General features: G+C 64.9%; 29 protein-coding genes and 1 tRNA gene. 14 read left to right on the forward strand and 16 right to left on the reverse strand.

Going from position 1 to position 57,671, the window contains the following annotated elements:
• The 6 genes from H7687_RS19175 to H7687_RS19200 all read right to left on the reverse strand — a co-directional run.
• On the reverse strand, positions 1-2,828 hold a 2,828-nt coding region (locus tag H7687_RS19175), incomplete at its 3' end, for a cytochrome c3 family protein (RefSeq protein ID WP_183350409.1).
• A gap of 469 nt (positions 2,829-3,297) precedes the next feature.
• Positions 3,298-11,415 (reverse strand): Ig-like domain-containing protein, encoded by an 8,118-nt coding sequence (locus H7687_RS19180; RefSeq protein WP_246405010.1) that lies wholly within the window; start codon positions 11,413-11,415, stop codon positions 3,298-3,300.
• A 34-nt stretch (positions 11,416-11,449) separates the two neighbouring features.
• Positions 11,450-13,444 carry an Ig-like domain-containing protein gene (locus tag H7687_RS19185; RefSeq protein WP_246405013.1) on the reverse strand — a complete coding sequence of 665 codons (1,995 nt, stop codon included), beginning with the start codon at positions 13,442-13,444 and terminating at the stop codon, positions 11,450-11,452.
• Positions 13,445-13,537: 93 nt separating this feature from the next.
• Positions 13,538-20,062: a CxxxxCH/CxxCH domain c-type cytochrome gene (locus tag H7687_RS19190; protein ID WP_183350414.1), complete on the reverse strand. Its 6,525-nt coding sequence runs from the start codon at positions 20,060-20,062 to the stop codon at positions 13,538-13,540.
• 203 nt (positions 20,063-20,265) lie between these two features.
• Positions 20,266-23,151, reverse strand: a complete 2,886-nt coding sequence (locus H7687_RS19195; protein ID WP_183350415.1) for a CxxxxCH/CxxCH domain c-type cytochrome — start codon at positions 23,149-23,151, stop codon at positions 20,266-20,268.
• A gap of 91 nt (positions 23,152-23,242) precedes the next feature.
• A complete protein-coding gene (locus tag H7687_RS19200) occupies positions 23,243-26,875 on the reverse strand; it encodes a cytochrome c3 family protein (protein ID WP_183350417.1) in 3,633 nt (1,210 codons plus the stop codon).
• Positions 26,876-27,442: 567 nt separating this feature from the next.
• Here H7687_RS19200 and H7687_RS19205 point away from each other — a divergent pair.
• Positions 27,443-27,518 (forward strand) — tRNA-Thr (locus H7687_RS19205).
• 515 nt (positions 27,519-28,033) lie between these two features.
• On the opposite strand, the gene H7687_RS19210 is transcribed toward H7687_RS19205, so the two are convergent.
• Positions 28,034-28,567 carry a DUF3332 domain-containing protein gene (locus H7687_RS19210; protein ID WP_183350419.1) on the reverse strand — a complete coding sequence of 178 codons (534 nt, stop codon included), beginning with the start codon at positions 28,565-28,567 and terminating at the stop codon, positions 28,034-28,036.
• 525 nt (positions 28,568-29,092) lie between these two features.
• Between H7687_RS19210 and H7687_RS19215 the strand changes: the two genes are divergently transcribed.
• Complete coding sequence (locus tag H7687_RS19215; protein ID WP_183350421.1) at positions 29,093-30,415, forward strand: M23 family metallopeptidase; 1,323 nt, start codon at positions 29,093-29,095, stop codon at positions 30,413-30,415.
• A gap of 214 nt (positions 30,416-30,629) precedes the next feature.
• Positions 30,630-31,337, forward strand: a complete 708-nt coding sequence (gpmA, locus tag H7687_RS19220; RefSeq protein ID WP_183350423.1) for a 2,3-diphosphoglycerate-dependent phosphoglycerate mutase — start codon at positions 30,630-30,632, stop codon at positions 31,335-31,337.
• Here gpmA and H7687_RS19225 read toward each other — a convergent pair.
• From H7687_RS19225 to hemW, 7 genes are all read right to left on the reverse strand, one after another.
• Complete coding sequence (locus H7687_RS19225; protein WP_183350425.1) at positions 31,334-33,412, reverse strand: penicillin-binding protein 1A; 2,079 nt, start codon at positions 33,410-33,412, stop codon at positions 31,334-31,336. The genes gpmA and H7687_RS19225 overlap by 4 nt on opposite strands.
• Before the next feature lie 109 nt (positions 33,413-33,521).
• Positions 33,522-34,055, reverse strand: coding sequence for a phospholipase D-like domain-containing protein (locus H7687_RS19230; protein WP_183350427.1), 534 nt, complete (start codon positions 34,053-34,055; stop codon positions 33,522-33,524).
• Complete coding sequence (gene dnaJ / locus H7687_RS19235; RefSeq protein ID WP_183350429.1) at positions 34,052-35,173, reverse strand: molecular chaperone DnaJ; 1,122 nt, start codon at positions 35,171-35,173, stop codon at positions 34,052-34,054. Before dnaJ ends, H7687_RS19230 begins: the two co-directional genes overlap by 4 nt.
• A gap of 121 nt (positions 35,174-35,294) precedes the next feature.
• Entirely contained in the window at positions 35,295-37,214 is a 1,920-nt protein-coding gene (dnaK, locus tag H7687_RS19240) for a molecular chaperone DnaK (protein ID WP_183350431.1), read from the reverse strand.
• Between the two features lie 151 nt (positions 37,215-37,365).
• A complete protein-coding gene (grpE, locus tag H7687_RS19245; RefSeq protein WP_183350433.1) occupies positions 37,366-37,932 on the reverse strand; it encodes a nucleotide exchange factor GrpE in 567 nt (188 codons plus the stop codon).
• A 25-nt stretch (positions 37,933-37,957) separates the two neighbouring features.
• Positions 37,958-38,992 (reverse strand): heat-inducible transcriptional repressor HrcA, encoded by a 1,035-nt coding sequence (gene hrcA / locus H7687_RS19250; RefSeq protein ID WP_183350435.1) that lies wholly within the window; start codon positions 38,990-38,992, stop codon positions 37,958-37,960.
• A 113-nt stretch (positions 38,993-39,105) separates the two neighbouring features.
• A complete protein-coding gene (gene hemW, locus H7687_RS19255) occupies positions 39,106-40,251 on the reverse strand; it encodes a radical SAM family heme chaperone HemW (protein WP_183350437.1) in 1,146 nt (381 codons plus the stop codon).
• 315 nt (positions 40,252-40,566) lie between these two features.
• On the opposite strand from hemW, the gene H7687_RS19260 reads away from it, so the two are divergent.
• From H7687_RS19260 to H7687_RS19295, 8 genes are all read left to right on the forward strand, one after another.
• The gene (locus tag H7687_RS19260; protein WP_183350439.1) at positions 40,567-41,346 is read left to right on the forward strand and encodes a carbon-nitrogen family hydrolase; all 780 of its coding nucleotides are present in this window, start codon (positions 40,567-40,569) and stop codon (positions 41,344-41,346) included.
• Positions 41,347-41,646: 300 nt separating this feature from the next.
• A complete protein-coding gene (tolQ, locus tag H7687_RS19265) occupies positions 41,647-42,321 on the forward strand; it encodes a protein TolQ (protein ID WP_183350441.1) in 675 nt (224 codons plus the stop codon).
• 3 nt (positions 42,322-42,324) lie between these two features.
• Positions 42,325-42,744, forward strand: a complete 420-nt coding sequence (tolR, locus tag H7687_RS19270) for a protein TolR (RefSeq protein ID WP_183350443.1) — start codon at positions 42,325-42,327, stop codon at positions 42,742-42,744.
• Complete coding sequence (locus tag H7687_RS19275) at positions 42,741-43,499, forward strand: energy transducer TonB (protein WP_183350445.1); 759 nt, start codon at positions 42,741-42,743, stop codon at positions 43,497-43,499. The genes tolR and H7687_RS19275 overlap by 4 nt, the downstream gene beginning before the upstream one ends.
• 3 nt (positions 43,500-43,502) lie before the next feature.
• On the forward strand, positions 43,503-44,720 hold the full coding sequence (gene tolB, locus H7687_RS19280; protein ID WP_371877589.1) for a Tol-Pal system beta propeller repeat protein TolB: 1,218 nt from the start codon (positions 43,503-43,505) through the stop codon (positions 44,718-44,720).
• Between the two features lie 116 nt (positions 44,721-44,836).
• Positions 44,837-45,427, forward strand: coding sequence for a peptidoglycan-associated lipoprotein Pal (gene pal, locus H7687_RS19285; protein ID WP_183350449.1), 591 nt, complete (start codon positions 44,837-44,839; stop codon positions 45,425-45,427).
• 71 nt (positions 45,428-45,498) lie between these two features.
• Complete coding sequence (gene ybgF / locus H7687_RS19290; protein WP_183350451.1) at positions 45,499-46,350, forward strand: tol-pal system protein YbgF; 852 nt, start codon at positions 45,499-45,501, stop codon at positions 46,348-46,350.
• A 96-nt stretch (positions 46,351-46,446) separates the two neighbouring features.
• Positions 46,447-46,629: a hypothetical protein gene (locus tag H7687_RS19295; protein WP_183350453.1), complete on the forward strand. Its 183-nt coding sequence runs from the start codon at positions 46,447-46,449 to the stop codon at positions 46,627-46,629.
• Positions 46,630-46,688: 59 nt separating this feature from the next.
• Here the strand turns inward: H7687_RS19295 and H7687_RS19300 are convergent, their stop codons facing one another.
• Positions 46,689-47,141: a hypothetical protein gene (locus H7687_RS19300; RefSeq protein ID WP_246405015.1), complete on the reverse strand. Its 453-nt coding sequence runs from the start codon at positions 47,139-47,141 to the stop codon at positions 46,689-46,691.
• A 109-nt stretch (positions 47,142-47,250) separates the two neighbouring features.
• Positions 47,251-47,586 carry a Sec-independent protein translocase protein TatB gene (tatB, locus tag H7687_RS19305; protein WP_183350455.1) on the reverse strand — a complete coding sequence of 112 codons (336 nt, stop codon included), beginning with the start codon at positions 47,584-47,586 and terminating at the stop codon, positions 47,251-47,253.
• 201 nt (positions 47,587-47,787) lie between these two features.
• Here tatB and nadA point away from each other — a divergent pair, with 201 nt between their 5' ends.
• The 3 genes from nadA to H7687_RS19320 all read left to right on the forward strand — a co-directional run bounded on the left by nadA (position 47,788) and on the right by H7687_RS19320 (position 57,604).
• Entirely contained in the window at positions 47,788-48,702 is a 915-nt protein-coding gene (gene nadA / locus H7687_RS19310) for a quinolinate synthase NadA (protein ID WP_183350457.1), read from the forward strand.
• A gap of 222 nt (positions 48,703-48,924) precedes the next feature.
• Positions 48,925-49,488, forward strand: coding sequence for a gamma carbonic anhydrase family protein (locus H7687_RS19315; protein ID WP_183350459.1), 564 nt, complete (start codon positions 48,925-48,927; stop codon positions 49,486-49,488).
• A 373-nt stretch (positions 49,489-49,861) separates the two neighbouring features.
• Positions 49,862-57,604 (forward strand): CARDB domain-containing protein, encoded by a 7,743-nt coding sequence (locus tag H7687_RS19320; RefSeq protein WP_183350461.1) that lies wholly within the window; start codon positions 49,862-49,864, stop codon positions 57,602-57,604.
• Positions 57,605-57,671 lie beyond the last annotated feature (67 nt).

Consider the following 57,671-nt stretch of genomic DNA (forward strand, 5'->3'; position numbering starts at 1 on the left):
CCGAGGGTGCCGGTGATGTGGGTCGCGTTCTGGTCGTGGCACACGGTGCACTGGTTGCTCACCGCGAAGCGGCCGTGACCCTTGGTGCCGAAGTAGGGCTTGTACGGCGCCTGGGTGCCGTTGGGGAGCTGCGCCGGGTTCTGCGCGTGGCAGACGGTGCACTCGATGCGGCTGGTGGTCTTCCAGTCGACCAGCTGGCCGGCGTGGCAACCCATGCACAGCGAGCCGTCGCCGCTCTTCAGGTCGGGCGAGCCGTTGTTGTGGGTGGCGGTGGTGCCGACGTGGCAGGCCTGGCAGGCGGTGTACTCGCTCCCGAGATAAGCGCCCGGGCCGTAGACCGCGGTGATGTGGGTGCCGTGCTGGTTGGTCGCCATCGGGCTCGGGGTGGAAGCGGAGCCGCCGTGGCAGGTGATGCACAGGTTGCGCGCCTTGTAGGCGATCACGGAGTCGGCCACCGCCTGGCTGATGGCGCCCGCGTCACGCAGCGTCGGCACCGCCAGCGTGGTCACCGAGTCGTCGATCACGCCGTTGTCCAGGATGTCGATGGAGTCCATGGCCAGCTGCTTGGAGTAGCGCGGGTTGTGGCCGAAGGAGCCCAGCTCGCGCACCAGGAAGGCGTAGTTGAAGGCCGCACCCATGACGTTGGCGCCCTGCTGACCGGAGCCCCAGTTGCGCTGGGCAAAGTGCGGCGCGTTCTGGGTGTAGACGAAGCCCTTGGCGGCCAGCTGGGCACGGAGCACTTCCAGCAGGCTGACGAAGGAATCGCGCGCCAGCTGGCGCTGCTCTTCCGGCATGTTGGCGCCGTGGCAGGTGGTGCACAGGGTGCTCACGCCGCTTCTGAAGGAGTGGCCGTAGGTGCCGTTTCTGTGGCACGAGACGCAGGGCCCCTTGGCGTTGGTACTGCCCAGGTTGCTGTGGGTGGCGCCCAGGTCATAGTTGCGACCCGGGAAGTGGTAACCACCCTTGGCGTACATGGCGGCCGCGGCAGTCGCGTAGTGCGGCTGGATGAAGGCCAGGTTGGTGAAGTCGGCGTTGGCCTGCAGCTGCGTCGTGATCACCTGGCCGGTGTTGGTGCCGCTGTGGCAGGTCACGCACAGGTTGGACTCGCCCACCGCCGGGTTGACGTAGGCCGGCTCGTTGGCGTACGGCTTGGACGGCTGCACCGTGCGCAGCGCGCCGGTGACGATGTCGATGTGGCAGGCGCGGCAGGTGACCATCTCCTTGGTCTTGTCCGAGGCGACACCCCAAGCCGTGGTGACCTTGCCCGTGGAGAAGTTCACGAAGCCGGTGGTGGTGTGGCACTGCACGCAGCCGTCCATGGTCTTGAAGTCGTAGGAGGCAAACGCCGGTGCGCTCCCCTTGGCGTGGCCGGAGGTGTACCATGCCTGGCGGATCGCCTGGTTGGTGACCGTGGAGAAGTGGCAGTCGGTGCAGGCGGCGCGCGAGGTGACGTAGGTCGCCGGGTAGGCGCCGGTGGTCATGTTGCCGTAGTGCAGCGTCTCCAGGTCGCCCTGCACCGCCGCGAAGCTGGAGTGCGGGTTGTGGCAGGAGATACAGATAACGTTGGGGCCGATGTCGACCGTGTGGTTGGGGACGATGCCCAGGCCGTTGTAGTGGCACTCCTGGCAGACGCCGGGCTCGGCCTCAGGCAGGTGCGGGCCGCCCTTATGGCAGGAGATACAGGTGACGCCCTTGGTCTTGTGCAAGGAGCGGTCGTAACCGGCGAAGATGGAATCGGTGTGGCAGGCGGCGCAGAAGTAGCCGCCGACCGGACCGGCGCTGGCATTGAGGTTGACGAAGGTGCTGGAATCGACCGTGGTCGTATTGACGGGGGTCGGCATGGCGCCCGTGGTGTGGCAGGAAACGCAGGAGACACCGAGGTACTTGTGGTTCGAGGAGGACCAGGAGATAAAGGCCTGCGGGGTCGGGTAGATGCCGGTAGGGCCGTGGCAGCCGTTGCAGTCGGTCCTCATGGAGGTGATCAGCGAGTCGACCACCTTGACCTGGGTGGTCGAGGTGGCGACGGCCACGCCGCTTAAGTACTGGGTGAGACGGAACACGTAGGTCCCCAGCGTCATCGGAGTGAACTCGGGGTTCAAGGTGCCGGCGCCGACCAGGGTGACCGCGGGGCCGCTGTCCTGGACCCAGGTGAAGGTGCCGCCCCCCTGCAGGGTGCCCCTCAGGGTGACCTTGGTGACGATCATGGCGGTCTGGTTCTCGCCGGCGTTGGCCCCGACCGCGGCGAAGACGGCCTGCACGGTCCTGGGCCCGGTCACGTTGGTCACCGTGATGGTGGCCGGGGTGGAGCAGGGGTAGACGACCGGGCTGCCGGAAACGGTGGCCGTGCCGCCGGTGACGCCGGTCAACACTGCGCCGGCGTTGGGGCTGGCGGTGAGGGTGGCGTTGCTGCCGTAGGCGATCGAGGAACTCGCCGGGGTGACTGTGCCGGGGCCGGAAGCGGTACCGGTCACGGTGTACTTCTGGATGGCGAAGCCGGCCACCAGGGCCTGCACCGATCCGTCCGATTTCTGCACCGTGGTGTAGTAATGGGTGGTGTAGTTACCGATCACCTGGGCTACGCCGCTCTTGGTCAGACTGGAGATCTTGTAGCCGGGGTTGGCGGTGACCCGCACCGGGACCGGGGCGGCCGTGGTGAAGTTGCTGTAAACGGTGGTACCTGCCACTGTCTGTACTGCATTGTTGCGGACCTGGAGGGTGCCACCGGCACTGCTCAGCTTCGTCTGCAGTTGGAACGATGTTGCCGCCCATGAGAGCGCCCCCGATATGACGGCCGTAGCAGCCAGAACAGCCAGTGTTTTTCTCAGCATAACCTTCCCCCGTCTCTCATCTTCTAGTGCGGCAATGGACGATTTAGAGGTGCGAAATAGTCCTACGGACGCATTAATGAGCAAGAAGCATACCCGGTATCCGCTACGCCATATGGCGGAAGGATGGATTTGTCGGGCAGGCGAAGCAACCTCTTTAATGAGCATGGGATTTTTTCGAAAGGCAATACTGGAGAGGGCTTGGTGAGTTTTAAGAATAAAGCAACGCGATCGCGCCCTGTGGGGACTGCTTCGGGATATGACCGGAAGGCTTTTCGGGTAAAGGAATGGGGTTGGCAACAACAAGGCAACAGAAAGGTAAGGCGCGACTAACTAGACGGAACACACGGTGCACTGCGTCCGCACGACCGGCCAGGGTGACCGCCAGGCCGAAAAGCATGGACGCGGCTAACCGTAAAGTGGTGAGAGCAAAGGGTGACGCCCCGGACTTGCCGGGGCGTCTCCCTCTGGGTTACTGCAGAGGTCTTGCGTAGTTCGGGGTACCGATCCTGCCGGTGCCTGCGGAGCCGTCGTGCTTGTTGCACGCGCCGCCCCAGGTCGAGGAGGCGGTGTAGCAGGTAGGAGCCGTGGTGGTGGCCCAGTTGGCCTCGGAGATGTTCAGACCGAGCTGGCCGCCGTAGATGAAGCGGTAGCTCTTGGTGGCCCCGGCGGTCAACGTGGTAATGGAGCGGTTGTTGCCGTGGATGCCGCCGATGGTGTTGACCCCGCCGCCCATGTGGCAGTTCAAGCAGACGATGCCGTGGTCGTTGTAGGTGCCCGGTCCCCACGGCACGTTGTCGAAGCTGCTGTGCTCGATGCGGGCCTTGCCGGTCACAGTCACGTTGCTGTAGTTGTACACGGTGCTCAGGTGGCAGCGGTAGCAGACGAAGGTGGCGCTGCCGTCGTTGGTGTTGGTGGCCGCCGCGTCGGCGCCGTTCTTGTCCTGCAGCATCCGGGTGGCGTTGCGCGCGCCGTGGGCGTTGCTCTCGTTCAGGTGGCAGTCGGAGCAGTGCAGGCCGGTGTTCCAGGTCATGGCGACATTATCCTTGGAGGTGCCGGTCCAGCCGCCGCGGCTAGCGTAGGTCGACGCGTAGGTCGAGGTGTAACGCTTGGTGTAGATGTTCAGGTTGTGATGACTGGCGTAGGCGCTGCCCACCGCGTTGCCGGAGTTGAACTGCGACTTGACGTTGAGCGGCGTGCCGCCGTCCAGCGGGTTGAACGGCGTCGTCCTCCTGGCCACGCCCGTGCCGGTGGTGATGCCGGTACCGGCAGCGTCGACAGTGATGGTGTTGGCGCCGTCGGCGTCATGGCAGTTGACGCAGAAGCGGTCCATGTTGTCGCGGTCGGCGGAGGTGATGGTGGTGCCACCGGCACGACGGCCGGGCCAGTTCCAGAAGTTGGTGCCGGCGGTGCCGGGGTTGCCCTGTGCGTCGACGTTCCTCAGCTTGACAACGCCGTTCATGTGGGCGCCTACCTGCTTAACCGAACTCTCGGTCGAGGTGATATCCCCCTCGGCATGGCAGATGATACAGTCCACGTTCTTGACGGTGGTGTTCTTGATGTGCCTGGACGGGCGCACGAAGTCGTCGCCGGTTGAGCCCAGGGTGGCGCCCACGACCTGCTGGCGCACGCCGCGCGGGGTATTGTGGCACAGCAGGCAGCTGCCGCCGGAGCCCTTGAAGCCCGCGCTGTGCGAGTGGCACTGGGTGCAGTTCACGGTGCCGTTGTGACCGGCGACTGTGTTGTTGTACTTGTGAACGCTGGTCTGGCTGTGGCACACCTCACAGATGCGGTTCGAGGTGGCGTGAACCGTATCGCTGCCCTTGTCCGTCGCCGGGTTCAGGTAGGAAACCGCGACAGTCGGGGCGGGAGGGGTGATAGGCCAGTTGCTGCCGTCGCCGGTGGCCACGCTGGTGGCGACGCGCATGATGCTGGTGGTGCTCATGGTGTGGCAGGTGGCGCAGGTGAAGGCGCCGTACTTCTTGCCGGGCTCGCCCCAGCCGCCGTTGGCGCTCCACTTGGTGGAACCGGTGGTGGTGGAGGTGTGCAGCATCGGGCTGTTGGCCCATGCGGTGCGCACCGGGGTGTAGGGGCCGACGGCGACGCCGGTTGCCGAGTAGTTGCCGCGGGCGTCCACTGCGAAGATCTTGTAGTAGTAGACCGTGCCGTTGGTAAGCGGTGCGTCGATGAAGTTGTTGAGGCTACCCGAGTAGGCAACGGTGCTGGAGCCGATGACGTTGTCCTGCAGGTAGCTGACACCTTCCACCGGGGTGTCGGTGACGGCGCTGCCGGCGCGGCGCAGCACCACGATGCCGGCGAAGTCGGAGTCGGCCGGGTTGGTCCAGTACAGCGTGTTGGAGGCGATGCCGGCAGCCCCCCCCGCGGCGGTGACATTGGCCGGAGAGAGGTTGTCGATGGTGACGGTGGCCGAGGCCGAGTCGCCATACGCCTTCGGGTTGCTGGAGGTGATCGCGGTCACGGTTCCGGTCACGGCGTAGGTGGCGCCCGGAGGTGCCGGCATGGACACCGCCGTCTTGGCGTTGATGACCAGGACGTATTGGGTCGGCGTCGTGGTCACCGTGATCGGGGTGGTCAGGGTGATGGCCACCGTGTTCGACCCCGGGTTGGCGCTGCCGTAGACGGTGGTGCCGGTGTCGTCGGTGACGTTGATGGACGCGATGCCCGCCCAGGTACCGTTGGCCAGGGTCACGGTCAGGCCGGTGACGGTGTCGGTGCCCGCCTGGGTAGCAAGGGTAAAGGTATCGAGGTCCATCTCGGTAGCCCCCGGCGGGATGGTGAGGCTGATCTCGCCGGTGCCCTGGCCGACCGTGGTGACGGCCGCCGCGGTGGTGAAGCTCGTGGTGGTGCTGTAGGCCGAGATGTTGCCGGCGGCGTCCTTTGCCCTCACGTGCCAGTAGTAGGTGGTGCCGTAGTCGAGGGTCGGCGCGAATGAGAGACCGGTTTGCCAGGTGCTCTGCTGCACCCCGGTGGTGAATCCGGAGTTTGTCGCGATTTCGAAGAAGTACTGCACCGGTGCCGTGACGTTGGCGTCGGTCGCCGCAGATGTGGTCAGCGAGGTCGTCGTGGCCACGGAGGTGGCGAGGTTCGCCGGCGTGGAGTTGGCGAAGCCGGTCGGAGCCACGGTGTCGACGTAGACCGAGACGCTGGCAGGGGTCGGATCTGCGTTGGAGGCATTATCTACCGCACGCGCCAGGATGGTGTGCGCCACGTAGTCCTCGGCGGGGAGTGTCCAGGAGTAGCTCCAGGAGCCGGTACCGGTGGCGGTGTTCCAGGAGGTGCCGTTGTTCACCGAGACCTGTACCGAGCCGAGCGGATTGGTGCCGGCGGTCGCGGTACCGCTGATTGCAGCCGGCGAGGTGGAGAAGACGGTGCCGGCGGCGGGAGCGGAGAGAACGGTTTCAGGTGCAACCACGCTGGAGGTGAAGCTCCAGGTGGTGGTATAGGCGGTGGTGTTGCCCGCGGCGTCCTTCGCCATGACGTGCCAGAAGTACTGGGTGGCCGGCGCCAGGGTCGGGGTGAAGCTGGTGCCTGCCTGCCAGCCGCTTTGCTGCACGCCGGTGGTGAAGCCGGAGTTGGTGGCGATCTCGAAGAAGTACTGTACCGCGGCCGAGGTGTTGCCGTCGGTGGCGGTGGTCGAAGTGAGGGAGGCATTGAGCGCCACGGCGGCGGCCAGGTTGGCCGGTGCCGAGTTGTTCAACCCTGCCGGGGCTACGTTATCCACCCGGACGGTGACCTGCGCCGGCGTGGCGTCGGCGTAGCCGAGGCTATCGACCCCCTTGGCGAGGATGGTGTGCGCCACGTAGTCTTCGGTGGACGGTGCCCAGCTGAAGGACCATGCGGTGGTGCCGATGGCGGCGGCCCAGGTGGTGCCGTTGTTGGTGGAGACCTGTACCGACGCCAGCGGATTGGCACCGGCGCTTGCGGTACCGGCGATGGACACCGGGCCGGTGGTGACGACGGTGTTGGCCGCCGGTGCGCTCATGGTGGTGTCGGGCAGCGCGATGGCCGAGGCGGAACCGGAGATGGTGGTGCCTGCGGAGAGGTTGCCGACTTCGTCCAGGGCGCAGACCCTGTAGTAGTAGGTGGTGCCGTTCACGACGGCGTTGTCGAAGTAGGAGGTGCCGTTACCGGTGTAGAGCGCGGTGCCCGAGCAGTCGGCCGGGGTGGAGACGCTCGATTTGACGACCTTGTAGGTGTTGACCGGATCGAGGCCGGCACCGGCGTCGCTAGCTGGGGTCCAACTGATGCTGATGTAACCGTCGCCCGAAGCATCGCTCGCGCTGCCGTCGGTCGGAGGGGTGGTGTCGACCGCGAAGTCGAGGCCGGTGGCCACGGTGAAGTCCGGGGTGCCGGTGAAGGCGGTCCATGCGCTGACCGCACCCTTGCTGTCCTTCGCCCTCGCCCTCCAGTCGAAGGAGCCGTCGGCGAGACCGCCGCAGAAGGCCTGGGCGGTGGCCGGGCCGGTGACGTAGGGGCTCGCGCAATCGGCGATGCCGTCGTTGTTCAGGTCGACCTCGAGGAGAACCGCGTCGCCGTTGCCGCCGTCGACGGTGGCGCCGATGACCACGACGTTGGTGGTGGCGGCTGCGCCGCTAGCGATGGCAGTGGTGCCGTCCGCCTGGAATTGGGCCAGGGCGCTCGGTGCGGCCGGCGCCGCGTTGCTGAAGGAAACGGTGAAGTCGGGGTCGCTGCCGCCGAAGTCCACCCAAGCGCTGTTGTAGGTGCCGTCGGTGGTACGGGCGCGCCACTTGTAGGAGAGCCCGTCGGTCAGGCCGGAGCAGGCCGCCGAAGCCGTCGAGCCGCTGGTGACCGCGATGGAGGAGCAGTTGGCCACGCCGGCGAAGGCGTTGCCGTTGGTGATCATCTCGACCTGCAGGGTGACGTTGTCACCGTTGGGGTCGGAGACCGGAGCCTTGATGACCACGGTGGAACCGGTGGCGGTGCCGGCCTGGGCGATGGCGGTGGTGCCGTCGGCCTGGTACTGGGCAGCGACCGGGGCGTCCGGGCCGCTCTGGCCGATGGTGCTGAAGCTCCAGGTGGTGGAGTAGTTGGAGATGTTGCCCGCCGCGTCCATCGCCCTCACGTGCCAGTAGTAGGAGTTGGCGCTGGCAAGCGTCGGGGCAAAGCTCGTGCCGGTCTGCCACCCGCTCTGCTGCACGCCGGTGGTGAAGGTGTTGTCGGTTGCCAGCTCGAAGAAGTACTGAAGCGCGGCGCTGGTGTTGGCGTCGGTTGCGGTGGCCGAGGTCAGGCTGGAACTAAGGGCCACGTTGGTGGCGAGGTTGGCCGGGGTCGCGTTGGCGACATTGGCCGGCGCCACGTTATCGACGCGGACCACGACCTGTGCCGGCGTGCCGTCGGCGTAGCCCAGGCTATCCACACCCTTGGCGAGGATGGTGTGTGCCACGTAATCCTCGGTGGGGGGCGCCCAGGTGAAGGACCAGGGGGCGGTGCCGGTGGCGGCGGCCCAGGTGGTGCCGTTGTTGGTGGAGACCTGGACCGAGGCGACCGGGTTGGCGCCGGCGCTGGAGCCACCGGTGATGGAGACCGGCCCGGTGGTCACCACGCTGTTGGCGGCCGGGGCGGTGATGGATGTATCGGGGAGCGCAATGGTCGAGGGGGATCCCGATACGGTCACGCCGACGGAGAGGTTGGTGACCTCGTCCAGGGCGCAGACCCTATAGTAATAGGTGCTGCCGTTGGTGACCGCGCTGTCGAAGTACGAGGTGCCGTTGCCGGTGTAGAGCGCCGCGGCCGAGCAGTCGGCCGGGGTAGACACGCTCGACTTCACGAGTTTGTAGGTGTTGACCGGGTCGAGGCCGGCGCCGGAGTCGGTCGCGGCGGTCCAGTTCACGGTGATGTAGCCGTCGCCGGAGGTTGCGCTGGCGATGCCGTCGGTCGGCGGCGTGGTGTCGACCCCGAAGTCGAGGCCGGTGGAGACCAGGAAGTCGGGGGTGCCGCTGAAGGCGGTCCAGGCGCTGGAAACGGCCTTGCTGTCTTTCGCCCTCACCCTCCAGTCGTAGGAGCCGTCGGCGAGACCGTTGCAGACCGCCTGGGCGGTGGCAGGGCCGGTGACGTAGGGGCTCGCGCAGTCGGCGACGCCGTCATTGTTCAGGTCGACCTCGAGGAGAACCTTGTCGCCGTTGCCGCCGTCGACGGTGGCGCCGATCACCACCACGTTGCTGGAGGCGGTGCCGCCGGTGGCGATGGCCGTGGTGCCGTCGGCCTGGTACTGGGCCAGGGCGGTCGGGGCAGCCGGGGTCGTGTTGGGAACCGTGACGGTGAAGTCGGGGTTGCTGGCGCCGAAGTCGACCCAGGCACTGTTCAGGGTGCCGTCGGTGGTACGGGCGCGCCATTTATAGGCAAGCCCGTCGGTCAGGGCGGTGCAAGTAGCGGATGCGGTCGAGCCGCTGGCCACTGCCACCGAGGAGCAGTTGGCCGTACCGGAGAAGGTGTTGGCGTTGGTGATCATCTCCACCTGGAGGGTCACGTTATCGCCGTTCACGTCGGTGACGGTGGACTTGATCACGACCGTGGTGCCGGTCGCGGTGCCGGCCTGCGCGATGGCGGTGCTGCCGTCGGCCTGGTACTGGCTGGCGGACGGCGCGTTGGGCGCGGTCGGCCCGATGGTGGTGAAGCTCCAGGTCGTGGTGTACGCCGAGATGTTGCCTGCGGCGTCCTTCGCCCTCACGTGCCAGTAATAAGTAGTGCCGCCGGTAAGCGTCGGTGCGAAGGTCCTGGTTGTCTGCCAGCCGCTCTGCTGCACGCCGGTGGTGAAGCCGCTGTCGGTGGCCAGTTCGAAGAAGTACTGGACCACAGCGCTCACGTTGGCGTCGGTTGCGGTACCGGAACTGAGCGAAGTGGTCAGCGCCTGGTTGGCGGCCAGGTTGGCCGGGGCCGTGTTGGTGAGGCCGGCCGGGGCCACGGTATCGACGATCACGGTGACCGAGGCGGGGGTGCTGTCCTCGTTGGAGGCGCTGTCCACGGCCTTGGCCAGGATGGTGTGGGAGACGTAGTCCTCGGCAGGCAGGGTCCAGGAGAAGGACCAGGCCGAGGTCCCGGTCGCCGCGCTCCAGGTGGAGCCGTTGTTGGTGGAGACCTGTACCGAGCCGAGGGCGTTGGTCCCCGCGGTAGCGCTACCGGTGATGGCTGCCGGGCTGGTGCTCAGTACTGCCGATGCTGCCGGAGCGCTGATGGCGGTATCCGGGCGGACGATGGGTGCCGCCGTGGTGTAGCTGAACGGATACGAGCTCGCCATCGCGTTGCCGGCGGTATCGGTGATACCGGTGCCGGCGGTCACGGTGTAGGAGGTGGAGCCGGCCTGGCCGGTCGGGGTGAAGACTGCCTGGCTGCCGGAGCAGCTGGTCTTGGTCAGGGTGACTGCCGGCGCGATGGTAACGCTGCTGGTGGTGACCGTGGCGCAGTTCACCGCCTCGCTGAAGTTCAGGGTAACGGTGCTGTCCGGGGTGACGCCGGTGGCGCCGGTGGTCGGGACGGTGCTGGTGACGGTCGGCTTGACCGTGTCGACGAGGACGGTGACCGGCGAGCCGTACACGAGAGAGACATTGCCGGCGGCGTCCTTGGCCCAGGGATAGAGGGTGAAGCTGCCATCGGCGGTGACCGTGTAACTGGTCGGCGCGGTGGCGGTCCACCCTGCAGCGCCGGCAAGCGGAGCGGTGGCGCTCGTGGTGATCATGTAGCCGGTCACGCCGGTGTTGTCGGTCGCGGCGAAGCCGGAGACCGGGATGGTCCTGGACAGCGACGGCGTCGTGGCGGCAAAGCCTGCCGAGACCACCGGCTTGGTGGTGTCGGTCCCGTTGGAGACGGTGACGGTGATGGTCTGCTCCACGTGGGACTTCGCGGAGTCGTGACCGACACCCATGACCACGATGGTGTAGGTGCCATTGGCCGTGCCGGCCGGAACGGTCACCTTGGCGTCGGTACCCATGTTGTCGGCGATGCCGTCCAGGTCACCCGCCGTTGCGTTGTCGTAGGCGGCGTTCCTGTTCCCGGTGTCCCAGACGGTGGTGTCGAAGTTGATGGTGTAACCCACCGGGCTGTTCGGGAACTCACTCGCGGTGCTGTAGGAGTCGGCGGTGGCCCAGCCTGCGGTAACCCCGTCGGTCGCATCCCAGACGCTGTTCCACCCGGGGATGGCAGGATTGTTCGCCGTACCCTTGGCAAGTGTCCACCCTGTCGGCAGGTTGATCTCGGCGCCGACGCCGACCTGGCCGCCCGCGGCGTTGGTCACGTTGGTGAACTTCCAGTCGATCTCGAAGGAGCCGCCCGGGGCGACCGTCACCGAGGTCCCCACCACGCCGTTGATGGCGGTGGTGATGGTTGCGTTCGGGTCGGCCTGCACGTGGCACCCGGAACCGCTGCAAGAGCCGTACTTGGTCGGCCACGCGTTGGCGTAGTCGGGCATGAAATAGGTGGTCAGGCCGAAAACGGCGACGATCAGCGTCATCACCAGCGAGCCTATCAGGTTCATGCGGGTCCGGCCGCTCATGTTGCGCAACAGTCCCAGTCCGGATGCAGCTTCAACTGTTTCCTGAGTTGTCGACTCTCTCATCGATCTCCTCAAATCCTTCATCGAGCGCTCCTATCTAGTATTGCGTCCAGCTGCCGGTTGCGCCCTTGCTGTCGGTGGCGCGAGCCTGCCATTTGAAACGCCCGTTGGTAATGCCGCTGCAGGTTGTGGCCGCGGTGCTGCCGCTGGCGACCAACGTGCTGCTGCAGGTCGGGGTGCCGGTGAAGCCGGCGGTCACGTCGGCAAGCTCGATGTCAAGCTGCACCGTGTCGCTGTCCGGGTCGGTCACCGTCCCCTTGAAGATCAGCGTGGTCAGGTTGGTGTAGAGGCCCTTGGTCAGCACCGTGGTGCCGTCGCTCTTGTACTGAACCAGCGTTGCCGGCGCGCCCGGAGCGTTGTTCGGAGCCGGGGCGGAGGTGGTGTAGCTGAACGGGTAGCTGGCGGCCAGCGTGTTGCCGGCGGTGTCAGCCACGGCCGCACCCACCGTCACCGTGTAGCTGGTGGAGTTGGCCTGCCCGGACGGCTGGAAGACCGCCTGGGTACCGGAGCAGCTGGTCCTGGTCCAGCCGACCGCCGGGGAGATGGTCACCGTGCCGGTGGTCACCGTGGTGCAGTTCACGTTCTCGCTGAAGTTCAGGGTCACCGTCCCGTTCAGAGTGGTAGCGGTGGCGCCGTTCACCGGCACCGTGCTCGACACCGTCGGCTTCACCGTGTCGACGACTACCGCGACCGGAGAGCCGTACACTGCGGAGACGTTGCCGTAGGTGTCCTTGGCCCAGGGGTACAGGGTGAAGCTGCCGTCGGAGGCGACCGTGTAGTTGGTGGGGGCGGTGCCGAGCCACCCCGCGCCGCCGGCAAGCGGTGCGGTGGCGCTGGTGGTGATCATGTAGCCGGTAACAGCGTTGGCGTCGGTTGCAGCGAACCCGGAGACCGTGATGGTGCGGGACAGCGACGGCGTCGTGGCGGCAAAGCCCGCGCTTACCACCGGCTTGGTCGAGTCGACGAAGACCGCGACCGGCGAGCCGTACACGTTGGAGACGTTACCCGCAGCGTCCTTGGCCCAGGGGTAAAGAGTGTAGCTGCCGTCGGCGGCCACGGTGTAGCTAGTCGGTGCGGTACCAGTCCACCCTGCTGCGCCGGCAAGCGGTGCGGTAGAGCTGGTAGTGATGATGTAACCGGTGACCCCGGTGTTGTCGGTAGCTGCGAAACCGGAAACCGGGATGGTCTTTGAGAGCGAGGGGGTGGTCGCCGCGAAGCCTGCCGACACCACCGGCTTGGTGGTGTCGCCGCCACCGCCGGAAGATACCGTAACCGTGATGGCCTGCTCGACATGCGACTTCGAGGAGTCGTGACCGGCGCCCATCACCACAATGGTGTAGGTCCCGGCTGCAGTACCGGCAGGGACCGTCACAATGGCGTCGGTACCCATGTTGTCGGCGATGCCGTCCAGGTCCTTGCCTGCAGCGGCGTTGTCATAGGCCGCGTTCCTCGTGCCGGTGTCCCAGGCGGTGGTGTCGTAGTTGATGGTGTAACCAACCGGGCTATTGGGAAACTCGGTCGCAGTGCTGTAGGAGTTGGCGGTGGCCCAGCCGGCAGGGACGCCGTCGGCAGCATCCCACACCGCGTTCCAGCCGGGAATCGCCGGCGAGTTCACCGTACCCTTGGCGAGACCCCAGCCCGAGGGGAGGTTGATCTCGAAACCAATGCCGACCTGACCGCCTGCCGCGTTGGTCACGTTGGTCACCCTCCAGTCCACCTCGAAGGTACCTCCCGGAGCCACCGTCACCGAAGTGCCGACGATGCCGTTGATCGCGGTGGTTATGGTCCCGTCCGGGTCTACCTGAGTGTGGCAGGCGCTGCAGGAGCTATACTTGGTCGGCCACGCGTTGGCGTTGGGCAGGAAGTAAGAAGTGACGCAGAATCCGGTGAGCAGCAGGATCATCACCAGCGACGCGACCAAGTTCGTGCGCACACGACCGCTCACGTTCCCGATGATCCCCTGCGACTGGACAGCTGCCAGTTCCGAACTTTCCTCCGGGTGGATTCCTGCTTCTACAACTGCTTTTTTCATAGTGACCTCTTCCCCATCGTTTTTTTCCGTTATGTATCGAAACTCAAAGTTCTTTGTAAGTCCCTCCCGGGCCGGAGCCCGGGAGGAGCGTGGTTACAGGTTGACATGGCACATGGTGCAATCGCGTGCTCCGCCGAAGTCGTTGACCCAGTGTACGGTCACGCCGTTGTGGCAGACGATGTTGGAGCAACTGCCGCTGGCGTAGCTGCCGACGGTGTTGAGGTACCCCTTCGAGGTGTCGTAAGACGAAGCACCCTGCTTGTAGGTGCGGGTCTTGTTCCAGCCGGCGAGGCCGCCGGTGTAGTTCACGAAGTTGGCGTCGGTGACCTGCGCCTTGGACTTCATGTAGGTGTTCGGTACGAAGGCGATGTCGTTCCTGCCGTTGACGTGGTTGGCCAGGTTGGTGATCCTGGAGGCGCCAAGGGCGTCGGTGTTGTTGCCGGTGGTGTTGCCGTGGCAGGACGCGGTGGAGCAGGAGCTGTTGTACTTGTTCCTGGCCATGTTGACCGTGGTGTAATGGCAGATGTTGCAGCCGATGGTGGTCGACTGTGCCGGGTCGCCGTGGCCGGCGTTCACCCCGACGGCGCCGGCGGCCGGGAGCAGGCCACTCGTGCCGCTGAAGATGTTGTCGTAGTGGATGCCGACCTTGTGCGTCGCGTGCGAGTCGGTGCTCGGGGCGTTCTCGTGGCAGCCCGAGCAGCGGGTGGCGGCGGTGTAGGTCTGGTTCCACTGCGGCGTGGTCACGTCGTAATGACAGTAGACGTTGGAGCAGGAGACGGTACCCAGACCGGTGCTGCCGATCAGGCCCGCTGCGGTGTTCTTCTTCCTCAGCGTGCCGGCGTTGGTGACCGTGTTCAGCTCCACCTCGACGCTGCCGTTCATGTGGTTCGCGAGGACCACCGGGTGGCAGTTGGCGCAGCCGAAGCCGTAGGCCTTCCAGGTGACGCCGTCGGTGTCGGAACCGGTGGAGACGTTAGCCGTGTAGTTGTAGAACGGCAGGGTGCCCCATGCGGTGCCGACGTGGCGGGTGTGCGCGCCGGAGAGGGTGGCGTGGCAGCCCTTGCAGTCAAGCGTCGCGCCCCAGACCGCGTTGGTGGCGCTGTAGCCGGTGCCGCTGTGGCAGGAGACGTTGGTGCAGGTCTTGCTCCCCGGGTAACCGAAGCTTGCGGTCCCGCCCGCCACAACGTCGGCCACTTTGTTGGTGTGGCTGCCGATGATCTGGGTGCCGGTGGCGTCGACGGTGGCGCTGTGGCACAGGACACAGGTAGTGGCGCCGGCCGCCTTCACGTGCTTCTGGTGGGAGTTCGCGCTGGCGGACCCTTGGGCCCCGCTGGTGTAGTTCGGCTCGCCGGCAACCGAGGTGAAGGCGACCCCGGCAGTGCCAAAGGCTTTGGCGCCGTGGCAGCCGTTGCAGCCCAGTGCGGTACCGCCCCAGGAGGGGTTGGCCGGTTCCACGGTCGCAACCATCCCGGTTTGCCCCTTCTTGCCGGAGGTGTGGCAGTAGGTAGCGGAGCAGGTGCCGCCGGCATAGGTGCTGCTCTTGCCGGCCTTGACGCCGGAGTAGTTCACGTAGGTGTCGGCGTGGACCAGCGTGTTGTAGATCTGGGTATCGCTGGAGACGGATTGTGCGTGGCACTCCACACAGCCGTAGTTGGTCACGGCGGAGCCGGTGTTCACGTGCTGCGGGTGCGAGCCGGTGGCAAGGATGTTGCTGCCCAGGGCCGCCGGGCCGCCGTGGCAGCCGTTGCAGCCAAGGGTGGCGCCCCACTGCGCGTCCGCCACGCCTGCCACCTTGCCGTTGCCGGAGTGACAGCTGATGTTGGAGCAGGTCTTGTTGGCGCGTTTGTAGAAGGTTTTGCCGCCGCCCGAGGTGAAGTTGTTGAAGCCGTTCAGGTGCTGGCTGCTGCTGATGATGGCCGTACCGTTGCTCGTGGTCTTGGAGTGGCAGAAGACGCAGGTCGCTGCCCCGCCGCTTCCCACGTGCTTCTTGTGGGAGTTGGCGCTCTCGGTCCCCGGAAGGCCGGACGTGTAGTTAGGCTCGCCCGCTACGGTGGTGAACTCGACCCCGGCGGTGCCAAAGGCTTTCGCGCCGTGGCAGCCGTTGCAGCCCATGCCGGTGCCGCTCCAGTTCGGGGCCGCAGGTTCGATGGTGGCCACCATGCCGGACTGCCCCTTCTTGCCGGAGGTGTGGCAGTAGGTCGCGGAACAGGTTCCGCCGACCACGGTGCTCCTCTTGCCCGCCCTGACACCGGAGTAGTCCACGAAGTTGTTCATGTGGTTGACGGCGCCCAGGGTGGTGTCGCTGGTGACCGTGTTGGCATGGCACTCGACGCACGCCAGGTTGTCGCCGATAACCGCGCTCTGGTTCGTGTGCTGCGCGTGCGCCCCGGTGACGATCCTGTTGGTGGGCAGGCCGACCGGGCCGCCGTGGCAGCCGTTGCAGTTCAAGGTGGCGCCCCACTGCGCGTCGGCGACGGAGGCGATCTTGCCGTTGCCCGAGTGGCAGCTGATGTTGGAGCAGGTCTTGTTCACCTTCTTGCCGAAACTGAGGTCGGCTGCGGTGTAGTTGGAGAAGCCGTTCAGGTGCTGGTTGCCCGCGATCAGCGTGGTGCCGTTTGCGGTGGTCTTCGCGTGGCACTTGGAGCAGGTAGTGGCGCCGGCGGCGCCTACGTGCTTCTCATGGCTGTTGGCGGCGGCGAGGCCGGAGCTCACGTAGTTCGGCTCGCCCGCCACCGAGGTGAAGGCGACCCCGGCGGTACCCATGGCTTTCGCGCCGTGGCAGCCGTTGCAACCCATGGCCGCGCCGCCCCAGGAGGGAGCAGCCGGCTCGACCGTCGCCACCATGCCGGTCTGACCCTTCTTGCCGGAGGTGTGGCAGTAGGTGGCGGAGCAGGTGCCGCCGCTGTAGGTGGTGCTCCTGCCCGCCTTGACGCCGGAGTAGTCGACGAAGCTGTTCAGGTGGTTGAGCGGCGTGGAGACCAGCGCGTCGCTGGAGACCGTTTTCGAGTGGCACTCGACGCAGCCCAGGTTGTCGCCCAGGACGCTCGGCTGGTCCATGTGCTGCGGATGGCTGCCGGTGTTGAGCTTCCTGGTGCCCAAGGACGCCGGGCCGCCGTGGCAGCCGTTGCACAGCAGGGTGTCCCCCCACTGGGCGTCAGGCACGCCGACCACCTTGCCGTTGCCTCCGTGGCAGGTGATGTTGGAGCAGGTCTTGTTGGCGACCTTGCCGAAGCTGCCGTTGGCGGAGGTGTAGTTGGCCAGGCGGTCCAGGTGCTGGCTGCCGGCGATGATGGCCGTACCGTTGGCCGTGGTCTTCGAGTGGCAGTTGGAACAGGTGGTGGCTCCGGCTGCACCCACGTGTTTCTTGTGGGAGTTGGCGTTGGTGGAGCCGGCCGTGCCGCTCACGTAGTTGGGCTCGCCGGCTACCGAAGCGAAGTCGACGCCCGCGGTCCCGAAGGGCTGCGCGCCGTGGCAGCCGTTGCATCCCATGCCGGTGCTGCTCCAGTTCGGGGCCGCCGGCTCGACGGTGGCCACCATGTTGGCCTGCCCCTTCTTGCCGGAGGTGTGGCAGTAGGTCGCGGAGCAGGTGCCGGAGACGAGGGTGCTCCTCTTGCCCGCCTTGGCGCCGGAGTAGTCCACGAAGTTGTTGATGTGGTTTGCCGGCGTGCCGATGGCGGTATTGCTGGAAACGGTGTTGGAGTGGCACTCGGCGCAGACGAGGTTGTCCCCGAGCACCGAGGGCTGGTTGGTGTGCTGGGTGTGCGCCCCGGTGTTGATGACGTTGCTGCCAAGGGCAGCCGGACCGCCGTGGCAGCCGTTGCAATTGAGGGTGGCGCCCCACTGCGCGTCGGCGACCGAGACGATCTTGCCGTTGCCGGAGTGGCAGGAGATGTTGGAGCAGGTCTTGTTCACCTTCTTGCCGAAGCTGAGGTCGGCGGCGGTGTAGTTGGCGAAGCCGTTCAGGTGCTGGTTCCCTGCGATCAGTGTGGTGCCGTTGCTCGTGGTCTTGGCGTGGCACTTGGCGCAGGTGGTGGCGCCGGCGGCGCCTACGTGCTTCTCATGGCTGTTGGCGGCGGCGAGGCCGGAGCTTAGGTAGTTCGGCTCACCCGCCACCGAGTTGAAGGCGACCCCGGCGGTACCCATGGCTTTCGCACCGTGGCAGCCGTTGCACCCCATGGCCGGCCCGCTCCAGGAGGGAGCCGCCGGCTCGACGGTGGCCACCATACCGCTCTGTCCCTTCTTGCCGGAGGTGTGGCAGTAGCTGGCGGAGCAGATGCCGCCGCTGTAGGTGGTGCTCCTGCCCGCCCTGACGCCGGAGTAGTCCACGAAGGAGTTCAGGTGGTTGAGCGGAGTGGATACAGCCGAGTCGCTGGAGACCGTCTTGGAGTGGCATTCGACGCAGCCCAGGTTGTCCCCCAGGACGCCCGCCTGGTCCATGTGCGCCGCGTGCTTGCCGGAGGCCAGTTTCCTGGTGCCCAAGGAAGCCGGGCCGCCGTGGCAGCCGTTGCAGCCAAGGGTGGTGCCCCACTGGGCGTCGAACACGCCGGACACCTTGCCGTTGCCGGAGTGGCAGGTGATGTTGGAGCAGCTCTTGCTGGCGGCCTTGGCGAAGCTGCCGTTGGCGGAGGTGTAGTTGGCCAGGCGGTCCAGGTGCTGGCTCCCCGCGATGATCGCGGTGCCGTTGGTCGTGGTTTTCGAGTGGCAGGTGGCGCAGGTGGTGGCGCCGGCCGCGCCCACGTGCTTTTCGTGGCTGTTGGCGGCGGTAAGGCCCGAGCTCACGTAGTTCGGCTCGCCCGCAACGGAGGTGAAGGCGACCCCTGCGGTGCCCATGGCCTTGGCGCCGTGGCAGCCGTTGCAACCCATGGCCGGGCCGCTCCAGGAGGGATTGGCGGGCTCGACGGTGGCGACCATGCCGGACTGCCCTTTCTTGCCGGAGGTGTGGCAATAGGTCGCGGAGCAGGAGCCGGAGACCAGCGTGCTGCTCTTGCCGGCCCTGACGCCGGAGTAATCCACGAAGTTGTTCATGTGGTTGGCCGGAGTGGCGATGGCCGTGTCGACCGCGACCGTCTTCGCGTGGCACTCGGCGCAGATCATGTTGTCGCCGATCACCGAAGGCTGGTTCGTGTGCTGGGTGTGCGCGCCGGTATTGATGACGTTGCTTCCCAGCGCGATCGGGCCACCGTGGCAGCCGTTGCAGCCGAGGCTTGCGCCCCATTGGGCGTCCGCTACCACGGGGACCTTGCCGTTGCCCGAATGGCAGCTGATGTTGGAGCAGGTCTTGTTGGCCTTCTTGCCGAAGCTGGCGCTGGCGGAGGTGTAGTTGATGAAGCCGTCGATGTGCTGGCCGCCGGCGACGATGCTGGTGCCGGTGGTCGTGGTCTTGGCGTGGCAGCTGTTGCAGGTGGATGCCCCCGCCGCCCCGACGTGCTTTTCATGGCTGTTGGCGGCGGCAAGGCCCGAGCTCACGTAGTTAGGCTCGCCCGCGACGGAGCTGAAGGCGACCCCTGCCGTCCCCATCGGCTTTGCGCCGTGGCAGCCGTTGCAGACCATGGCCGCGCCGCTCCAGGACGGGTTGCCCGGTTCGACGGTCGAGGCCACGCCCGCGACACCCTTCTTACCGGAGGTGTGGCAGTAGGTGGTGGAGCAGGAACCACCGGAGTAGTTCTTGCCGGCCTTGGCGCCGGAGTACTCGACGAAGGTGTTGACGTGGTTTGCGGTAACGGCAATTGCGGAGTCGCTCGCTGCGGTTTTCGCATGGCACTCGACGCAGCCGTAGTTGCTCCCCAGGGCCCCGGGGTTGTTGATGTGGGCCTGGTGTTTCCCGGTGCCGATCGGGCTACCGAGGGACGCCGGGCCGCCGTGGCAGCCGTTGCAGCCCAGGGTCGCGTTGCCCCAGGAGGGGGCGGTGGTCACAGTGAAGGGACCGGTCTTGGTGGTGCCGTCGCTGTGGCAGTAGAGGCCCGAGCAGGTACCAAAGGTGTTGGACTGGCTCGGGAGAAAATCGTTGGTCGGGCCGGAATAGCTCCCGCCGTTGTTGGGGGTCGCGGTGAAGTTGAGCGCAATGCCGCGGTGGGTCACGCTGGTCGCGTGCGCAAACGGCTTCGCCTCGGCGCTGTGGTCCGTGTGGCACTTGACGCAGGCGCCGGTGCCGGTGCCGTAGTAGGTGCCATGCTTGGAACCGGAAACGGGGTGGCCCGCGGAGAGCGAGGCGCCATGGCAGCTGTTGCAGTCCGCCGGGCTGGCGTACGCCGCGCTGCCCCAGGCCGGGCTGGTGCGCTCGAAGTGGCAGTTCACGTTGGAGCAGGACCCCAGCGGGTTCGGGGGCACCGAGGTCTGGTTCAGGAAGGCGCGGCTGTAGCTCCCCGTCGCGGAACCGTTGATGTTGCCGGAGACCTTGATGTCGTCGGTGCGGTGGCCGTTCTGGTACACGAGCACGCCGGAGCCGTGGCACTTGACGCACGACAGGGCATTACTGTCGGCATGGCTGCCATGGTTCCCCTTGAATGCGCCGGAGGCCGGAATACGCCGTCCGTCGGCCGAATCAAGAGGAGGCATGGTGTGGCAGGCGTCGCAACCGTAGTTGTACTGCGGTGCGGCCTCGGCCTTCGTGCCAGCCAAGAGTGCAACTCCCAGCGTCATCAGCAAAGCTATCACTCGTGGGTTGTACCATCCGAGTCTGCGGTAGCCCCTCATTTCCACTCCTTTATCTCAAAACACCTGACCGTAGTGCTATTGCATTCAGAGCCCGGCGGGGGGATCCACTCCCCCGCCGGGGTTTTAACATGCTGCTGTTTTATGACGGATAAAGCGTCTTCAACTGCTTACCGTTCGATGCTCCACTTCTGGGTCGGCTTGAAGTGGCAGCTCACGTTGAAGCAGCTGCCGCTCTTGTTGGTCCCGCCGGAGACCAGCGTTGCGCTGGTGTAGGTGGCGAGGGTGTCGTTGGAGAAGCGGTACTGCGGGTCGATCTCGACGCTTACGCTTTCCACGTGGGTCCTGATGGGCAGGGCACGGGCGTGGGAAGCGTCGCTCCCTTTGTGGCAGGGCAGGCAGTTCGCCCAACCCTCGGAGGCCTTGGCGTCCTTCTTGATGTGTCCCGCCACGATGTGGGCGCCGCCGCCGCCGGAGTAGTCTTCGAAGCGGGCCGAGGACCAGCTCCCCTGCACGCCGAAGGTGATGGCGCTGAGGGTCTGACGCGGTGCCGGCGGGTAGCCGTGGCAGGCGTCGCAACCACCGTTGGGCACGAACGCGAGGCCGGTGGCCGGGTTGTGCTGGTGGCAGTCCAGACAGTTGGTGGTGGAGTCGACGTGGGCGGCCTGCGGCTGGCCAGCCTTGGTGAAGTACTGGGTAGTGGTGTGGCAGACCTGGCAGACGCCGGTCCTGGCACCGTTGGCGAAGGTGTTGTTGCCGGTGAAGCTGACTGCGGTGCCGTTGATGGTAGCGTTCACCATCATGGTGTTGGCGGTACCGTGGGCGTTGTGGCAGTCCGAGCACTTGGAGCCCAGGCCGGCAGCCTTGTGCGCCTTCACGTTGAGCGCCGCGCCGGTGACCTTGGCGGGGTTGGTGTGGCAGTAGTCGCACTCAACGTTGGTGGCGCCGACCAGGACGCCGAGGAGACGTTTCTGATCGCCCAGCGCGCCGCTGATGTGGGCCGAGGTGTTGTCGTGGCAGGCGGAGCAGGCCTGGGCGATGCCGGCCTTGCCGTGGCCCTTGGTTGCCGCCAGGGTCTTGTCAGGAGCGGTGATGCCACCGATGACGGAGAGCTGGCCGCCAGCGGTCGAGTGGCAGCTTTCGCAGGTGACGCGACCGGTGGTCCAGTTGGTGCTCTGCTTGTGGCAGTTGGTGCAGGTGCCGATCTTGTTCATGCCGGCAGCCAGGTTCAGCGTGCCGTTGACGTGGGTTGCCGCCGTGCTCGAAGTGTGGCAGTTGGAGCAGGAGGTAGCCAGGGTCGAGCTGAATTTCGGACCGTAGTTGGCGGTGAAGTGCTGCGCGTGCGCGGCGGAGCCGATCAGGCCGCCGGTGGTGTTGGAAAGCGCGGTGTGGCAGGTACCGCAGGCGCCGGATGCCAGGTTGTTCCACGTCGGGGTGGCCGACATGTGGCAGGAGGTGGCGCAGGTCTTGGTGGTGGTGCCGCTCCAGGTGGTCACCTGGGCGCCGGCAATCTCGACGCTAGCGTCGCCGTGCAGGGCCTTGTTGGCGAAGCTGGAGCTGCCCGACACGGTGGAAGCGTGGCAGGTGTCGCAGGCATAGGCCTTGCCGGTCAGGGCCACGTGTTTGGCGTGGGCGTTGGTGGTCAGGGTCTCGGCGTCGCCGTGGCAGCCGTTGCAGCCAAGGGATGCGCCCCATTTCACGTCGGGCACGCCGGCCACGATGCCGTTGCCGCTGTGGCAGGATACCGCGGAGCAGGAGTTGCCGACCAGGGTGAAGCTCTTGCCGTTGCCGGCTTTCAGGTCGCGTGCGTTGTTGGTGTGGAAGGTGCCCGCCTTGATGCTGGTGCCGTTCACGGTGGTGTCGGCGTGGCAGCTGGCGCAGTCGGCGGCCGAAGCTACGTGGTTTTCGTGGCTGTTGGCGCGCAGCTGGTCGGCGCCGGCGTTGGAGTAGTTCGGCTCGCCGGCGACGGAAGCGAAGGCCGGAGCGGCGTCGGAGCCGTGGCAGGACTTACAATCCAGGGCGGTGGAACCGGTCCAGGTAACGCTCTTCATGGTGCCTTTGCCGTCGCTGTGGCAGTAGGAGGTGGAGCAGGTACCCGATACCGGGGTCCCGACCTTGCTGCCGGCTACCTCTTTGGCGTTGTTGACGTGGTTGGTGAAGTTGGAGATGGTGCTGTTGTCGGAAACGGTCGAGCTGTGGCACTCGACGCAGCCGTAGGAGGTGCCCAGGAACGCGGCATTGTTCACGTGCTTGGCGTGGTTGCCCGACAGGGTGTTGCTGGTCGCGTCGCCGTGGCAGCCGGCGCAGGTCAGGGTGCCGCCCCAGGTCGGCGGGGTGTAGGTGCCGCGGCCGTTGCTGTGGCAGTAGACGTTGGAGCACTGGTTGGACGCGAAGGTGCCGCCGGTGGCGAACTTCACCTCGATGGCGCGGTGGCCGGCCGAGGTGGCGTGGCTGAACGGCTTGGCCTGTACCGAGTGGTCGGTGTGGCACTTCCCGCAGGAGGTCACGCCGGTGCCGTAGTAGTTGGCGTGCTTGGTCCCGGCGGTCGGGTGGTTGCCGGTCGCAGGGGCGACGCTGTGGCAGGAAGAGCAGCCGCCCGGCACGGTGAGGGCCGCGCTACCCCAGGCCGGGGTCGCACGCAGGGTGCCTTTGCCGTCGCTGTGGCAGGCCGCGGTGGAGCAGGTGCCCATCGGGTTCGGCGGAACCGAGGTCTGGTTCACGAAGCCGGCCGCGATCTTCCTCGAGTAGCCGACGCCGTCGGCAAGCTCGATGGTCTTGTTGCGGTGACCCATGGCGTAGCCGCCGACCTGGTTGCCGTGGCAGGTGACGCAGGAGTTGACCGCCGAGGTGGCGTGTCCTGCGTGGTTACCCGGCACAGCGCCGGTGTTGGGGTCTTTCTTGGCCGTACCGGAGTCCATGGGCGGCATGGTATGGCAGAAAGAACAGTCATAGTTGTACTGCGGGGCGGCCTGTGCCTTCCCCGCGGACAACTGCATCAGTGTCAGCACCAGCAGTGCCAGCACCAGGAAACAGCGCCCTCCATACTTTGTTAACATTTTATCCTCCTCTTGGTGTCCTGCTAGCATTGTATAAAAGCTGAATCTTCCCTTGATCCAGAAACGGTGCGGCTTTGCTACTAGTCCTCTCCTACCGCTCGGTGCTCCACCGTGCCGACGGGCTCATGTGGCAGGCGATGTTGAAGCAGCTGCCGGTCTTGTTGGCGCCCGGCACACTGGTCAGGCTGGCGCCGGTGTAGACGGTGAAGGAGTTCGCGAAGCGCAGGCTGTTGTCCACCAGCACGGTCAGGTTCTCGATGTGCTCCTTAACCGGCGTCACCATCCTGTGGTACGGGGTCATCCCGGTGGCGCCGCCGTTGTGGCAGGCGGTGCAGTTGGTCCACCCTTCTTCGGGCTTCGCAAACGGCGAGATGTGTGCCGCCACCAGGTGCGCGCCGCCGCCGCCCGAGTAGTCCTCGAAGCGGGCGTTGGCCCAGTTGGCGTAGCTGCCGAAGGCGGTCGCCGTGTTCTTCGGCGCCGGCGGATAGCCGTGGCACGAGTCGCAGCCGCCGCCGATCGGCTTGAAGGCGCCGCCGCTGCTGGTGTGGGTGTGGCAGTCCAGGCAGCCCGAGGTGAAGTGGCTGCCTTCGGGGACCCCGGCGCGGTAGTAGTTGGTCTTGGTGTGGCAGACCTGGCACAGGCCGCGGTTGGTGGTCGATTCCACCAGGGTGTTGACGCGGTCGGTGAAGTAGATGTTGAAGCCCCTGATCTCGCCGCGGATCATGGAGAGGTTGCCGGTGCCGTGGGTGTCGTGGCACTCGCGGCAGGCGATGGTGCTGCCGTCTTTGGCGCGGTGGGTGCTGATGTTAAGGAAGCGCGCCGACACCACGGACGCGTTGCTGTGGCAGGAGGCGCACAGCAGGTTGTCGTTGTTCATGAGCAGGCGCTTGCTGTCACCCAGGGTGCCGGTGATGTGGGTCGCGTTGCGGTCGTGACACACGGTGCACTGGTTGCTCACCGCGAAGCGGCCGTGACCCTTGCTGCCGAAGTAGGCCTTGTACGGCGCTTGGGTGCCGTTGGGGAGCTGCGCCGGGTTCTGCGCGTGGCAGACGGTGCACTCGATGCGGCTGGTGGTCTTCCAGTCGACCAGCTGGCCTGCGTGGCAACCCATGCACAGCGAGCCGTCGCCGCTCTTCAGGTCCGGCGAGCCGTTGTTGTGGGTGGCGGTGGTGCCGACGTGGCAGGCCTGGCAGACGGTGTACTCGCTCCCGAGATAAGCGCCCGGGCCGTAGACCGAGGTGATGTGGGTGGCATGCTGGTTGGTCGCCATCGGGCTCGGGGTGGAGGCGGAGCCGCCGTGGCAGGTGATGCACAGGTTGCGCGCCTTGTAGGCGATGACGGAGTCGGCCACCGCCTGGCTGATGGCGCCCGCGTCGCGCAGCGTCGGCACTGCCTCCGTGGTCACCGAGTCGTCGATCACGCCGTTGTCCAGGATGTCGATGGAGTCCATGGCCAGCTGCTTGGAGTAGCGCGGGTTGTGGCCGAAGGAGCCCAGCTCGCGCATCAGGAGGGCGTAGTTGAAGGCCGCACCCATGACGTTGGCGCCCTGCTGGCCCGAGCCCCAGTTGCGTTGGGCGAAGTGCGGCGCCTTGTCGGTGTAGATGAAGCCCTTGGCCGCCAGTTGGGCACGGAGCACTTCCAGCAGGCTGACGAAGGAATCGCGCGCCAGCTGACGCTGCTCTTCCGGCATGTTGGCGCCGTGGCAGGTGGTGCACAGGGTGCTCACGCCGCTTCTGAAGGAGTGGCCGTAGGTGCCGTTTCTGTGGCAGGAGACGCAGGGCCCCTTGGCGTTGGTGTTGCCCAGGTTGCTGTGGGTGGCGCCCAGGTCGTAGTTGCGACCCGGGAAGTGGTAGCCACCCTTGGCGTACATGGCGGCCGCGGCGGTCGCGTAGTGCGGCTGGATGAAGGCCATATTGGTGAAGTCGGCGTTCGCCTGCAGCTGCGTCGTGATCACCTGGCCGGTGTTGGTGCCGCTGTGGCAGGTCATGCACAGGTTGGACTGGCCCACCGACGGGTTGACGTAGGTCGGCTCGTTGGAGAACGGCTTGGCCGGCTGCACCGTGCGCAGCGCGCCGGTGACGATGTCGATGTGGCAGGCGCGGCAGGTGACCATCTCCTTGGTCTTGTCCGAGGCGACACCCCAGGCCGTGGTGACCTTGCCCGTGGAGTAGTTGACGAAGCCGGTGGTGGTGTGGCACTGCACGCAGCCGTCCATGGTCTTGAAGTCGTAGGTCGAATATGCCGGCGCGCTCCCCTTGGCGTGGCCGGAGGTGTACCACGCCTGGCGGATCGCCTGGTTGGTGACCGTGGAGAAGTGGCAGTCGGTGCAGGCGGAACGCGAGGTGACGTAGGTCGCCGGGTAGGCGCCGGTGGTCATGTTGCCGTAGTGCAGCGTCTCCAGGTCGCCCTGCACCGCCGCGAAGCTGGAGTGCGGGTTGTGGCAGGAGATACAGATAACGTTGGGGCCGATATCGACCGTGTGGTTGGGGACGATGCCCAGGCCGTTGTAGTGGCACTCCTGGCAGACGCCGGGCTCGGCCTCAGGCAGGTGCGGTCCGCCCTTGTGGCAGGCGGTACAGGTGACGCCCTTCACCTTGTGCATGGAGCGGTCGTAACCGGCGAAGATGGAATCGGTGTGGCAGGCGGCGCAGAAGTAGCCGCCGACCGGACCGGCGCTGGCATTGAGGTTGACGAAGCTGCTGGAATCGACCGTGGTCGGGTTGACCGGGGTCGGCATGGCGCCCGTGGTGTGGCAGGAAACGCAGGAGACGCCGAGGTACTTGTGGTTCGAGGAGGACCAGGAGATAAACGCCTGCGGGGTCGGGTAGATGCCGGTTGGGCCGTGGCAGCCGTTGCAGTCGGTCCTCATGGAGCTGATCAGCGAGTCGACGACCTTGACCTGGGTGGTCGAGGTGGCAACGGCCAGGCCGTTCAGGTACTGGGTGAGACGGAACACGTAGGTCCCCAGCGTCATCGGAGTGAACTCGGGGTTCAAGGTACCGGCGCCGACCAGGGTGACCGCCGGGCCGCTTTCCTGGACCCAGGTGAAGGTGCCGCCCCCCTGCAAGGTGCCCCTCAGGGTGACCTTGGTGACGATCATGGCGGTCTGGTTCTCGCCGGCGTTGGCCCCGACCGCGGCGAAGACGGCCTGCACGGTCCTGGGGGAGGTCACGTTGGTCACCGTGATGGTGGCCGGGGTGGAGCAGGGGTAGACGACCGGGCTGCCGGAAACGGTGGCCGTGCCGCCGGTGACGCTGGTCAGGACCGCGCCGGCGTTGGGGCTGGCGGTGAGGGTGGCGTTGCCGCCGTAGGCGATCGCGGTGCTGGCCGGGGAGACGGTGCCCGGGCCGGAGGCGATGCCGGTGACGGTGTACTTCTGGATGGTGAAGCCGGCCACCAGGGACTGCACCGAGCCGTCCGACTTCTTGACCGTGGTGTAGTAATGGGTGGTGTAGTTACCGATCACCTGGGCTACGCCGCTCTTGGTCACACTGGTGATCTTGTAACCGGGGTTGGCGGTGACCCGCACCGGGACCGGGGCGGCCGTAGTGAAGTTGCTGTAAACGGTGGTGCCAGCCACAGTCTGGACTGCATTGTTGCGGACCTGGAGCGTACCGCCTGCAGTGTTCAGCTTGGTCTGTAGCTGGAACGATGTTGCCGCCCATGAGAGCGCCCCCGATATGACGGCCGTAGCAGCCAGAACAGCCAGTGTTTTTCTCAGCATAACCTTCCCCTGTCCCTGGTCCTCGCGTGCGGTAATGGACGATTTAGAGGTACGAAATAGTTCTACAGGGGGGGGGACTCCGCAAGAAATGTACCTATAAACAGCACCCTCCCCCCGGTGCAGGGCCCTCCACCGGGCTAAAACGGAAACAAATTGGACACTTTTTCCTTAAAATTTTTTTCGCATCCAGCTTTAACTGGATAAAATAAATCCTTCGGAACGGGTAAAATTCCGCCGTCCCGCGGGGGTATAACATTAGAGGGCAGCGAAAACACCGAATGCACCACCATTAGACTTATCCCCAATTGTAACGTTTCGGCAACGCCAAAGTTAGCACAGCGAGCACCCCTCCGACCTGTCTGATTGCGCCTTTGCTCTGGGCAGTCATTGTACGTGATCATGAATTCAGTCAAATACAAATGTCGACGGCTATGTGAAAAAACCAGGTGCCGCGCGAGGGGATGCTCACAAGCCGAGGATGACTGGGGAAGTTGAACGTTGGGAATTTAGAATGAGATTGACTGGTGGGGGGATTTACGGTAAAAGATTAGCCTCGGTAACAGATCAGCCGGAGTAACTCAGTTGGTAGAGTAGCTGATTCGTAATCAGCAAGTCGGCGGTTCGAGTCCGCTCTTCGGCTCCAAAAATTAAGGGTCGCAGACCATGTCTGCGGCCCTTTGTCATTGCCGTGAAAGGAGGGGACTGGCTCCGCCAGGTGCCTGTCCCCTTAGGGGCTTGCGTCCGGTGGCTGTGTGGAATGGAGCGTTCCGCTAGAGGGACAGGCACCTAACGGAGCCAGTCCCTTCTGCTACCGTCCCTCTGATCCAATTGAAAAGGCCCGCCATGATGGCGGGCCTTCTTTGTTGCGTCTACTTGGGTACCCTTTTCAAGGGTGGTTGCCAGTGCCCGTAAGCACCGGGAGGTTCCAGCTTCAAGTTGTGAGATTCCGAATCGGTGGAGTTTCTTTGATGCTGATTACCTCCTTTTTTCCGAGATCCCTCTTTGCTAGCTAGCTGAGTCAAACATAACATCGGTGAGACTAAAGAAACAGTCTGTCCAAAAAATTTTTTTCCGGATATACTGCTTGAGTTGCCTCCCCTCTGGGTTTGAATCCGCTAACATTACCATTCCTCACCATCCCTCTGAGAATCCCCTCTCCTACTGGTACAGTGCCGCTATCTGCCCCCCGGGGTTCAAAGCACCGGGAGTCGACCTTGTTACCTGTACGCCTCCCTTGCTCCTGATCGCCTGGAACTGCATCACGTCGTTCCCTTCCCGCAGTACCGCCACGGAATTGCCGGTCTTCACGTTCCAGTCGACGGTGAGGGTGTCGAGGTAGGTATCGCCGTGGTAGCGGTTGAAGGTGTAGCGCAGCATGTCACCGCTCTTTTGGGCGTGCACCTTGAACGTGTCGCCGTTTTCACTGTACTGGAAAGCCTTCTCTCCCTGGGCCACGGGGTTACGCCCGCTCCAGAACTCGATGGTGTTGAAGACTACGAAGTCGACCAGCGCCGATACCTGGTAGACCGGTACGATGATGAAGGCCCAGGTCACCAGGCTGCGCAGGAACTTGTCGCCCACCTGGCCGTTCACCTGGTACACCTTTTTGGTGAGCGCCATCTTGCCGTAGCACCCCTGCAGGGAAACCATGGCCATGACCATGGCAAGTAGTGCTGCTGTGATCCTTTTCATAACTGGTCCTCCTTTACTCTCAAACGTCAAACGGGATTTACTATCCCGACTCGTCTAATATAGCAGAAATCGTATTATTACTGTTAATCAACTTCCCTTCTGTCTTTGGTGCCGGCGCCTGTGACTGTGCAATAAAAAAGAGGCCCGCTATGATACGCAGGGCCTCTTCTTGTACTCGATCCCCTCGTTACAGGGGTCATCCCGACGCTTTCGACGTCGGAGCTGGTACAGCTGTTTCGTGATTAGAATCCTCTTCGATGGAAGTTACCTCGATGCTGCTACCTCCTTTTCCGAGACATTCTGTTACAGCTAGCTAGCTGAGAGTAATATATCACCAGACCGGGATTTTTACAGAGAGCCGCAACATTTTTTATGGCTCATACAGCCCCCGGTAACCGTGCCGGTGCTGGACTTCGAAGGGGCGGGTGCTAAAATCCGTGGGTGCCTTAACCCCGATTAATCAATCTCGACAGCGACGGGCGCTGGATGATGCCAGCAAGCCCTACCGGCGCTGGGGGGAGAACCATGAAAACGACTGCTGTGGCTGTCATCCTCGTCCTTTTGCTCATGCTCGGTTTCGGAGTCTACTACTTTCTCGACACGTCCGGGCCCGCCTTCGCGCTCTCCCGGCAAAGCGGCCCCATCTCCTCCAAGCTCGACGTGGTGCTGAGGCTGCGGGACCGGTCGGGACTCAGGTCGTTGAGCGTCAACCTGGTGCAGGGGCAGAAGAGCTTTCCCATTCTGGCCAGGCAGTACCCCTCCGGGACGAAGGAGGTCGCGGAGACCTTCCGGCTGCCGACCCAGCCCGGGCTCAAGGAGGGACCGGTCCGGCTCGAGGTCAAGGCGGCCAACCGCTCCATCTTCGGCTTCGGCTCGGGCAACCGTACCGAGCAGGCCTTCAACTTCGACTACCAGAACAAGCCTCCGGCGGTCGCCGTCCTCAGCACCGCCCACAACATCTCCCGCGGCGGAGCAGGCCTCGTGGTCTACACGGTGAACCGCGAAGTGGCCAAGACCGGCGTCGTCTTCGCCGACCGCTTCTATCCCGCCTACCGCCAACCGGAGGGGTTCTACGCCTGCCTGTTCCCCTTCCCCAGCGACCTGCCCCCGGACCGGTTCGTCCCGAAGGTGCTGGCCGTGGACCGGGCGGGCAACGAGAGGCTGACCGGCATCTACTACCACGTGCTGGAAAAATCGTTCCCCAGGGACCGCATCGAACTGACCGACTCTTTCCTGGAGAAGGTCGCGGGTGAATTCAAGGACCGCTACCCGAAGGCCGCCACCCCGCTGGAGCTCTATCTCAAGGTGAACGGCGAAGGGCGCCAGGCCGACCGGAAGACCTTGTACGAGGTGGGGCTCAAGACCTCCCCTACCCCGCTGTGGCAAGGGGAGTTCATGCGTCTCCCCAACTCGGCGCCGCGCGGCACCTTCAGTCAGTTGCGTAGCTACTTGTACAAGGGAAAGCAGGTCGATGAGCAGTATCACCTGGGCATCGACCTGGCCTCACTGGCGCACTCCAGGGTCCCCGCGGCAAACAGCGGGCGCGTGGTCTGGGCCGACGACCTCGGCATCTACGGCCAATGCGTCATCATCGATCACGGCATGGGGCTGCAGACGTTGTACGGTCATCTAAGCCGGATCGCGGTCAAGGAGGGGGACCAGGTGAACAAGGGTGACATCATCGGCGACACCGGCGATACCGGCCTTGCCGGCGGCGACCACCTCCACTTCGGCGTGGTGGTCTCGGGGCAGGAGGTGAACCCGATCGAGTGGTGGGATCCCTCCTGGATCAGGAACAACATCACCAGCAAACTGGAAGAAGCCAAGCAGGCGGCAGGGGCGAGATAAGAGCGAACTTGATCAGCAACGATCTCCCGCCCAGACGCCCATCCCCCTCACCCTCCGGGAGAGGGCTGGGGTGAGGGCGCTGCAATAGGCAATGATCCCGCTTCGTGGCACCCCCCTCACCCGCCCTTCGGGCACCCTCTCCCGGAGGGAGAGGGTATATTAGCGGAAGATTGTCACTAATCAGGAAAGGGACTGGAATTGCGGAGGTGGGCTGATGCGGCAACTGGTACTGATTCGACATGGGGAGAGCGTCTGGAACCAGGAGAACCTGTTCACCGGCTGGACCGACGTGGAGCTTTCCCAGCGGGGCGAGGAGGAGAGCCGGAACGCGGGGCGGCTCTTGAAGGAGAAGGGATATGCCTTCGACGTCGCCTTCACCTCGGTGCTGCGCCGGGCCATCGGGACGCTCTGGATCGTCCTGCGCGAGATGGACCTGATGTGGATTGCGGAACACAAGGACTGGCGCCTGAACGAGAGGCACTACGGCGCCTTGCAGGGGCTGAACAAGGCGCAGACCGCGGAGAAGTACGGGGAGGAGCAGGTGAAGCTGTGGCGCCGCAGCTACCATGTGCGACCGCCCGCGCTCGGCGAAGGGGACCAGCGCTACCCCGGCCGCGACCCGCGCTACGCCGCCCTCCCGCCGCACCTCATCCCGAGGACGGAGTGCCTGCAGGACACGGTGGAGCGGGTGCTCCCCTGCTGGCAGCAGGTGATCGCCCCCGCCCTGCGGGAGTGCCGCCGCCCGCTCATCGTGGCCCACGGCAACAGCCTGCGCGCCCTGATCAAGTACCTGGACCGGGTCTCCGACTCGGACATCGTCGGCCTCGAGATCCCGACCGGCACCCCGCTGGTGTACGAGCTGGACGACGACCTCAAACCGACCCATCACTACTACGCCACCGAAGCCGGTGGCCCCGCCTAGCGCAGCACATCCCCCTCGAGACCGGTAGCGCCCTCAGTTCCATCCCCGTCCTCTCCGCCCTCGTCGGCGGGCTGCTTGGCAGGCGGCTCGCTCCCGGGAGCGGTGACACCCGGTTGCAACGGCTGGGCCGGAGCGACCGGCGGTATCGCGTCGCCGCCGTGCTTGGAGCAGTAGGTGGTCGGTTCGGTCCCCGCGATGAAGTCCTCTTCCTGGGTGGTCGGACAGGTCGGAGTGGCAAGCTGGCCGGTTGAAGGGTCGATGTTGACGGCGACCACCCCTTCGGGCCTGGTGAAGTCCACGGCGGGTTTTCCTTGGCTGGCGACGCGCATGAAGCGCTCCCAGATCGGCGCCGAGACGGCGCCGCCGGTGAAGCCTCTCCCTCCCGGCTTGGGCTTGTCGTAGCCTACCCACACCCCGGTGATCAGCTGCGGGGTGTAGCCGACGAACCAGGCGTCGCGGTAATCGTCGGTGGTGCCGGTCTTGCCGGCGGCGGGGCGCTGGCGGGCGAAGTTCTTGAGCCCCTTGGCGGTACCGTAGGTGAGCACGTCCTTCATCATGGAGGTGGTAACGAACGCGGTGGCCGGCGAGAGCACCGGGGCCACCTGCGACGGGTTCTCGCTCCAGCTCTTGCGGTTGCGGTCGAAGACCCGGATGATGGTGCGCCCCTCGCTGCGCATCCCGGCGTTGGCGAGCGGCGAGTAGGCGGAGACCAGGTCGTTCAAGGTCACCTCGTCGGTGCCGAGGGCGAGCGAGAGGTCGTTGGGGGTGCGCAGGGTAAGCCCCAGGCGCCCGGCAAAGGTGACGAAGTTGTTCACGCCGAGCGATTCGAGCAGCTTCACCGTGATCACGTTGTTGGAGTGGGCCAGCGCCTGCCGGAGCGACAGTTCCCCGAAACTCTTCTTCTCGTAGTTGTGCGGCCGCCAGGTCTGGCCGTTCCCCTTGTTGTAGGCGACCGGGGTGTCGTCCAGCAGGCTCGCCGGGGTGTACCCCTGCTCCAGCGCGGCGGCGAAGATGAGCGGCTTGATGGAGGAGCCGGGCTGACGCTTGGCCGAGAAGGCGCGGTTGAAGCCCCCCTTGCCGTTGTCCACCCCCCCCACCGCAGCCAGCACGTCGCCGGTCTTCAGGTCCATGCAGATGAGCGCCCCCTGCAGGCTGGGGTTCACCTTCTTCACGCCTTCGCGCAGCACCTGCTCCGCCTGCTTCTGCAGGTTCACATCCATGGCCGAGATCACGTCCAGCCCGCCCTGCTCCACGATGTGCGCCCCGTAGCGCTCCACGAGCTGTTTGCGCACCAGGTCGAGATACCCCTGCGCCTGTCCCGGCTTGATCACGGTGGCGGGACGGGCCTCGATCGCCCTTTTCTGCTGCGGCGTGATCATCTTCACCGCGACCATGCGGGAGAGCACCACGCTGCGGCGCGCGCTCACCTTGGCCTGGTCACCCAGCGGGTTGTAGCGCCCCGGGTTCTTGGGCACGCCGGCCAAAATCGCGCACTCCGCCTCGGTCAGTTCCTCCGGGTTCTTGTCGAAGTACTGTCGCGCCGCCTGTGCGATGCCCCAGGCGCCGTTGCCGAAGTAGATCTCGTTGAAGTACATCTCCAGGATCTGGTCCTTGGTGTACTTCTTCTCGAAGTCCATGGCGAGCTGCACTTCCTTCACCTTGCGGTCGAGCGACTTCTCGCCGGTTAAGAACTTGTTCTTGATCAGCTGCTGGGTGATGGTGGAGCCCCCCTCGGCAAGCCTCCCCTTGACCACGTCCTTCACGAGAGCCCGGGCGATGCCACGCACGTCGATCCCCCCGTGCTCGTAGAAGCGGGCGTCCTCGGTGGCGACCAGCGCCTTGCGCAAGAAGAGCGGGATCCGGTCGATGGAGACCCAGTAGCGCTGGGTGGGGAGGATGCGCCCGACGTAACGCTGCTGCCCGTCGAAGACCCGGATCGAGGTGTAGCCGGTCGGGAGTTCCGGGTAGGTGGCGATGGAGGCGTGGGCGGAAACGGCGCAGGTGAGCGCCAGCACGATGACGAGGAGAACGGGGGAGACGAGCTTCTTGAGTGATGCGTACCGACGGGAAAGCAAGGTTGCTACTCCTTTTGTTGACGGCGGCGATGCGAAAAAACCTCCCTCGCCTTCCGGGCCTACGCCCACCGCAGGGCTTTGGTCCGCAGGCGGGAGAGGGTATACGTGGCTACCTGATCCCCTCGAGGTATCTTGTGACCTGCGCCGCCAAGGGCGGCGCATCCAGCAGCACCGAGAGCTCCCGGTTCCGGGTCAGCGCGGCGTGGGAAAGGTTGTGGCTTCCGATCATGACGTACCGGTCGTCGATGACGACGGCCTTGGCGTGGGTGGTGCGCCTGCCGCGCGGGAAGATGACCCGCACCCCCTTGCGCGAGAGGAACCCGGCCGCGGCGCGGTTGTCGCGCCCCACCGCATCGTCCCCCTCGAGGATCACCGTGACCTCCACCCCGCGCCCCCTGGCCTGCGCCAGCTCCTGCGCGAGGCCGGCCGGGACGTTGCCGCGGCGATCGGTCACCTTGAAAAGGTAAAAGGCGCAGATGATGCGCCTTTTCGCCCCGCGGATGCGCTCCTTGAGCTCGCCGCCGTAGGCTGCGTCGGCAAGAAGGGTCGCCTGGGCCGGGGCACTGAGGGCAGGCAGGGGACGGACGGCCAGCAAAAAGACCGCCAGCGCCAGGACCGCCCCGCGTGCCGGCCCGGTTATCACGTGAAGATGTCCATCACCTTGGAGAAGAAGTTCTTGCGCATCGGGTTTACGTCCTCACCGCTGATGCGCGCCAGCTCCTCAAGGAGTTCGCGCTGCTGCTTGTTCAGGTTGATCGGGGTCTCCACCTTGGCGATGACCAGGTGGTCGCCGCGCCCGTACCCCTGCAGCGCCGGGACCCCCTTGCCGCGCATCCTGAAGATGGCGCCGGACTGGGTCCCTTCCGGGATCTTCATGTTGACCTTGCCATCGAGTGTGGGCACCTCGATCTCGCACCCCAGGGCCGCCTGGGTGAAGCTGATCGGGATCTCGCACAGCACGTCGTTGTCCTCGCGCCGGAAGAGGGAGTGCTCGCGCACGGTGAGCGCGACGTAGAGGTCGCCGTTGCCGCCCCCCTTGATCCCCTGCCCCCCTTCGCCGGAGAGCTTGAGGCGGATGCCGGTCTCGACGCCGGCGGGAACCTTGACCGAGATGGTCTTCTTGTCCCGCACCGTGCCGGTGCCGCGGCAGCTCGGGCAGGGATGCTCCACCACGCGTCCCTCGCCGTTGCAGTGCGAGCAGGTCTTGGAAACGCTGAAGAAGCCCTGCTGGAAACGCATCTGGCCCGCGCCCTGGCAGGTGGGGCAGGTCTTGGGCTGGGTGCCGGCCTTCGCGCCGGAACCGCCGCAGGCCTCGCAGCGCTTGGCGTAGGGGATGTCGATCTTCTTCTCCACCCCGAAAGCGGCTTCTTCGAAATTGATCTCAAGGTTGTACTGCAGGTCGTCGCCCCGCTTGCCGCGCGAGGTCTTCTGGCGCCCGCCGAACACCTCCCCGAAGATGTCGCCGAAGATGTCGCCGAACGGGGAACCGCCGAAACCGCCGAAGGGGGAGCCGTTGAAGCCGCCACCCCCCACGCCGGCGTGGCCGAACTGGTCGTAGCGCGCACGCTTCTCGGGGTCGGACAGCACCTCGTAGGCCTCGGAAACCTCCTTGAACTTGTCCTCGGCGCTCTTGTCGCCGGGGTTCTTGTCCGGGTGGTACTTGATGGCCAGACGCCGGTACGCCTTCTTGATCTCGGTCTCGGAGGCGTTCTTGTTCACCTCGAGCAGTTCGTAGTAATCCTGTTTGTCACCGTTTGCCAATGTAAGCCCTCGTAACACAAAGAGCAGCGTCCCATCTAATGAGACGCTGCCCGTTGCGGTTGTCATTTTCTACATGCAGCGCCATCTTCCACTAAAGCGGCACCGCTTTGCAACCTTTTACTTACTTCTTGTCGTCCTTCACTTCCTCGAAGTCGGCGTCGACCACCTTCTCGCCCTTGGCCGCTCCGCCGGCTTCCGGCTCGGCGTGCTGCTCGGCGCCCTCGGCGCCTGCTGCCTGAGCCTTGGCGTAGACCGCCTCGGCCAGCTTGTGCGACGCCTGCATCAGGGTTTCGCTCGCCTTCTTGATCTCGTCGGCATCGGCCCCTTCCAGGGCCTTCTTGAGACCGGCGATCCCTTCCTCGATCTTCTGCTTCTCGGAAGCGTCGATCTTGTCGCCGAACTCGTTCAGGGACTTCTCGGTGGAGTAGATCAGGTTGTCGCCCTGGTTCTTGGCCTCGATCAGCTCGCGCTTTTTCTTGTCCTCGGCGGCATGCGCCTCGGCGTCGCGCACCATCTTCTCCACTTCCTCCTTGGAGAGGCCGGAGGAGGCGGTGATGCGGATGGACTGCTCCTTGCCGGTGCCGAGGTCCTTCGCGGAGACGTGGACGATGCCGTTGGCGTCGATGTCGAAGGTGACCTCGATCTGCGGCACGCCGCGCGGGGCGGCAGGGATCCCGGAGAGCTCGAAGTTGCCCAGGGTCTTGTTGTCGGAGGCCATCTCGCGCTCGCCCTGCAGGACGTGGATGGAAACCGCCGGCTGGTTGTCGGCCGCGGTGGAGAACACCTGGCTCTTCCGGCACGGGATGGTGGAGTTCTTGTCGATCAGCTTGGTCATCACGCCGCCCAGGGTCTCGATGCCCAGAGAGAGCGGGGTGACGTCGAGGAGCAGCACGTCTTTGACGTCGCCGCGCAGAACGCCGCCCTGGATGGCTGCGCCGATGGCGACCACCTCGTCCGGGTTGACGCCGCGGTTGGGGACCTTGCCGAAGATGTCCTGCACCTTCTTCTGCACGATCGGCATGCGGGTCATGCCGCCCACGAGGATGACCTCGTCGATGTCGGAAGCGGAGAGCCCTGCGTCCCTGAGAGCGGTGCGGCAGGGGCCTTCCAGCTTGGCGATCAGGTCGGCGCAGATGGACTCCAGCTTGGCGCGGGAGAGCTTCATGGTCAGGTGCTTGGGACCGGACGCGTCGGCGGTGATGAACGGCAGGTTGATGTCGGTCTCAAGCGAGGTGGAGAGCTCGCACTTGGCCTTCTCGCCCGCCTCTTTCAGCCTCTGCAGCGCCATCTTGTCGCCACGGAGGTCGATGCCCTGGTCCTTCTTGAACTCGTCGGCGATGTAGTCGATGATCTTCTGGTCGAAGTCCTCGCCCCCCAGGAAGGTGTCGCCGTTGGTGGATTTCACCTCGAAGACCCCTTCGCCCAGTTCCAGGATGGAGACGTCGAAGGTGCCGCCGCCCAGGTCGAACACGGCGATCTTCTCGTCCTTCTTCTTGTCCAGGCCGTAGGCAAGCGCCGCCGCGGTCGGCTCGTTGATGATGCGCAGCACGTTCAGGCCCGCGATCTTGCCGGCGTCCTTGGTGGCCTGGCGCTGGGAGTCGTCGAAGTACGCCGGGACGGTGATGACCGCGTCGGTGACGGTCTCACCGAGGTAGTCCTCGGCGGTCTTCTTCATCTTCATCAGCACCATCGCCGAAATCTCCGGCGGAGAATATTTCTGACCGCGCACCTCGACCCACGCGTCGGCGTTATCGGCCTTGACGATCTTGAACGGGGAGATGGCGATGTCCTTCTTGACCGCCTCGGTATCGTACTTGCGCCCGATCAGGCGCTTGATGGCGTACAGGGTGTTCTCGGGGTTGGTGACCGCCTGGCGCTTGGCCTGCTGGCCCACCAGCCGCTCGCCGTTCTCGGCGAATGCGATCATGGAAGGGGTGGTGCGGCTTCCCTCTGCGTTCGCTATGACAACCGGCTCCCCACCTTCCATCACTGCCACGCAGGAGTTGGTGGTCCCGAGGTCTATTCCTATTACTCTACTCATGTGATTGCCTCCTCATATGGTAACTGTCACTTTGCAAGCTAGTCATGCCCCCGGCAAAAAACAAGGGGCGGGGGGAAAAAAGATTGAGATAAAGATTAAGACCAAGGAAAATCCAGGACTTCTTAATCTCAATCTTTATCTTAGTCTGCCGTTACGCCGCAGGCTTAACGGCCACCGTGACCATCGCGGGGCGGAGCAGGCGGTCGTTCAGCATGTACCCCTTCTGGAACACGTTGACGATGGTGTTGGGCTCCTGCTCCTCGCTGGGCACCTGGGTCATCGCCTGGTGGAAGGCGGGATCGAACGGGGTCCCGGCCGGGGTCTCCACCGGGGTGACGCCGAACTTCTTCAGGGTGGAAAGGAGCATGGTCAGGGTGAGCTTCACCCCCTCGATGATGGGATCGTCCGCGCTGGCGTGGTCGATGGCGCGCTCCAGGTTGTCAACCGAGGGGAGCAGTTCCAGGACGATCTGCTCGTTGCCGTACTTCAGGATCTCTTCCTTTTCCTTCTGCACCCGCTTGCGGTAGTTCTCAAGGTCGGCCCGCTCGCGCAGGTACTTGTCCCAGTTCGCCGCGGATTCCAGCCCCTTGGCGGCCAGCGCCTCTTCCAGTTCCTTGATCCGATCCGCATCCGACAGCGGCTGCGCCAGTTCTACGTGATCCTGCGCCGCCTCCGCCTTCTTGTCGTGCTGGTGCGCATCGTGTTTTTTCTTGTCCATCCCTTTATCGTCTCCTTTTCTCGCGCTACTCGGTGTCGAGCAGGCGGCTGATCAATTTCGCCGTGTAATCCACGATCGGTATCACCCGGCCGTAGCCCATCCGGGTCGGACCGATGACCCCGAGCACCCCGACCGTGTCCTTCCCGGTGAGGTAGGTAGAGGTCACCAGGCTCATCCCCTCCATCTTGAGCAGGGGGGACTCGGACCCGATGAAGATCTGCACCCCCTCGGCCTGCATGGAGCGGTCCAGCAGGTCCAAAAGGAGGCTCTTCTTCTCGAAGGCCCGGAATATCTCCCGCATCTTGGCGGCGTCGGCGAACTCAGGCTGATCCAGGATGTTCGCCTGCCCCTCCAGGAAGATCTCGGTGCTGTCGGTCCTGATGGTCTGCTCGGAAAGCGCGATCGCCTTCGCCATCAGCGAATCGTAACGCACCTTCTCGCTCTGCATCTCGGCCAGGAGCCGCTCGCGCACCTGGGCCAGGGTAAGCCCCTGCAGCATCCCGTTCAGGTAGTTGGCCATGCGGACCAGGTCCTCCTGCGGGATCTCCTCCTCCGTTTCCAGAAGCCGGTTCTGCACCGTGCCGTTTTGCGACACCAGGATGGCCAGGATGCGGTGGCTGGACAGCTTGACGAATTCCATCTGATGGAAAACGTTGGCCGCCATGCGCGGCGCCATCACCACCCCCATGTAGCTCGAGGTGGTGGAGAGGAGGCGGCTGGCCTCCTTGAGCATCTCGGCAGGGTCCTTGCCCGCCATGCGGCAGCGCCTGCGGATTTCGTCGCGCTTGCCCGCGGTGAGGTTCTGCTTCGCCTCGAGGATCGAATTGACGTAGAGGCGGTAGGCCTTGTCGGTGGGGATGCGGCCGGCGGAGGTGTGCGGCGAGGCGAGCAGCCCCATCTCCTCCAGGTCGGCCATGACGTTGCGCACGGTGGCCGGCGAAAGCGCCAGCTCGTGGCTGCGGGTGATGGTCCTGCTCCCCACCGGCTCGGCGGTTGCTATGTAATCCTCGATGACCGCTTCGAGGATGCGTTTTCCACGTTCAGAAAGTTGCTCTTCCATAGCCTTGCCCCTCAAAAGCTTTTAGCACTCAAAAAGTTCGAGTGCTAAACGAGCTTCAAGTTAGCAACGCACCTGTGCTTTGTCAAGGGGTTCTCTGGCGGGATGGTGCGGATTTACAGAAAGCGGGAAAAGATGCTGTTGGCGATGATTACCGAGCTGTCGGCAAGGCGGATGCGCTTCCCGTCGGCCACCAGCAGGCCGGCCTGCAGCAGCCGCTCCACCTCCGCCAGCTGGCCTGCCAGCGCGTCCGCGCCGAAGCGTTCCTCGAGGGGAGCGAGCTCGAGGCCGGTCAGCACCCTGAGCCCGAGGAAAAAGCTCTCGGCCACGGCGTCCTCCAAAGAGAGCAGCACCTCGTCCCGCTCGGGGAGCAAGCCGGCGTCGATGGCGGCGCGATAGCCGTCCAGGTCGGCGGCGTTGTTCCAGCGCCGGCCGAGGCCGTCGGGGTTCCAGAAGGAATGGGCGCCGGAGCCGAAGCCCAGGTAGCTTGCCCGGCTCCAGTAGGATTGGTTGTGGCGGGAGAAGCGGCCGGGGAGACCGAAGTTGGAAATCTCGTAGTGGAGGTAGCCGGCGCCGGTGAGCATCTCGGCGGTCGCCTCGAACATGCGCGCCGCTTCCTCCTCCCCCGGCAGGACCAGTTCCCCATGCTGGTACAGCTGCTCGAAGGGGGTCCCCTCCTCGACGGAGAGCGCGTAGGCGGAGACGTGCTCCGGGGCGAGCGCGATCCCCTGCGCCAGCGCGGCGCGCCAGTCGTCCAGGCTCTGCCCGGGCAGGGAATGCATCAGGTCGATGCTGATGTTATCGAAGCCGGCCCGGCGCGCCTGCTCGAAGGCCGCCAGCGCCTGGGGCACGGTGTGCACCCGGCCGAGCGTTTTCAGCAGGCGCTCCTCGAAGGACTGGATGCCCAGCGACAGGCGGTTCACCCCTGCCGCCCGGTAGCCGGCGAGCCGCTCCGGGGTCAGTGTCCCGGGGTTCGCCTCCAGGGTCACCTCCGCGTCCTGTTCCAGGCCGAAGCGGAGAGCCGCCTGGTCGATCAGGCGCCCGACCAGTTCCGGCGCCATGAGCGACGGGGTGCCGCCGCCCAGGTACAGCGTCGGCGCCTGCACCGGCTCGGGGAGGGCCTGCCGGCGCAGTTCCATCTCGCGCAGCAACAGCTCCACGTAGCCGTCCAACTCGTCGCCGGACCAGGCGGTGGAGTTGAAGTCGCAGTACAGGCATTTTTTGAGGCAGAAGGGGAAATGTATATATAAACCGGCTTGCATGGCTCTCTCCTTGACACGGCAGCTATCGTTCTAGCAGAAGGCGCCTCTTCTTGTCACGCAAAAGCGCTGCAACTGCACGAAGATGCTTGTAATACTTGATTAGGAATATTACACTCCGAGCTCCGTCGGTTGTCTGCCTCCAAGGCGCGGTGGACAGGGCGAATGGCCGTCCACCGTAGGGGCAAATAAATATTTGCCCAGCCACCGGCGGTCCTGTAACTGACAATGGCAAAAGGGACAAAGATGCGATAGAGGCGGGCGAATGATCATTCGCCCCTACATTTAATATGTCATCGAAATCAAACAGGAGGGGACATGCAGAAGAGCATCAAGGCCGCCGCGCTGCAGTTCAACATAGCGCTGGGCGACATCGACAAGAACCTGGCATACGTAACGGACAAGCTGCGCCAACTCGCCGCCGATGGCGTGGAGCTCGCGGTCCTGCCGGAAATGTGGAGTTGCGGCTTCGACTACCGTCAGTTGAACCAGCTGGCCCTGCAGACCCCGGGCCTGGTGGAGCGGATAGTGGCGCTTTCCGGCGAACTCGGCATGGTTATCATCGGCAGCCTCCCGGAGCCGCACGGCGACAAGGTCTACAACACCTCCTACGTCGCCGACCGCGGCAGGCTCGCCGGAAGCTACCGCAAGATGCACCTCTTCGGTCTGATGAACGAGGACCGACACCTGGACCGCGGCGACGCCGTCTGCCTGCTCGACACCAGCGCCGGCAAAATCGGCGTCATGATCTGCTACGACATCCGCTTCCCTGAGCTCGCGCGCAGGCTCGCTGTGGACGGCGCAGACATCATCGTCATCAGCGGCGAGTGGCCCAAGCCGCGCGAGGAGCACTGGCGCACCCTGATTCGCGCCCGCGCCATCGAAAACCAGCTGTTCGTGGTCGCCACCAACACCTGCGGCATGATCGGCAAGCTCGACTTCTTCGGCTCCTCCCTGATCGTCAACCCCAAAGGGGAGCTCCTGGCCGAGGGTGGCTACGAGAACTGCGAACCGACCGCCATCCTCGATCCCGCCGAGATCACCTCCTGGCGCGCAAGCATCAACTGCTTCCAGGACCGCCGGCCGGAGTGCTACTAAAGGTTCGTATAACGCCCCTTGCCGATGCACCCGTCCATACCCTCGCCCACCGGGAGAGGGCGGCCGCAGGCCGGGTGAGGGCTGTGCCAGAGGCAATGCTGCAACTACGATAGAGACAACGGGCGCCCTCCCCCCGTCCCCTCTCCCGGAGGGCGAGGGGGTGCTTGCGGAAAGCGGTCAGGAGGGAGTGAACGCAATCCATCTCCGGGACGCCGCGCGGCACGTGTTTCCTGTTGACTTCCCAAAGGGTTCAGCATATTTTTTCAGTTCGATTTCCATCTAACCGCGGAGGGTTGCTACGTGGGCATGCTTGCTTCGACCGGCCTGGTCGTAAAACTGGTACTTTTGCTGTTGCTCTATTTCTCGGTGGTATCCTGGGGCATCATCTTCTACAAGCTGCTGCAGGTGTACCGCGCCAACGGCGCCTCCGAGCGCTTCCTGGAATTCTTCTGGAAGGCCAAGCGCTTCGACGCCATCAACTCGCAACTGGACCGCTTCGAGCACTCCCCCCTCACCGTCCTGTTCCAGGAGGGATACGGCGAGCTCAGGAAACTGCAGGAAAAGGTCGAGGAAAAGGCTGATCCTAATATCGTCAGCACCGACCTGGGCGGGGTGGACAACATCGCCCGCGCCCTGCGCCGCGCCACCACCTCCGAGATCACCAGGCTGGAAAAATACCTCACCTTCCTGGCCACCACCGGCGCCACCGCACCGTTCGTCGGCCTCTTCGGCACCGTCTGGGGTATCATGACCGCGTTCGAGAAGATCGGCCAGAGCGGCTCCGCATCGCTGGCAGTAGTCGCCCCCGGCATCGCCGAGGCGCTCATCGCTACCGCCATCGGCCTGGTTGCCGCCATCCCGGCCGTCATGGGCTACAACCACTTCCAGCACAAGATCAAGGTGCTCATCTCGGAGATGGACAGCTTCTCCACCGAATTCCTCAACATCGTACAGCGCAACTTCGCGGGGAGATAAGCCATGGAGTTCGGCAACAGGGATAACGGCGATCGCGGCACCATGTCGCAGATAAACGTCACGCCTCTGGTCGACGTCATGCTGGTGCTCTTGATCATCTTCATGGTCACCGCGCCGATGATGCAGCAGGGGGTCCAGGTCAACCTCCCCAAGGCGGACACCAAGGCGCTGGCGCCCAAGGAGGACACCCTGGTGGTCTCCGTGGAGCAGTCCGGCAAGACCTTCATCAACTCGACCGAGGTACCGGCCGACCAACTGAAAGACAAACTGACCACCATGCTGGCCGGCCGCGAGAAGCGCGAGGTATTCCTCAAAGCTGACCAGGCGGTGCCCTACGGCGACGTGGTCCGGGTCATGGCCCAGATCAAGGGAGCCGGCGTGGAGCGCCTGGGCATGGTGACGGAGTCCCCGCAACGCCGATGAAAACCGCGTTTTCGCGCAGCTACCCGGGGCCGGGGGGGATGCTGGCGCTCTCCCTCGTCTGCCACCTGGTCGTGTTCCTGATCATCGCGAACTGGCACTTCCTCCCTGAGTTCCATCGGGACGAGAATCCGGTCACCTACGTTGACATGGTGACGCTGCCGGTCGCCGCGCCGCAAAGCGGCATGCCGCAAGCGCCGGCAGAGGCCGAGCCGAAGGCTCCTGCCGCGCCGGCCCCTGCCCCCCCGGCGCCTGCCAAGCCGGCCATGGCCCTGCCGACCAAGCCCGCAGCCAAGACGCCGCCTCCGAAATCCCAGGCCAAAACCGAACAGCAGCAAAAGGAGGCCGAGGACAAGGCCTTCAACGAACGGATGGCCAAGCTGCAGCAAAGCGCCGAAGATCGCCGCCAGGCCGCGGCACTGGAGGCCCTGCGCAAGAAGGGGAGCACCCGCACCGGCATGCCCGGGGCGACCGGGAACCAGGCGGGGAGCGACTACTCCTCGTACCTGCAGTCCCGGCTGAGGGACGCCCTGAAGCAGGTGATCGCCACCCAGACCAAGGCGCCGCAGGTGATCGCCACCATCACGGTATCTCCGGACGGCAGCATCGATTACCGCGTGGAAAAGGGGTCGGGGGATCCCTTCTTCGACGAGGCCGTGCAAAGGGCGGTCGCCCTGGCGGGCAAGACACTGGTGCCGCCGCCCAACCACACACAGTACAAACGCGTGTTCCGCTTCATGCCTGAAGGGGTGAAATAGATGATGAGAATCCTTCTGATACTGCTGTTACTGGTGCTGGGGCCGCAGGGCTTCGCCGCCGAGAGCTACCTCGACGTCACCGCCCCGACCTCCGGCAAGATGAAGCTGGCCATCGGCCCCACCACGGCCCTCTCCGGCGCCGTCCCCGGCGACGTGGCGCGCGAGCTCCCCGAGCTGTTCGGCTTCGACCTCGGCATCGCCGGTCCCTTCGAGATCGCTCCCGGCGAGGCTGCCGGCGCGCTGCTTTTGAAGAGCGCCTACGGCGTGCAGGGGGACACCGCCATCCTGGAATGCCGCCTGGTGGACCAGGTGCTGAACAAGGAGATCATCGCCAAGCGCTACAGCGGCCGGGTCAAGGACCTGCGCCGCATGGGACACGCCTTCTCGGACGAGGTGCTGCGCGTGCTGACCGGCGAGAAGGGTCCCTTCACCGGCAAGATCGCCTACGTATCCAAGGCCTCCGGCAACAAGGAGATCTACATCATGGATTACGACGGCCACAACCCGCAGCGGCTCACCAACAACGGCTCGATCAACCTCTACCCCGACTTCGCCCCCTCCGGCAAGGAGCTCATCTACACCTCCTACAAGAAGGGGAACCCGGACCTGTACCGCCGCGAACTGTTCACCGGCCAGGAGGCGCGCCTCTCCTCCCGGAGCGGCCTGAACGCCATGGGCGTCTTCTCCCAGGACGGCAACAAGATCGCCCTGGTGCTCTCCAAGGACGGCAACTCCGAGATCTACCAGATGAGCCGGGACGGCAAGGACCTGGTGCGGCTCACCAACAACCACGCCATCGACGTCTCCCCCGCCTGGTCACCGGACGGCTCCAGGATCGCCTTCGTCTCGGACCGGCTGGGCAAGCCGCAGCTCTTCGTGATGGACGCCAACGGCGGCAACGTCAGGCGCCTCACCACCAACGGCGCCTACAACGTCACCCCGCGCTGGTCTCCCAAGGGGGACCGCATCGTCTACTCGCGCAAAGAGGGGGGCTTCCAGATTCACGCCATCAGCCCGGACGGCTCCGGTGACGCCCAGCTCACCAGCGCCGGGAGCAACGAGCACCCCCGCTACTCCCCCGACGGCCGCTTCATCATCTTCAGCTCCACCCGCGACGGCGGCGAGGGGCTGTACCTGATGCGCGCCGACGGCAGCGGGCAGACCAGGATCTCGCCGGACCGGGCGCAGAACACCCACCCGACCTGGTCGGTGAACTGGTAAAGGCAAAGCATTACCGTTGCCTAACCCGGAAAAGGTGGGTATACTTTCAGTCGTTTTTTTGCTGGGGGCACCGGCTGTAGCGGTGCCCATATTCCATAGATGAAAAGGAGTGGGGAATGCGCACGAATATCGCCGGATGCCTCGTTGTTCTTTGCATGGGAGCTTTGGTAGCGGGAGGCTGCGCCAAAAAGGATCTGGTCAAACCCGAGGAGAAGGCTCCGTCGGTCACGGCCCCCGCCCCCGAAACAGCTAAACCGGCCCTGGAACCGACCGCGCCGAAGGCGCCGGTAACCGAGCAGACCCCGGTACGCGAGCCGGTGGTGGCGCAGGAACCGGTGCGCGAGACGCCCAAGGCTGGGGCGGGCGACCTGCAGGGGCAGCTGCAAAAGATCTACTTCAACTTCGATTCTTCCGACCTCTCCGAGGACTCGCGCAACATCCTCACCAGGAACGCGGAATACCTGAGCAAGCAGCCGTCGCTCAAGATCCGCATCGAGGGGAACTGCGACGAGCGCGGTTCGGACGACTACAACATGGCGCTGGGTGAAAGAAGGGCCAAGGCCGCCAAGGACTACCTGGTGAACCTGGGCATCTCCTCCGAGCGCATCAGCATCCTCAGCTACGGCGAAGAGAAACCGGTCGACGCCGGCCACGACGAGGCGGCCTGGGCCAAGAACAGAAGGGACGAGTTCGTCGTCGTGAAGTGACGCTGGCTGCACAGCCCAAAGGAGCCTTCGGGCTCCTTTTTTTATCGACCGGCCTTAAAGGAGGTTTTGTCATGAGGTATACGAGGGGGGCGCTGGGAGCGCTGGTTTTGCTCACCTTTTTCGGCTGCGCCAGCCAGAGCGATCTGGAGTCGGTGCGCCGCGACAACGATGAGATCAAGAACCGTCTCTTTACGCTGGACCGGGGCCTGAACGAGGTCCGCGGCGAGGTGAAGGAAGGGGTGGAGAAGTCGCTGGCCGGCTACCGGCAGAGCCTGGAGGCGCTGCAGGCGGACATGGCCGGCTACCAGAAGGAGATGGCGACCATCCGCAAGGGTGGCGCGGACCTGCAGGCGACCCTGGAGAGCGCCAGGGTGGACATGCAGCTTCTGACCGGCAAGGTGGACGACGTCCGCATCCTGGCGCAGAAACCGGCCGACGACATCGCCCTTTTGAAGGAAGACCTGAACAAGCGGCTGGCCGCGCTCGAGGCGCGCATGGCCAAGCTGGAGAAGGGGATCGAGGAGCAGCAGGCCAAGGCGCAAGCGGCGCTCAAGTCCCCCGAGCAGCTCTACCAGCAGGGTCAGGACGCCCTGAAGGCCGGACAGGGGGCGAAGGCCCGCGAGTTCTTTGCCAGTTTCCTGGTACAGCACCCCAAGCACAACCTGGCCGCCAACGCCCAGTACTGGATCGGCGAGAGCTACTACCAGGAGAAGAACTACGAGCAGGCAGTGCTCGAGTTCCAGGAAGTGATCAAGAACTACCCGGACAAGGAGAAGGCGCCGGCCGCCATGCTGAAGCAGGGGATGGCCTTCAAGGAACTGGGGGACAACAAGAGCGCCGCCTACATCCTGAAGAAGCTGGTTGATGAGCACCCGAAATCGGAAGAGGCGAAGATCGCCAGAGACAAGTTCAAGATCAAGTAGCGCAAGCCAGGCACTTAATTACCGAAAGGCCCTCCTGCCAGAGCGGGAGGGCCTTCCCGTTTGCGGCTGCGGCCGCCACGAAAAAAGGAGAGCACCATGTTCCTCGCCAGAGACAAGAACAACGACCTGTACCTTTTCGACAAACTCCCGGTCAAGGGGAACGAATGCTGGTGGGCTGAGACGGGGGTCGACGGCACCTACCTCAAGCTGGACAAGTCACTCTACCCGGAGATCACCTGGGAGAGCGATCCGGTCCCGGCCGACCTGATCTTGAAATAGGGTTACCTGCGCGGATGTTTTTTGGAGGGTAGGGGCGAATAATCATTCGCCCGCCTTTCTTACATGGGCCGGAAATCGGGCTTGATGTTTTCGGGGGTGTAGCTCTGGGCCACGGCCCATCCCTTGCCCGGCACCAGTCTCGGTTCCAGGCGGCAGGCGATGTAGCCGATCAGGTTGACGGGCTCGGGGAGGTCCGAGGCGATGGTGACCACGCGGAAGCCGACGAAGTCACCCTGCTCGGGGTAGCCCGGCGCGCCCTTCAGGGTACAGCTCCAGAGCTGCAGGGGGCGGCCGGGGGCGGCGAGGCTGATCAAAAAGGTGCGCTCGCCGTCGCGGTTCAGGCCGCCCGACTCCTCAACCAGTGCCGGCACCAATCCGCCGATGAGCGGGGTGTAGCCGATGGAGCAGGCGTGGGCGAAGGCGGCGGCGCTGTCGGGAAACTGCAGTTCCTCTTTCTTCTTCCTGAACCAGTTGAACATGGCGTCACCTGTGGCGGCCCAAGGCGGGGCCATAAGGGGACAGGCACCTTGCGGAGCCAGTCCCCCTCTCGATTGCAGCGTAGAGGTAAGAAAAAAGGCGGGGTGACCCCGCCTTTTTTGCGTCCAGATGTTGGGCGACCCCCTAGGCCTTCTTCTCCGCTTCGCCGGCAACCGCGGCGGCCGGCACCGGCTCGGCGGCAGCGGTTGTTCCCTCGACCTTGGCCTTGAGCTCCTCCGCCTCGCGCACCTTCTCCTCCTCGGCCTTCTTCTTGGCCTCGGCCAGCTTCGCCAGGTGCTCCTTCTCTTCTTCGGTCCTGCTGTCGGCCTCGATGGTCTGCTTGAAGTCATCGGTGGCTTTCTTGAACTCCGCCAGCCCCTTCCCCAGCGACTTGGCCAGGTCCGGCAGCTTCTGCGGGCCGATGACGATGAGCGCTATAACCAATATGATGACCAGTTCAGGCATCCCGATTCCGAACATACTATCTACCTCGCTTGATGTGCGTTCAAACGCGCGTTTGTCATACAAAAATTGTAAAAAATAATAGAGGTTTTACCGTCGGGTGTCAAGCTTGCAAAGGTAGGACCTTAATTGGTTTGACATGATCCCGAACATTGTCTACTATCGGTCCTGTTTACCATATATTTCAAATGAGAAAGACAGATTTTGGTGGTGACAAACATGACGCAGGATTCTTTAAAAGCCGATATTAAAGCGCTGCTCAAGGAGCGCAAAGCAGTGCTCCTGGCACACAACTACATGCGCGACGAAGTACAGGAGATCGCTGACATAACCGGGGACTCGCTGGCTCTTTCCATGGAGGCGGCCAAGACTGACGCCGAAGTGATCGTGTTCTGCGGCGTCCATTTCATGGCCGAATCGGCCTCGATCCTGGCGCCGGAAAAGACCGTGCTGCTCCCCCGTCTAGACGCGGGGTGTCCCATGGCCGACATGGTTTCGGCCGAGGAGTTGAAGCAACTGAAGGCGAAGCTCCCCGGCGTGCCGGTGGTGACCTACGTCAACTCCTCCGCCGCGGTCAAGGCCGAGAGCGACATCTGCTGCACCTCCGCCAATGCCCTCAAGGTGGTCCAGTCCATGAGCGAAAAGGAGATCATCTTCGCCCCGGACAAGAACCTGGGGAGCTACGTGGCCCGCTTCACCGACAAGAAGTTCCACCTCTGGGAAGGATACTGCCCGACCCACGAGCGGCTCCGTCCCGAAGTGGTCAAGGAGCTGAAAGAGCAGAACCCGGGCGCGCCCTTCGTCTGCCACCCGGAATGCAACCCCGCCGTGGTGGCGCTCGCCGACCACGTCTGCTCCACCACCGGCATGTACGACTACTGCAAGAAAAGCGACGCCAAGCGCTTCATCATCGGCACCGAGGCGGGCATCCTCTGGAGGCTCAAGCGCGAGAACCCGGACAAGGAGTTCATCCTCGCCTCCCCGGCCCTCATCTGCCCCAACATGAAGCTCACCTCCCTGGAGGACGTGCACGAAGCGCTCTCCACCATGAGCCCGGTGGTCAAGGTCCCGGAAGAGGTCCGCATCCCGGCCAAGCGCGCCCTGGACCGGATGCTCGCCATCCCGAGGGATTAAGCAGGCTTCCCTCGCCCTCCGGGAGAGGGGCTGGGGGTGAGGGCGACGCCGGGCTTACCAAACCAACAAGATGAAAAAACACCCTCACCCCGACCCTCTCCCAGAGGGAGAGGGGGGAGTGGACGGCCCTTTCCCTCTGGAAGAGGGGGAGTAGGCAACCCGCTTCCAGAGGGAGAGTGGACGCCCCCATAGAAGAAGGGGCGGGCGCACAGGAGAAGGCATATGATCCGATCCTTTAAAGGCATGAAACCCAAGATCGACCCGTCCGCCTTCGTAGCCGAAGGGGCCGTCGTCATCGGTGACGTCAGCATCGGCAAGGAAGCGAGCATCTGGTACAACTGCGTGGTGCGCGGCGACGTGAACTCGATCAGCATCGGGGATAGGACCAACATCCAGGACCTCTCCATGCTGCACGTGACCCACAAAAAACACGCCGAAGACCCGGGCGCGCCGCTCGTCATCGGCAACGACGTCACCGTGGGACACAGCGTCACCCTGCACGGCTGCACCATCGAGGACGGCGCCTTCATCGGCATGCAGGCCATGATCATGGACAAGGCCGTGGTCGGCAAGGGGGCCCTGGTCGGCGCCCGCGCCCTGGTCACCGAAGGGACCGTGATCCCCCCCGGCACCCTCTGGGTCGGGGCACCCGCCAAGTACAAGCGGGACCTGACCGAAAACGAGATTGCCTGGCTGGGACGCTCGGCCGGGAACTACGTCAGGTACTCCAGGGAGTTCCTCGAAGACGAGGCTACCTTGGCGCAGGACCTCAGCAACATCCCGTAGCATCGTCCCTGGCGACCGCAACACCTGTCGGGCCGGCTCATCGAGCCGGCCTTTTTCTTTGCCGGCAGCTGCGGCGCCAAGACGTCATATGACGGAATCCAGTCCGGTCATTTGACTGGTTTCAGGAAAACGCTCTCATCCATCCCTCACCCCGCCCCCCACCGTAGCGCCCCAGCAGGCTTTTATAGAAAATTTCGCCGTTTCCTCCCCTGGTCGCACAGTATTTGCACAATCTAATCGGATATTTATCTTCCCTAACCGGCTACTTATCTTCCGGCACAGGGGGACAGGCACCTAGCGGAGCCAGTCCCCTACCGCGCGCCCCCGCCCATTTGCGGAGGAGTCCTGTGTTCATTCCACTGCGAGGTCTGAAATGACGAAAATGAACCGATGTCTATTGCTCCTGCTCTCCTTGCTCATGCTGCTAAGCCTCACCCACCAGGTGCAGGCCGCCCCCGGCTCCCCCGGCGCTCCCGACACCAGCCCGGGGGGACAACACCCTCCCAAACATCGCGATGACGCCGTCATCGTCAAGTTCAAGCCGGGGGTATCCGCCAAGGGGAAAGAGAAGCTGCACCAACGCCACGGCACCTCGGCCGCCAAGGACTTCCCCCGCCTCAACATGCAGGTGGTCAAGCTGAAAAAGGGAGTGACCGTAGAGGAAACCCTGGCAACGCTCAAGGGCGATCCGGACCTCGAGTACGCCGAGCCGGACTACGTCATCGAGCCGAGCGCCCTGCCCAACGACTCTTACTGGCGCAGCGGCCAACTGTGGGGGCTGCAGAGGATCAACGCCCCGGCCGCCTGGGACATCACTACCGGCTCCAGCGATACCGTGGTGGCCGTCCTCGACACCGGCATCGACTACAACCATCCCGACCTGGCCCCCAACGTCTGGACCAATCCCGGCATCGACGCCGGCTACGTCGGGGACGTGCACGGCATCGACACCTTCAACCACGACTCGGACCCCAACGACGACCACTTTCACGGCACCCACGTCTCCGGCACCATCGGCGCAGTGTCCGACAGCAGCGGCGTGGTGGGACTCAACTGGAACGTCAAGATCCTCGCCTGCAAGTTCATAGGCATCGGCAGTGGCGGGGTGCTCGATCCCTTGGCCGGCGCCTCTACCGTCTACGGGAACATCTCCGGCGCGATCGAATGCCTGAACTACGTGAAGACACTGAAGGAGCGCGGCGTGAACATCGTCGCCACCAACAACAGCTGGGGCCTCTCGTCCTATTCCCAGGCGATCTACGATGCCATCGCCGCCCAGCCTGACATCCTCTTCGTCGCGGCTGCCGGCAACAACGGCGCCGACAACGACAAATACCCTTCCTATCCCGCCAGCTACCCCCTCTCCAACGTCATCTCGGTGGCGGCTTCCGGGCAGTCGGCAACCGCCCCTTATGACGAGAATCAACCTTCCTGGACCAACTACAGCCGCAACTCGATCCATATCGCCGCCCCCGGCGATGGCATCCTGAGCACGGTCCCCTATACCTCCAGCTACAACACCGGCTATGTGCGGGGTTACGGCATGCAGAGCGGCACCTCGATGGCAGCCCCGCACGTTACCGGTCTGGCGGCCCTCCTGGCCTCGATCGGCAAGGACTGGATCCAGACCAGGAACCTGATCCTCTCCGGCGGCGATGCCGTTCCCGCACTGGCGGACACCACCTTCACCGGCAGGCGGATCAATGCCTACAACTCGCTGGCCTGCACCGACCGGCCGCTCTTCGCGCTGATGAACCAGCCGCGCTCCGTGACGCCCGGCATACCGGTCACTCTCACCGCCATCAGCATCAACTGCGGTTCCGCCGTGGGCCCGGTCACCGCCACCGTCCCCGGAGGCGGCACCATCGAATTGCTGGACAACGGCGTCGCGCCGGACCAGACCGCCGGCGACGGCATCTTCAGCGCCACCTGGACCCCGGACTCGGACAGCGGCCTGCTGAGCTTCGCCTACCCCGGCGGCAGCACGGCGCTGCAGTATCCGGCGGTAACCCTTGGCTATGCTACGGCAGATCTCCCGCTCAGCAGCGCCGGCCGCACCGCATCGGGCAAGGTCCCGCTCCGGTTCGCCTTGCACCTGGAGGCCTCGGGGGGCGTCGCACCCTATACCTGGTCCATCACCACCGGCACCCTCCCCGCCGGCCTTACCCTCAACCCCGCCACCGGGGAGATCACCGGGGTCCCAACGGAGGCCGCCAACAGCCTCTTCACGGTGCGCGTCACCGACAGCGCCGGCTATTACGACTCCGGCAGCTGGCACATCGTACTCACCAAGGACGAGGCCGCGGGGTGGCCTTACATCCTGCCCAATCCCCCCGCAGGGCGCGCCGACGTGGCCTCGTCACCGGTTTTCGCCGATCTGGACGGAGACGGCAAGCAGGAAATGATCGTCAGCATGTGGAACTCGCTGCTGGTGTTCTACAACAGCACCGGTTCCGTCCGCCAGTACAACTTCCCGGCGGGCACCACGGTCTCCACCGCGGCAGTGAGCGACCTGTACAGAGACGGCAGCAACAAGATCATCGTCAGCGTGGGTTCCCCCGCCCAGACCGGCGCCATCTACGCCTTCGACAAGGACCTGCAGCTGCTCAGCGGCTTCCCCGCCGGCAAGTTCAACACCACGTCCGGCACGCCCGGATCCTGCAGTGCCCCGGTCATCGCCGACCTGAACAGCGACGGCAACAAGACCATCACCGTGGACTGCTCCCCCGACGACCCGGCCGACCCCAACTTCGGCAAGTCCATCCTGGTCACGGTGACCCCGCAGGGGACCATGCTTGCTGGCTGGCCGATAGTCAATGGCCCGGCCGTGGGCGCCAGGGCGACTACCGAGCAGATGCCGGTAGTGGGCGATCTGCTGGGCGACGGCAAGAAGGAAGTGGTATCCATCACCAGCGACGGCATGCTGCATGCCTGGTCCAAGGAAGGGACCCAGGTGAAGCAGTGGCAGGCCGCCGCCAACCTGGGCGACTGGGCCAGCGCCAAGACCAGGGTCTGGACCCCGGTCCTTGCCGACGTGAACGGCGACAACGCCCTCGAGGTACTGGTCAAGCAGAATTACTTCGCCGATGCCAGCAACCAGGCACACCGCATCTCGGTTTTCGACAAAAACGGCGCCCTGCTGCCGGGGTGGCCTCTGCTGTTCCCCGTTCCGGTCGCGGAGGGGGGGATCATTGCCGCCGATCTGACCAAGGACGGCGTACCCGAAATCATCACCAACATCAGCTCCACACCGGCCAGCTACCAGTGGCAGGCCTTCAAGGGTGACGGCACCGTTGTTTCCGGCTGGAGCCAGGTCGCCGAGAACAGCGCCGTCCAGAAGAAGGCGCTCCCCATCACCGGCGGCTACGGCGGCAACACGTTCCCCGATGTCTTCTACGCCACCAGCGACACCGACGCCTTCCTGCAAGGGTACAGCGCCGCCGGCACCACCCTGGCCAGCTACCCGGAGACCGTGGCACTGGACACCTTCGTCGCCAGCTCCCCGGCCATGGGTGACATCGACGGCGACGGCAAGCTCGAAATCGCCGTCAAGGCCGCGGACGGCAGCGTACACCTCTGGAAGTCCGGGCAGTATCTCTCTCCGTTCAGCCACCAGTGGACCATGTTCGCCCACGACCTGGAGCACACCGGCTCTCTGCCGGTCCTCGACCCTTCGCAGCTGCCGAGCAGCGACCTCGTGGTGACCGCAGTCAGCGGCAGCATCGCCGGTGGGAAACTGAACTACTCGGTAACGATCACCAACAACGGGACCATCACCGCCGGTACCTCCTACACCGGCATCTACCTCTCCCGTGACAACGTCGCCTCCAAGGCCGACACACTGATAGCGCGCATCTCCACCATCTCCATCCCGGCCGGGGTGAGCGTCACCATGACCAGCAGCGCCGCCATTCCCGCCTCGCTGGCGGGGGGCAGCTACTACATCGCGGCCCTCGCCGATGACACCGGCATCGTCACCGAGCGGGACGAGGCCAACAACGGGGCCGCCGGCGAGCAGCTCCTCCTGAACAACGACCTGAGCATCAGCGCGCTCTCCGGCACCCTCTCCGCCGGGGTCCTCTCCTACTCGGTCACCGTGAATAACGGCGGCAACGGCAACGCCAGCGCCCCCATCGCCCTTTACTTCTCCGATGACGCCAACGCCGAGGCAACCGACCACCTGATCACCACCTTGAGCGCCACCACCATCCCCGGCGGCACCGGCAAGACCCTCACCGGCAGCGTCGCCGTCCCCGGCAACACCCCCGCCGGCACCTTCTACCTGGTTGCACTGGCCGACCCGGCCAACGTCGTGGCCGAGGACAACGAGGCCAACAACGGGGCCGTGGCCGAGCAGTTCACCATCGGCAACGACCTGCAGGTCACCGACATCTCCGGGAGCGTTTCCGGCGGCAAACTCACCTACTCGGTAACGGTGATGAACGCGGGCAACATCAACGCGTCCCCCACCAGCACCGGCCTGTACCTGAGACGCTACACCTTCATGGAACCGGGCGACTTCCTGGTCCACAAGGTCACCACGGCGCAGCTCGCACCCGGAGCGCAGACTACCCTCGTCGGCACCATCACCATCCCCGCCTCGGCACCGACGGGCACCGTCTACTTAACCGCCATGGCCGACATGGCCGGGCAGCTTGCCGAAACCGATGAAGGGAACAACGCACTGGAGGGAAGCCAACTCCTGTTGAACAACGATCTCGCCGTCACTGCGGTCTCCGGGACCCTCACCGGCGGCGTACTCACCTATTCCGTCACCGTGGAAAACAGGGGCAGCGCCAACCCCAACGTCCCGGTCAGCATCTACTTCTCCGCCGATGATAACGCGACCACCTCCGATTACCTGGTGACCCTGACCCCGGTGACCCAGATTGCAGGCGGGACCAGCAAGGTCCTCAACGGCAGCGCGACCGTGCCGGGGAGCGTCCCCGCCGGAACCTTCTACCTCGCGGCAGTGGCCGACCCCGCCAACCTCGTCATCGAGGACGACGAGAGCAACAACGGCGCCGTCGGTCCGCAGTTCACCATCGGCAGCGACCTCAGGGTCACCGCCGTCACCGGCAGCATCTCCGGAGGCAGGCTCAGCTACTCGGTCACCGTCAGAAACGACGGTGTCACCACCGCCGCGGCCTCCAACACCGGCCTCTACCTCTCCAGCGACGACGTCGCCGCCACCACGGACTACCTGGTCACCAGGCTCGCCACGGGGCAGCTCGCCGCAGGCGCGGAGGTCGTGCTTTCCGGCAGCGTCTCGCTGGCCGCTTCGACCCCGACGGGCACCTTCTACCTGGCCGCCTTCGCCGACATGGCCGGCGTGGTCACCGAGGCTAACGAGGACAACAACGGGGCCGCCGTGAACCAGCTCTCCGTGAACAACGACATCACCGTGAGCAACGTCTCGGGAACCCTCTCCGGTGGCGTGCTCACCTACTCGGTCACCCTCAACAACAGCGGCAACGCGAACCCCACCCTGCCCGTCAACCTCTACTTCTCCATCGACGGCAGCGCGACCACCTCCGACTACCTGGTCACCCAGCTGACCGGGATCTCCCTGCCGGGTGGCACCAGCAAGACCATCACCGGCAGCGTCACCATCCCCAGCACCGTCCCGGCAGGAACCTTCTACCTCGGGGCCCTGGCTGACCCGGCCAACGTGGTCGCCGAGACCAACGACGACAACAACGGCAGCGTCGGACCGCAGTTCAGCATCGGCAGCGACCTGCAGGTGACCGCGGTCTCCGGCAGCATCTCCGGCGGCCGTCTCAGCTACTCCGTCACCGTGAAGAACACCGGGGACATCGCTTCCGCCTCATCCAACACCGGCATCTACCTCTCCGCGGACGCCACTGCCACCACCTCCGACTTCCTGGTGCTGAAGGTCAGTACCGCATCGCTGGCCGCCGGCGCCGAGGTGGTGCTGACCGGCAGCTTCGCACTCCCGCCGGCCACCCCCACCGGGAGCTACTACGTGGCAGCCGTCGCCGACATGGCCGGTGTGGTCACCGAAAGCGACGAGGCCAACAACGGCGCGGCAGGCACCCAGGTTACGGTCAGCAACGACATCACCGTGAGCGCCGTCTCCGGCACCCTCACCGCCGGCGTGCTGAGCTACACCGTAACCGTCAGCAACAGCGGCAACGCCAACCCCACCCTGCCGGTCAGCCTCTACTTCTCCACCGACGGCAGCGTGACCACCTCCGACTACCTGATCACCCAACTGACCGGGATCTCGCTCCCCGGCGGCAGCAGCAAGACCATAACCGGCAACGTCACCATCCCCTCCACCGTCCCTGCCGGCACCTTCTACCTCGGGGCCCTGGCCGACCCGGCCAACACGGTCACCGAGGACAACGAGGCCAACAACGGCACGGTCGGGCCGCAGTTCACCATCGGCAGCGACCTGCAGGTGACCGCTGTCTCCGGAAGCGTTTCCGGCGGCAGGCTCACCTACTCCGTCACCGTGAAAAACAGCGGCGAGATCTCGTCGGCCTCCTCCAGTACCGGCATCTACCTTTCCGCGGACGCCACTGCCACCACTGGTGATTACCTGGTGCTGAAGGTGAGCACCCCGTCGCTGGCGGCAGGCGCCGAGACCGTGCTCACCGGCAGTTTCTCGCTTGCCTCAAGCACCCCGACCGGCAGCTTCTACGTGGCAGCGGTTGCCGACATGGCGGCCGTGGTCGCCGAAAGCAACGAAGCGAACAACGGCGCCGTGGGCAACCAGGTCGTGGTGAACAACGACCTCACCGTGAGCACCGTCTCCGGGTCCATCAGTAACGGCGTCCTCACCTACTCCGTCACGGTGAACAACGCCGGCAACGCCAACCCCAACGTCCCCGTCACCCTGTACTTCTCGGCCGACGGCAGCGTGACCACCTCAGATTACCTGGTCACCCAGCTGACCCAGGCCCAGATCGCGGGCGGGACCAGCAAGACCTTCACCGGCAACGTCACCGTGCCCGGGAGCATCCCCGCCGGCACCTTCTACCTCGGCGCACTGGCCGACGCGGCCAACATCGTTTCCGAGGACAGCGACAGCAACAACGGCGCGGTCGGCCCGCAGTTCACCATCGGCAGCGATCTCCAGGTGACGGCGGTAACCGGCAGCATCTCGGGCGGCAGGCTGAGCTACTCGGTGACCGTGAAGAATGCCGGCAGCATCACCTCGGCCTCTTCCAACACCGGCCTGTACCTCTCCACCGACGCCACCGCCTCCACCTCCGACTACCTGGTGGTGAAGCTCGCCACCCCGTCGCTGGCGGCAGGCGGCCAGACCGTCCTGACCGGCAGCATCTCCCTGGCCTCCTCCACGCCGGCGGGGACCTTCTCGCTCGCCGCTGTTGCCGACATGGCAGGCGTGGTGACCGAGAGTGACGAGAGCAACAACGGCGCCACCGGCAGCGGGGTCCAGGTAAGGAACGACCTCACCGTCACCGCCGTCTCCGGAACCCTTACCAACGGAGTGCTCAGCTACTCCGTCACGGTGAACAACAACGGCAACGGCAACCCCAATGTCCCGGTCACCATCTACTTCTCCGCCGACGGGACCGCAGCCACCTCCGACTATGTGGTCACCATCGTGACCCCGGCCGCAGTGACCGGCGGCACCAGCAGGACCTTCACCGGCACGGCCACCGTGCCCACCTCCATCCCCGCCGGGACCTACTACCTGGCCGCCCTCGCCGACCCGGCCAACGTGGTCGCCGAAGACAACGACGCCAACAACGGCGCCGTCGGGGCACAGTTCACCATCGGCAGCGACCTCCAGGTGACCGCAGTCACCGGGAGCATCTCGGCCGGGAGACTCACCTACTCGGTGACGGTCAAGAACGCCGGCACTACCTACTCCGGTTCTTCCTACACCGGCGTCTACCTGAGCCGGCTGGTCTTCGTCGGGTCCGGCGACTACACGGTGACCAAGGTCAGCACAGCCCAGATCGCCCCGGGCGGCCAGCTCGTCCTGACCGGGTCCGCCACCATCCCGTCCACGGTGCCGGCCGGTGACTACATGGTTACCGGCGTTGCCGACGCCAACTTGCAGTTGGTGGAGAGCAACGAGGGGAACAACCAGCTCTTGGGCAACCAGGTCACCCGTTAACGCAAACCTTCCGGAACTTCGAAGCAGAGCGGCCTTAATCCCCCCTCCCCTTGCGGGAGGGGGTCAG

This window comes from Geomonas paludis (assembly GCF_014193585.1).
Lineage (GTDB): Bacteria > Desulfobacterota > Desulfuromonadia > Geobacterales > Geobacteraceae > Geomonas > Geomonas paludis.

Bases quoted from the DNA above. Each gene is read 5' to 3' on its own strand.
- H7687_RS19185 (WP_246405013.1), bottom strand. From the start codon at position 13,444: ATGAAAAAAGCAGTTGTAGAAGCAGGAATCCACCCGGAGGAAAGTTCG.
- gpmA (WP_183350423.1), top strand. From the start codon at position 30,630: ATGCGGCAACTGGTACTGATTCGACATGGGGAGAGCGTCTGGAACCAG.
- H7687_RS19260 (WP_183350439.1), top strand. From the start codon at position 40,567: ATGCAGAAGAGCATCAAGGCCGCCGCGCTGCAGTTCAACATAGCGCTG.
- dnaK (WP_183350431.1), bottom strand. From the start codon at position 37,214: ATGAGTAGAGTAATAGGAATAGACCTCGGGACCACCAACTCCTGCGTG.
- H7687_RS19300 (WP_246405015.1), bottom strand. From the start codon at position 47,141: ATGGCCCCGCCTTGGGCCGCCACAGGTGACGCCATGTTCAACTGGTTC.
- hemW (WP_183350437.1), bottom strand. From the start codon at position 40,251: ATGCAAGCCGGTTTATATATACATTTCCCCTTCTGCCTCAAAAAATGC.
- grpE (WP_183350433.1), bottom strand. From the start codon at position 37,932: ATGGACAAGAAAAAACACGATGCGCACCAGCACGACAAGAAGGCGGAG.
- hrcA (WP_183350435.1), bottom strand. From the start codon at position 38,992: ATGGAAGAGCAACTTTCTGAACGTGGAAAACGCATCCTCGAAGCGGTC.
- H7687_RS19200 (WP_183350417.1), bottom strand. From the start codon at position 26,875: ATGCTGAGAAAAACACTGGCTGTTCTGGCTGCTACGGCCGTCATATCG.
- H7687_RS19215 (WP_183350421.1), top strand. From the start codon at position 29,093: ATGAAAACGACTGCTGTGGCTGTCATCCTCGTCCTTTTGCTCATGCTC.
- ybgF (WP_183350451.1), top strand. From the start codon at position 45,499: ATGAGGTATACGAGGGGGGCGCTGGGAGCGCTGGTTTTGCTCACCTTT.
- H7687_RS19195 (WP_183350415.1), bottom strand. From the start codon at position 23,151: ATGTTAACAAAGTATGGAGGGCGCTGTTTCCTGGTGCTGGCACTGCTG.
- tatB (WP_183350455.1), bottom strand. From the start codon at position 47,586: ATGTTCGGAATCGGGATGCCTGAACTGGTCATCATATTGGTTATAGCG.
- H7687_RS19315 (WP_183350459.1), top strand. From the start codon at position 48,925: ATGATCCGATCCTTTAAAGGCATGAAACCCAAGATCGACCCGTCCGCC.
- pal (WP_183350449.1), top strand. From the start codon at position 44,837: ATGCGCACGAATATCGCCGGATGCCTCGTTGTTCTTTGCATGGGAGCT.
- H7687_RS19210 (WP_183350419.1), bottom strand. From the start codon at position 28,567: ATGAAAAGGATCACAGCAGCACTACTTGCCATGGTCATGGCCATGGTT.
- H7687_RS19320 (WP_183350461.1), top strand. From the start codon at position 49,862: ATGACGAAAATGAACCGATGTCTATTGCTCCTGCTCTCCTTGCTCATG.
- tolB (WP_371877589.1), top strand. From the start codon at position 43,503: ATGAGAATCCTTCTGATACTGCTGTTACTGGTGCTGGGGCCGCAGGGC.
- H7687_RS19180 (WP_246405010.1), bottom strand. From the start codon at position 11,415: ATGAGAGAGTCGACAACTCAGGAAACAGTTGAAGCTGCATCCGGACTG.
- H7687_RS19295 (WP_183350453.1), top strand. From the start codon at position 46,447: ATGTTCCTCGCCAGAGACAAGAACAACGACCTGTACCTTTTCGACAAA.
- H7687_RS19275 (WP_183350445.1), top strand. From the start codon at position 42,741: ATGAAAACCGCGTTTTCGCGCAGCTACCCGGGGCCGGGGGGGATGCTG.
- tolR (WP_183350443.1), top strand. From the start codon at position 42,325: ATGGAGTTCGGCAACAGGGATAACGGCGATCGCGGCACCATGTCGCAG.
- nadA (WP_183350457.1), top strand. From the start codon at position 47,788: ATGACGCAGGATTCTTTAAAAGCCGATATTAAAGCGCTGCTCAAGGAG.